At 58.0% G+C, this 45,527-nt stretch carries 30 protein-coding genes; 6 read left to right on the forward strand and 24 right to left on the reverse strand.

The window, feature by feature from the left end; all coding sequences use genetic code 11:
- Positions 1-96 precede the first annotated feature (96 nt).
- From C1A35_RS34045 to C1A35_RS34060, 5 genes are all read right to left on the reverse strand, one after another.
- Entirely contained in the window at positions 97-420 is a 324-nt protein-coding gene (locus C1A35_RS34045) for a hypothetical protein (protein ID WP_158665240.1), read from the reverse strand.
- A gap of 235 nt (positions 421-655) precedes the next feature.
- The gene (locus C1A35_RS34050; RefSeq protein WP_104668650.1) at positions 656-1,681 is read right to left on the reverse strand and encodes a hypothetical protein; all 1,026 of its coding nucleotides are present in this window, start codon (positions 1,679-1,681) and stop codon (positions 656-658) included.
- A 19-nt stretch (positions 1,682-1,700) separates the two neighbouring features.
- Positions 1,701-13,745 carry an RHS repeat-associated core domain-containing protein gene (locus tag C1A35_RS34055; protein ID WP_158665241.1) on the reverse strand — a complete coding sequence of 4,015 codons (12,045 nt, stop codon included), beginning with the start codon at positions 13,743-13,745 and terminating at the stop codon, positions 1,701-1,703.
- 685 nt (positions 13,746-14,430) lie between these two features.
- Complete coding sequence (locus C1A35_RS36205; RefSeq protein ID WP_158665242.1) at positions 14,431-14,571, reverse strand: hypothetical protein; 141 nt, start codon at positions 14,569-14,571, stop codon at positions 14,431-14,433.
- Positions 14,572-14,676: 105 nt separating this feature from the next.
- Complete coding sequence (locus C1A35_RS34060; RefSeq protein ID WP_104668652.1) at positions 14,677-15,327, reverse strand: hypothetical protein; 651 nt, start codon at positions 15,325-15,327, stop codon at positions 14,677-14,679.
- 607 nt (positions 15,328-15,934) lie between these two features.
- Between C1A35_RS34060 and C1A35_RS34065 the strand changes: the two genes are divergently transcribed.
- The 3 genes from C1A35_RS34065 to C1A35_RS34075 all read left to right on the forward strand — a co-directional run bounded on the left by C1A35_RS34065 (position 15,935) and on the right by C1A35_RS34075 (position 19,194).
- A complete protein-coding gene (locus C1A35_RS34065; RefSeq protein WP_104668653.1) occupies positions 15,935-16,753 on the forward strand; it encodes a GIY-YIG nuclease family protein in 819 nt (272 codons plus the stop codon).
- A 598-nt stretch (positions 16,754-17,351) separates the two neighbouring features.
- Complete coding sequence (locus C1A35_RS34070) at positions 17,352-18,965, forward strand: patatin-like phospholipase family protein (protein ID WP_104668654.1); 1,614 nt, start codon at positions 17,352-17,354, stop codon at positions 18,963-18,965.
- Positions 18,955-19,194 carry a hypothetical protein gene (locus tag C1A35_RS34075; RefSeq protein ID WP_104668655.1) on the forward strand — a complete coding sequence of 80 codons (240 nt, stop codon included), beginning with the start codon at positions 18,955-18,957 and terminating at the stop codon, positions 19,192-19,194. The genes C1A35_RS34070 and C1A35_RS34075 overlap by 11 nt, the downstream gene beginning before the upstream one ends.
- A 9-nt stretch (positions 19,195-19,203) precedes the next feature.
- Here C1A35_RS34075 and C1A35_RS34080 read toward each other — a convergent pair whose 3' ends face one another.
- Genes C1A35_RS34080 through C1A35_RS34100 form a run of 5 tightly spaced genes read right to left on the reverse strand, consistent with a single transcriptional unit; the run spans position 19,204 to position 26,380 of the window.
- Entirely contained in the window at positions 19,204-20,280 is a 1,077-nt protein-coding gene (locus C1A35_RS34080) for a carbohydrate kinase family protein (RefSeq protein ID WP_104668656.1), read from the reverse strand.
- An 18-nt stretch (positions 20,281-20,298) separates the two neighbouring features.
- The gene (locus C1A35_RS34085; protein WP_104668657.1) at positions 20,299-21,396 is read right to left on the reverse strand and encodes a hypothetical protein; all 1,098 of its coding nucleotides are present in this window, start codon (positions 21,394-21,396) and stop codon (positions 20,299-20,301) included.
- Position 21,397: 1 nt separating this feature from the next.
- Positions 21,398-23,311: an ORC-CDC6 family AAA ATPase gene (locus tag C1A35_RS34090; RefSeq protein WP_104668658.1), complete on the reverse strand. Its 1,914-nt coding sequence runs from the start codon at positions 23,309-23,311 to the stop codon at positions 21,398-21,400.
- A 7-nt stretch (positions 23,312-23,318) separates the two neighbouring features.
- Complete coding sequence (locus C1A35_RS34095) at positions 23,319-24,446, reverse strand: phosphoribosyltransferase-like protein (protein WP_104668659.1); 1,128 nt, start codon at positions 24,444-24,446, stop codon at positions 23,319-23,321.
- On the reverse strand, positions 24,443-26,380 hold the full coding sequence (locus C1A35_RS34100; RefSeq protein WP_104668676.1) for an HAD hydrolase family protein: 1,938 nt from the start codon (positions 26,378-26,380) through the stop codon (positions 24,443-24,445). Before C1A35_RS34100 ends, C1A35_RS34095 begins: the two co-directional genes overlap by 4 nt.
- Before the next feature lie 248 nt (positions 26,381-26,628).
- On the opposite strand from C1A35_RS34100, the gene C1A35_RS36210 reads away from it, so the two are divergent.
- Positions 26,629-27,096, forward strand: coding sequence for a hypothetical protein (locus tag C1A35_RS36210; RefSeq protein WP_158665243.1), 468 nt, complete (start codon positions 26,629-26,631; stop codon positions 27,094-27,096).
- Between the two features lie 93 nt (positions 27,097-27,189).
- On the opposite strand, the gene C1A35_RS34110 is transcribed toward C1A35_RS36210, so the two are convergent.
- Both C1A35_RS34110 and C1A35_RS34115 read right to left on the reverse strand, forming a co-directional pair.
- Positions 27,190-28,740, reverse strand: a complete 1,551-nt coding sequence (locus C1A35_RS34110; protein WP_104668661.1) for a hypothetical protein — start codon at positions 28,738-28,740, stop codon at positions 27,190-27,192.
- 156 nt (positions 28,741-28,896) lie between these two features.
- Complete coding sequence (locus C1A35_RS34115; protein ID WP_104668662.1) at positions 28,897-30,033, reverse strand: RHE_PE00001 family protein; 1,137 nt, start codon at positions 30,031-30,033, stop codon at positions 28,897-28,899.
- 174 nt (positions 30,034-30,207) lie between these two features.
- On the opposite strand from C1A35_RS34115, the gene C1A35_RS34120 reads away from it, so the two are divergent.
- Positions 30,208-31,314 carry a restriction endonuclease gene (locus C1A35_RS34120; RefSeq protein WP_104668663.1) on the forward strand — a complete coding sequence of 369 codons (1,107 nt, stop codon included), beginning with the start codon at positions 30,208-30,210 and terminating at the stop codon, positions 31,312-31,314.
- 17 nt (positions 31,315-31,331) lie between these two features.
- A complete protein-coding gene (locus C1A35_RS34125; protein ID WP_104668664.1) occupies positions 31,332-32,465 on the forward strand; it encodes a site-specific integrase in 1,134 nt (377 codons plus the stop codon).
- A gap of 122 nt (positions 32,466-32,587) precedes the next feature.
- Here the strand turns inward: C1A35_RS34125 and C1A35_RS34130 are convergent, their stop codons facing one another.
- The 12 genes from C1A35_RS34130 to C1A35_RS34185 all read right to left on the reverse strand — a co-directional run bounded on the left by C1A35_RS34130 (position 32,588) and on the right by C1A35_RS34185 (position 45,392).
- On the reverse strand, positions 32,588-33,217 hold the full coding sequence (locus C1A35_RS34130; RefSeq protein ID WP_104668665.1) for a hypothetical protein: 630 nt from the start codon (positions 33,215-33,217) through the stop codon (positions 32,588-32,590).
- Positions 33,217-33,699, reverse strand: a complete 483-nt coding sequence (locus C1A35_RS34135) for a hypothetical protein (RefSeq protein ID WP_158665244.1) — start codon at positions 33,697-33,699, stop codon at positions 33,217-33,219. The genes C1A35_RS34130 and C1A35_RS34135 overlap by 1 nt, the downstream gene beginning before the upstream one ends.
- Before the next feature lie 437 nt (positions 33,700-34,136).
- The gene (gene repC / locus C1A35_RS34140) at positions 34,137-35,351 is read right to left on the reverse strand and encodes a plasmid replication protein RepC (protein WP_104668667.1); all 1,215 of its coding nucleotides are present in this window, start codon (positions 35,349-35,351) and stop codon (positions 34,137-34,139) included.
- A gap of 156 nt (positions 35,352-35,507) precedes the next feature.
- A complete protein-coding gene (gene repB, locus C1A35_RS34145) occupies positions 35,508-36,485 on the reverse strand; it encodes a plasmid partitioning protein RepB (RefSeq protein ID WP_104668668.1) in 978 nt (325 codons plus the stop codon).
- A 75-nt stretch (positions 36,486-36,560) separates the two neighbouring features.
- Entirely contained in the window at positions 36,561-37,754 is a 1,194-nt protein-coding gene (gene repA / locus C1A35_RS34150) for a plasmid partitioning protein RepA (RefSeq protein ID WP_104668669.1), read from the reverse strand.
- Between the two features lie 469 nt (positions 37,755-38,223).
- Entirely contained in the window at positions 38,224-39,099 is an 876-nt protein-coding gene (locus C1A35_RS34155) for an ArdC family protein (RefSeq protein ID WP_104668670.1), read from the reverse strand.
- Between the two features lie 220 nt (positions 39,100-39,319).
- Complete coding sequence (locus C1A35_RS34160; protein WP_104668671.1) at positions 39,320-40,369, reverse strand: Fic family protein; 1,050 nt, start codon at positions 40,367-40,369, stop codon at positions 39,320-39,322.
- Between the two features lie 64 nt (positions 40,370-40,433).
- Positions 40,434-40,640 (reverse strand): antitoxin VbhA family protein, encoded by a 207-nt coding sequence (locus tag C1A35_RS34165; protein WP_104668672.1) that lies wholly within the window; start codon positions 40,638-40,640, stop codon positions 40,434-40,436.
- Positions 40,641-40,758: 118 nt separating this feature from the next.
- Entirely contained in the window at positions 40,759-41,091 is a 333-nt protein-coding gene (locus C1A35_RS34170) for a DUF736 family protein (protein ID WP_104668673.1), read from the reverse strand.
- A gap of 409 nt (positions 41,092-41,500) precedes the next feature.
- On the reverse strand, positions 41,501-41,965 hold the full coding sequence (locus C1A35_RS34175) for a thermonuclease family protein (protein ID WP_104668674.1): 465 nt from the start codon (positions 41,963-41,965) through the stop codon (positions 41,501-41,503).
- 35 nt (positions 41,966-42,000) lie between these two features.
- Positions 42,001-43,278: a plasmid replication protein RepC gene (repC, locus tag C1A35_RS34180; protein ID WP_104668675.1), complete on the reverse strand. Its 1,278-nt coding sequence runs from the start codon at positions 43,276-43,278 to the stop codon at positions 42,001-42,003.
- A 563-nt stretch (positions 43,279-43,841) separates the two neighbouring features.
- Positions 43,842-45,392: a chromosome partitioning protein ParB gene (locus C1A35_RS34185; RefSeq protein ID WP_234823118.1), complete on the reverse strand. Its 1,551-nt coding sequence runs from the start codon at positions 45,390-45,392 to the stop codon at positions 43,842-43,844.
- Positions 45,393-45,527 lie beyond the last annotated feature (135 nt).

The following is a 45,527-nucleotide window of genomic DNA, read 5'->3' on the forward strand; positions in this document are numbered from 1 at the left end:
AATGACCGACGAGCTAAAGCGCGCGCCCTAACCCTGCGCCTCGACCACGGCAGAAAATGCATTCGCCGGACGCTCACCTTGTAGCCGAAGGCGTGGTTACGACTGGATCGCCCGTAATCTCGGCGTCTGCGAGAACACGATCGCACGCTTGCCGCGAAATTCGCGGCGAAGACGGGGCTTGAAGTCGACGTCTCTCAGGAGACCTGCTACGCCACCTACAGCGCCGAACCGCTCATGTTGGTGGACGCGGCTGCCAACCTCCCAGGGAAACAGGTCATGCCAAGCGAGCGTGCAATCGATGAAGGCGTCGAGCGTCACCGCGCTGGCCTTTCCCCGCGCTGGGACGTGATCGGTGAACCGAGTTCGCGAGCTTTTGCTCACCGCCGCCGGCTGCAATCGAAAACATTCCAGTCGATACATTATGCGACTTTAAACGCACAAAACGAGAACACTCGACACCCCTGAGTCGCCCTAGTCGAAGCGAATGGGCGATCGGAAAAATAGCTCACAACTTCGCTTTTCAGCATCGCCAGCCGTGCCATGTCTCGAACATCGACGTCCTTCAAGGTAAGCATCTCGAACATCCGCCCAGTCAACAATGGTGGGACTTGGTCCTCAGTAGTAGCCGCGACGTGTCTGAGCGCAACGGTCAGGGCTAGAGTTCACCGCGGGCGATCGCCAAAAGACGCTCATCACCCCGTATCAGATCGAGGATGGATCGATCCATGAGCGAAGCCGGATCTGGCCTCTCGTCAGGACGGACAGCCCCGGATTCTTCCATGAAGTTCAACAGGGCATCAAGTTGATCTGCAAGCCCCTGTTCATCAACGCCGGCCAACATCGCAATCTGCTCCTCCAGACCTGGAGGCTGCCTCGTCTCCAGCTCCTTGATTGCATCGGGCAAGCTAACCGTTGCTCCCTTGTCGTTGTACCAACGCACGAGCCGGCCAGCTTCCAGCCTGAAATCCTTCCTCGCTTTCTGCCATTGCCCGAGGTGGGAAGCGACGACTTCTGCAAGATCACGGCGATTGGCGTCCAGACGTTCTGGATCCTTCTCTTCGAGAAGGTCGGCCGGAGCAACTATCAAGGATGCGAGCCGTGGCATTCCGGAAGCACCGCAGTCGAACGGCATTGCCCGCGACGGGCGCGCCTGCGACAGCTGCGCAAACGGCGACCACAATACTGCCAGGTCGGCGCCGCCTTGTTGCATGTCCTTCAGTGCGATTGACTGGGAAAAGTTGTGAAGGGTCACATCCTTTTCCCGCAAGCCGTGGTTTTGCAGGCAGACATTGAGCAGGACGGCGGATGCGGATTGGCGGGTAACCGCAATCGGTCGTTTGCGAAGCTCACCTGCGGGGTCCTTCGATACGCTTTCGAAGGCACTGCGCCGCACCATGATCTGGATAGCCGAAGTGTCAAACTGAGAGATCGCAATCGCATAGACTGGTGCCTCGGTCTTCCCGCCGCGCAGACGCGCCCCATGAAGCATGGCTAGTGAGTTGACGGTCTGTATTTTCCAGGCCTTTCCCGGGATTGCGAGCACGGCCTGATTTCCAGCAGCATAGGTAGTCGTACCAAACAGGGGGAAAGGGGTCTCTTCTGCTTTTGCGACCATCAACGACAACAGGAGTACCGAAGCCGCGACGGGTACATTTCTAAACAATAGCCAGTGCACTCTCATGGAATCCGCTCCTATTGAACTACTTGTCGATCAGCTCGATCCCATATTTTTTGCTCACTGCTTCGCCAGTCCGCTTGAGCCATTTCTCTTGTTTGTCCTTTGGCCATTGCGCAAAATCCGGTTGGATTCTCGCAAACTTGTCAATGAACTCGTTCACGAGTCCCTTGTCAGCGTGCCCAGCGCGATGCTTCGCTTTATCGACGAAGCCGGCAAATTTCTCGATATCGATGTCGAAGTTCTCGCGAAGATAGTTAGTCATTCGCGCCACATATTTTTTGTCGCCTTTGGCAAGCGGTCCTCTGAACGCCGGAACGAAGTGATGCCACTCGACCTTCTTCGAAACCTTCGCCATGAAGACGGCCGTCTTCTCGAGCTTGGTGATTTTGTTGACTCCCAGCGTCGCAGTTGCAAAAAGAACGTCTTTCCCGATCTCTTTGAAGTCGAGCTCACTTCTCGAGCCCGCTGCAATCTCTACACTTTGCATGGCGGTACTTTCGGCTGCTTCCATCAGCATGGCTCGCCCCGCTGCAATCGCAACGGGAACTAGAACGGCCAGCTGGATGAATTGACCATCTGGATCTACGAAGGCGGTTGGGTTGCCCCATCCAAATGAATACGCGGCCAGATTTCTCGCCTGAAACACACCTTCATTCAGCTCGCCATCCAGATAGCTGTCGAGAACAGGGTCAGGGCTTAGCCACAGTGCAAGCCGCTGATCATAGAAGCGCGACCCGAAATAGCTGAGACCACTTTCAGGGTCATACTCCTTCCCGTTGAAACGCAGTTCAGGACGGTCGAGCCTTGACTTGGAGCCGGGATCCCGGGAGGCTTGGCTTAACGTCGCCTCCCTGCCAACAACCACTTCGCCAAACGGTGCATATTCCAGCTGCTTGTGAATGCGGGCAGTGCTTGGATCGTCACCACGCGCATAGACGACGTCCGAAATCGACTGGGTGGCGATTTGGGCGTGATAGCTGAACAGGCCCTCTCCTCCCAGCCATTTCGCACCCACTTTCCGGGCTCCGTTAACAATGTGGTACAACCCTTCGGGCAACTGGCCCGGCTGCCGCGTGACAGACAGTCGCTCGTTCAGATAGAGCGTGTCCGAGAAAGGACCCCTCACCTGACCGCCTGACGGTCTGATCTTGAGAGTTCGAGAACGCTTCAGCGTACGATTGCCGAGGAAATCGTAGCTCTGTGATACCTCGTTGAAATACGCCGTCCTCCGCCTTTCTTCGGTGTCCTGTCGTTCGGTTGGTGCGGTCTGAACAGTGACCTCGACCAGGGTGTCGTCAGGATCCCATCCGAACGAACGGTCAGGGGTTCGGCGGGTCGTCTCCGGCTCGCGTTCCAGGCAGCCTTCGCAGTTGACCTGGCGTAGTCGACCCCGGGAATCTTGATCGAAGACCTGCTCCTCGCGATAGGGACGCTGCGGCTTCCTTATCGTCGACAGGTCAGGTGCGTTTGGCCGGCCACCGGAATAGATGTGTTCTATCGTCGTTGTGGCGGCAGATCCCAGACCACCGCTAGCCCACCCGGTGCGCACGCTCCGTTTCAGACCTCTCAGAAGATGATTGTCCGAGAAACGGAATTCCTCCTCGATCTGGAATTGCGACGGCCGCATTGAGACAAGTTCGCGATCCCCGAAGGTCGTATAGGCGGGATTGCGTTCAAATGACCGCAGCGACTTCCGATTCGACTTGATACGGCCCACCTCATCATACGCGAAGCGATTTGAGGATCCTGTGATCAGCAGTCCCTGTATCGCGGCGTGTTGCATGCTGATCGGTCCGCACTGCCCGCCTTCACAGGGATCGGCGTAGGCCGGGCTGTTCTCATAGGCCGTGAGGAAGCCACCGGAATCATACTGATAGCTGACATTCTGAAAGAAAATCGGTGGTGCGGTTTTCGAGCAATCATCGCCGAAACCGAACTCGATGCAAGGCACACCCATCCGCGATGTGGACGAGGTGAGCCGGTTCGAGTTCCGGTCAAACTGGTTCCGGGTAATGACGCCGTGACCAAAGGCGGACCGCACGTTGTTGCCGCGCTCATCGAAGGCTGCATCGGCCAGGAAGCGGATTGGCGGTGACACATCCCTGCAGTCCGGGACTTCAGTTGCCCATTCACCCGGTTGATCGCTTTCGCGGCTGCAGGGAATGCCTACAAGTAGTTCTGCGGTCTGGCCATTCGGCGAATAGCGGTACCAAGAACTCTGTCTGACGTCGAGCTGTCGCGCCGGGGAAGGATCACTGCGGCCATCGGAACGCAGGCCGTTGACCTTTCCGGTCAGGGTCGTGCGGGCAATGATGCCCCATGCATCATAGAGATTGTCCTCACGCAGCGTTGCGACGGGGACTGCGTCTGAAGAATGGCCTCTCCGGCGTAAGGCGACGAAGCTCTTCTGTGTCGCTACCGGATAGCCGATCGCTGAATAATTCAGTATCTCTTCCTCGCCCGTTACATCCCTTACCAGCGTCTGACGGCCGGCGCGGTTATTTGCCGTGTCATTCGCGCTTCCGAACTCGAAAGCAATGTTTTTTCGCTGACCATCTACGGGTACAGGGCGCACGTACTCCCGCAAGGTCAAACGATCGAAGACGAAGCGCTGCCGCACCGTCCGGTCAACGAACCGGCTATTGGTGGGGGTAAGACACATATCTTCGCCAGCGAGTCGATCTGCATTTGACTGAGTTCTCGAGGCTTCGGATCGAAACGCGGACAAGGCCTCATCAAACCCAGAAGCCGCCGGGATCCGCGGCCCGGAGCGCGAGCAAATCAGATTCGAAGCCAGATCGTATGAAAGATACTCGAAGCCACGGTCTGGATCTGCAATGGCATTCCGGTGACCAAGGCCATCGTAGGCAATCTGTATTTTCTGGCCGCTGGTCAGGTTGGCAACGGTGCCTGAGACGCCTTCCTCGGGAGGCAGATCAACCGCCACGAGCCGGCTCATTGCATCATATGCGTAGCTGGATGTGAGTCTGGTCACACCGGTCGTCTGCCTTTCCGCCGGGTCTCGAAGGGGTGAGCTTATAAGTCCATCGGCGCCGGGATCGCCTTCACGGCAGCGCGTCACCTGTTGCCCGCCGCCCTGTTCGATCGCTGATACCCAGCCGTTCGCTGCAATGGAGGCGAAAGCGCCTGGATCATGCGATGAGCCGATGGCGTGTTTGCCATAGCCGTTTCGCGTGCCAGTGTGACTGAATTCCTGCACGGCTACGATGTTACCGCGCGCATCCCTGTCAGTCACGGATGGAATGCAGCGCGAGTCCCGGGCGATCGTTCGATGAACCAATGACACGCTGCCTGCCTGAGCCACGTCATAGCCGAAAGCATATCCATTCTGATCCGGCAGTCTAACTGCGAGCGGCCGATCGAACCCATCCAAGATCGTACTGGAGAAACTGGAGCTTGCTGGCGGAAGAGCAGCAAGAGTTGACTGCTCGAACGACGGAAGATCGGCAAGCGCTACCGGGAAATGACTGGCAACCGGCCGATCGAGGGCGTCGTACTTTGTAAGGCCGTCGACAGCGAATTTGCTGCGCGCCTCGCACTCTGCGCCCTCCGGCGTTTCGGCTGCCGGAACACAGATGTCGCTTTCGGTCAGCGATATGACATCGCGACCGAATTGATCGACAAAGATCTCGCTTAGGAGTTCGCGGCTTCCGACATGCACCATTGTGTCGCCTGTCGTCTTGTACAGGCGGGCGTCGACCGTCCTCTTCACACGGACCTTTGGAGCAGTCCAGGCAATATCCTGGGGAGCGGCGGCCACCTTGTATTCGTAGGTTGCCAGTGCCCGCCACGTTTCAGCTTCTGTCATTTCGGGTGAAGCGCACTTGCGTGCTGCTTCTCCGAGCGGAACGTTCCACGACGCCGACACTGATAGGACGCGGCCAACCGCGTCCAGGACACGATGTACTCCGTTCCGGTTGATGTCGCAGTCGGTGGTGGCCACGGCCCGCCGCCAGTCAATGTCGCCCGACCAGCTCTCATATGTGTCGTACCGCGATGTCGTGCCGCCGAGGCATCTGCCTGGTGTCTCGCCTGCGATGGCAGTTCTGCAATAGTCTGTCGTGGTCTTCACTTCAACGAGCGACATGAGATCGTCATACTGGAAGCCCCTTGCAATGAAATATCCGTCGGCAGCGACGGGCGATATGGAGCGAATGAGGTTTCCGCGGTCATCGCGCTCATAAAGGTGCTGCGCTACCCGCGCAGCCCGCGCAGCCTCCAGCTCGGCTGCAGTTGAGGGGACATGTTTGAGTTCACGGCAAGGATCGCCAGGAGCCGCGAGATTCTGAAACTGGCAGACGGTTACGAGGTCGCCCGTCCGGTCGTCGTAAGCAGCTGAAGTGCGCTTCAGCCGGTTGCCTGCGGCCCCGGAGGTGAGGATGACCTCGATAATGCGATCTCTGAGATCATAGGCCATTGTTCCTCCGCCAGTAGCGCCGTGGATGAACGACAGCTGCAGATTGTTGTCATACCTGGCGCGTGAGCAGAGGTCATCGGTTGCCCCTTGCAGCCCAAGCCTGCCGAGGTCGCAGACCTGCACAACCCGCGCCAGAGAATCGTACCTATACTGGAGGGCAGTCTTCAGCGTACTTGGTCCGCCCTCGCCAGTCGTCAGAACGGTCTGGATGAGGACTGGTGCAAGCCGCCTGGGCCGGCGGTCAGCTGTGGGAAGCGTCTGACAATCAGAGGATAGCCCCGCCTCCAGCTGCCGGGGAAAGTCGATCAGACCGCCTTCGCCGCGGGGAAGGACGGGCTGCATAACCCCGGAACTGTCGGCAAGAACGTAACAATAGTTCTGCCGCGACGTAGAGCGACCGACGTCTACCAGTGCATAGGTGTTCTGAGTGACCCGGGTCGGCGCACCGTGTCCGGCCACGGCCCTCGGCGTGGCTTCATCCGTAATCGACTCGCGAAGAACAAGTCCGGTCTCGAAGATGGAGCCGGTCGAAAAGCTCCGTTCGATGCGGCGAATCCCGGAAAGAGTTGCGGCGAACTCACTGCCTTGAATGCCAGTCAGACCGGCGGTCTCGCTGGTGCAGCCCTCCACCGTTGTTGATCGGGCAAACCCGAGGAATTGTCGCTCAAATCGATCGAACCGTCCGCCGCTATAGGCAAAGCATGTGCGACGGACCTGATCGCTTCTGGCATCGTCTAACACCACCCCGTCATCGGAAGTAATGCTGCTCACAACCAGACGGCTGTTCGGATCGTCAGGGCCGGGGGCCGTTCGCCCATAGGTGATGCTGTAGTTAGGCCGCCCCGCGCTGGAGGCATACGCGTCCGGGTTTGTGGGGAGATAGACGCCTGTGAGGCTGCCAAAATAGGAATATGGATTGCTGAAAACAGAAGCCCTATCATTGTCGAACAGCAGTCGCATGGCGCTGCCGATCTTCAAACCACCACCCACTAGAATGTCCGGCAGTCCGTCTGCGTTGGCATCGCGCAGCGAGACCGCCTGACGCGTCAGTGATGCCGAGGTGGAGGCACCAGGGTTGATCACCAGGAAGATGCAGCCCCAGGGGACAGGGATGCAGGGGCTGAGAGTGAAGTAGCCGCTTGCACTGACGTTATCACTTTCGCTTTGTCCAAGTGCATCAAGATCACGTTCCAGCGCAGCAATGGGTCCCGGGAGTGAATCGAAACCGTGACCGTTGTTGATCCCGGCGTCTACCCGTGATCCGGACACCCTCAGGACGTCGGTGAGCCCATCCCCGTTGAGATCAACGAGTGTGTTCTTCTGCCGTGACATGCCGGCTGATGCCGAAAACCCGCCTCCATACTCCTGGTCGCTGGTACCATAGCCGACCGAGGCGCTCAGCCCGAGAGAGGCGGATCGATCTTCAATGAAGCCACCCTGCCAGCTGGTTGCGGTCTGGCTGAAGCCGAGGCCAGTATTCAGTCTGACACTGCCATTGGCGTACCAGTCAGGAAGTCCATCGCCGTTCAGATCTACTAGATCACTGATGCGAGCATTTTTCCCATTGCCAAAGTCGAGTCCGAAACCCGTCCCCCAGCTCGGATCGCGGCTGGCAAGGACCTGCTTGCCTGCCATCCGGGCCGATGCGGATTCCACACCGCGGGTGAATGTCTTGGGCGACGTAAACGGAATGCTCAGCGAGTTTGTTCTGGCGTCGGACGTCCTCGTAAACGGGACGCCGGCCGCTACCTGTCCGGTGGGCCTCTCCTCGCCGTCTTTCAGGCAGGCGGTCGATGCCGACCATACGCCTTCGACCTGGCATGCCAAGCGGCCCGCAGGGTCGGAGATCCAAGCCTTGTCCCTCTGGATCTGATCAGGAAAGCCATCGCCATTGAGGTCGATCAGGTCGGCGTCCGCGTCTGCCCTTGAGGAAGTCCGCGACAGGCCTACCCAGGCTTCTGCTGCAGTCCCGCTGGTCTTGCTGCTGGAAACCTTGGGAAGCACCTTGACGATGAGCGGCTGAATATCGACCCGCCCATCATCGCTGAGCTCCTGCCGCTCCGCGGCGATCGCTGTCTCGAAGTACGTCCTGGAGGGTTCGACGAGGTTCTTCCTCCCGATGCGCGAGGAGCTCTGAAACGTTCCGGACAGCCAAGCGCCGCTGTCGGGGCCGACGGCGCACAGATGCGGCGTTGTCACTTCGAGCCCTGTCTTTTCGATGATAGCCGGCTGGAGTGAATAGACTTCCCGCGCGCTTGCTCGTTCGTTTGTCGTCGCCTCGCGAAGAATGGCGTTGTCTTGGCAATAGGTCCAGTTCTGAGCGGCCAGGAATTCGCGTGCACCAGGTTGAGTTTCGGCCACAATGTCCGTCGAGACGATGCTTGAAGCCCGACCGGCCGACTTGTAGTCCAGGACCACCGGCGATACCCGGCGCTGGGCCAGAAGGTCCCGTTTGCATTTTGCTGTAGCGGCATCGGATTGGCCGCAGCGCTGGATTTCCGCCCTTGCCGAGTCCTTGTCCTTTTTCGAGAACGGATCCTCGGGCTCGAGATAGCGGTCGCTTATGACGTTGAACCGCCTGACGACAGGAAGCTTGGCGGGCGCGTCATATATATCTGCCTTGTCGGCGCTGAGTGGCCTTGGATCTGCTGTTGATCCGTTGTCCGCGATCGCCGGCTCCTTGAAACCGGTTGTGAGTGTGAAGCGCCCCCACCCGCGATAGGAAGCAGCCGCAATCTCGGAGGGGCGGCGGACGAAGTTCTGGTCATAGAAGCTTGTGCCCGTTGCCGAACTTCCGTTCCACTGAGCGAGGCGGATCGCTGTATGGGCAAGCGGGCAAATTCCGTCGGCCGAGCACGCTCCCGCCTGGGTCAACGCCCGCTCCCGTTTCCAAGAGACCGTCTGTGGCGCATTCTTAGGACTTTCTGCCCCTTCGACGATCGAGGTTACCTCAACCTTCGTGCCCGGTTTTGCACAGAAGCGGTAGGCGACCATCGATGTCGCGATAAGCCGCCTCCCATCATCGCCCTCCTCTTCGGGAGTTACAGATGCGGGAATGTAGGCGTCGGTACGCGGAGGTTCGCCGTTTTCGGGGGGTCTCTGCCAGAATTGCTGGACCGTGATCCGCTGTGGCTCTCCGGCTGTCTGGAGGGCGTGATCTGCCGGCAGCTGTACCAGAAGGTCATCGGTTACTGGAATGGGCCAGACCGTTCTCGTCGTTGTCTCGTCGACGGGTTCTGTCCGGCTGAAGGTAACTGGCTGCAGATCAAGAAGCCTCCTGCTGAAGACGCCATCGACCATTTCTTCCGCCCAGAGGAACGTTCTGCGTTGAGCGAAACTTTGCCCGCTTCCAGCCATCTGACCCGGCCTGCGCAACTGTGATTCCGCCCGCGTCAGTATGCTCCGGGCGTCGAGCCTGACCCGATATTCCCTCAACTCCTTGTTGGACGAGCATTCGAGATCGCTTGAAGGGAGTTCGAGCTTCGCAAAATCGCTCGGCAGGCGTTCTGCACTATTTGAACTCGATTTCGCAAGAAACACCTCCGAGGGCTGCGATACGAACCGCGTCGTCATCCAGTGGACCTCTTCGGTTCTCGTGCAGCGGGAGGTGAAGTTTATTTCAGTCGGAGGACCCCAGTCGTTGGGATTATCTGAGGTGCTGTCGCCCGGGTTCTTGACCCGCTCGGGGGAGGAGCGTGGCACCGGGCAGTCGTCAAGCGGCAGGTCTGGCTCTCCCGGTTGTTCTTCAGAACCGCTGTAGTCATAGACAAGCCTCCGGTCGAAGACGAGGGCCAGCTTGTCGTCATTCCAGCGAAACTGAGAGAGATCCTCCGGCCACGCAATGCTTCTGGAGGGGGCGCCTTCAACAGGCTCAGCTCCTGGATCAACGAAGCTCACGAAGCTGCAGATGCTGTCGCCTCGGTGAACCTTGATGTTGCTGGCTCCAGTCGGACGAAGGTCCTGTTGCTCTGCTGCAGGAAACGATAGGACCCTGTGCCAGCCAATCCTGTCATCTCCGAGCGTCCCTTCGCTGAGCGACTGGCAGTCGAGCGGCCTTTGTGGGTCGGAAAGTTCCCGCGGAATCGTCGCGAGCCATATTTCTCCGGGAAGCCGGCTTTCAGGTTTGGACAGGGTTCCACGCACCTGGAAACGTCCGTCGAACGGTGCGGCCATGAAGCCTGATCCATTCGTAAATTCATCTGCTTCCTCGCTCATCCTGTAGCGGGCAAGGCTTCTGCCCCAGGGATCGCACAAAGACCACTGGCTCTCTGGTGCCGAAGCTTCAGCGCCCGCTCCGTCCACATAGGGCAGGCTCATGCACTTCGATGATGCGTTGGAGAGCGACGCCAGCAATGCTGCTTCAGATGGTGTTTGGCCTGTGCCACCAAGTCCGAATACGAGCGAAGGCGAGGCCGGAAATCCGTCACCTCTGAGACTGCGGAACAGCCGTAGGTAGTCAATCCTTGGTTCGAACTCGATCACATCGTCCTGCGCATTGTCGATGACATGGGTGCGGAAGTAGACGACATCGCCTGCCCGTACCGACAGAAGCAGACCATCATCCGGCCCGGCTCCGCTGGGAAGATCTACCGGCAGTGGCCCGGCAGCGGTATTGAGGTCGCTGACGCAGGACTCCAGAGGAATGGTATTACCCACCGCACCTTCCGGAGCCGGAGTGATCAGCTTGCGCTGCTCGCCCTGTCTTCCGAACTGGTGAGCGAAGCAGCGTCGGACAACACCCTCGCCGCTCCAGTTGCGACTTCCATTCAGCTCAATCGTGAACAGCAGCCCATCACGTCTGTCTTCACGCAGAATGCGATCGAGTTCAGGATCCGGATCATGGGGTACGCCGCGAAGGTCCGAAGGTTCTGCCGGCGGCGCAAAGATTATGTCCCCGCGGATGATAATGTCACCGGTAAAAGGTGCTCTCCAATAGCGCACGGCATCAACCCGGGGGTCGTCCTCGTCGGCTGGCGCGGAAGCGGTTGTTTCCGCAACAGACTTGGAAAGCTCGGTAAGCGCCGAGATCCTGGCCTTGTCGGAAAGTCCTCCATAATCCCTGTCGTCGATATACGGTGTATCCTGGGATGTGCTAAAACTGATCTCTCTGCCGCGCGAATTGTTGAAGAACACTACCCCCTTCGAAACAACGTCGATACGACCATCGCCATTCACATCACTCAGGTAAATGTCCTGAACCGTGCTGGCGTTCGAATGATATCCTGCGAAAAAAGTCCCCAAAAAATGAGCCTCGTAGGCGGTCCCGGACGATGCGTGGAACGGTTCCCTTGAGAAGGTCACAAACCCCGGAGGGGCCGTGACACCAACATCGGCGTCCTCAAATCCGATCTGACCGGACGGGTCAATTTTTCCAAGAACAGCCCTGTATCCTCCGCCTGTCGCATAGATCAGATCGTTAAGCCCGTCAGAATTGACATCCACCAGCAGCGTCGCTTCCCTGTATCCTGTTCGCTTCGAGTAATCGGATTTGACGCCAAAGGAATTCGTCTTGCCTCGATTAAAAAAATTGATGCCAAGATATGCACTCGCCGCGCTGGACGAGACAAAGTTCGAGCCGAGAAGATTCGTGGAGAGCGGCCCCTTCGCTTGACCTGCCGACCCGCCAAGAAGGGCACCCCTGACGTCGGATATCAGGCCGAATGGCGCGGCCTGCTGAAGCGGCGCCGCGTTTGCCAGCCTGATCTCTCCACTCTTCCTCCACGGCCGGTCTGTCGTCAGGTCGTACGCGAACCGTGTCTGAAATTGATGCGCCCACTGCCCCCCGGCTCCATCGGGCCACTCGCAGGTTTTTGCGGTGGTCCTTCTGGCCTGGAACAACCTCGGGTCACCCCCAGTCTTTCTTGTGATCCGTTCCAGGAAAAGGCGACCATGGCCAGCTTCACTGTCGCTGACCCCGAACTCCCGGCGATAGCTGAACGAATATCGTGTGACGGAAGGTTCACAGCTCCAGCGCAGCGCGCGGCCGAGATGAGGCCTGTCTGCACCGTCCGACGTCAGTTGACGGGCACGCAGATCGATCGAATCCAGCTGTCGACGTGACAAGAGGAGACCTCCGGACCTCGCGCTTGTGCGGGTGTAAACGTCATCGGGAGCCCTCCAGCGAAAGAGCATTTCATAGAGTGCCCATTCGCGTCGGCATCCGGAACTGCCGGGGAGTTCCCGGCATTTGAGGATTGTCTCCTCGGTTGCAAGCGTTGACGTGTAGAGAACGCGCTGGAGATATTTTTCACTTTGTACCGCGGTCAGTCCATTCCAGTCCGCAGCTGGGTCGCTTGCCCACTCGTAGTCGATGACATTGCCATTGTTGTCGACCTCACGAGCGAGATTCCACTCGATCTGCGACCTTTCGTTGAGAATATTCGACGATCTGTTCGCGCCGACGACGGTGGCGTAACCCATCTCAGCTGGTTGCCCGGAAGGGGCCGCCTCGCCACGGTTTTTCAGCGTGTCCGGTACACGTCCTGGAGCATTCCCGAAATACATCACGCGTGGATGACCGTTTTTCGGCTTTTCGCTCCAGACTTCCCACCAGTAGTTGGTCGGTTCGTCGCCATGCCGGATCACACGCGTAAGTTCATCATCCCTCCGCAAAACAAATCGTGCCTGCCCCTTCTTGCGCGGGCGAAGGTTCGTCGTCCGCATCGGCATGGGGATGAGCTGCAGAGGATCAGCGGGGCTTCCGGTATAGGCTGTCCCGGTCTCGGGGATCAGCTGCTCACCATTTAGCAGATAGGTCTCGGTCTCGTAGTCCTTGGCAAAGACTGGCGTTCCCCATCGCGTTTCAACGGAAATGACGGGGACCTGAAGCTTCCAGCCTTCTCCAAGGGGACCGTATCCTCCCCCGCTGCTGTATCGGATCGAGATGTTCGGCGCGAAGTTTTCACGGGAGCCGGGAAATTCGAGCTCGTAAGGCAGAACAAGCTCACCCTGTGCGGTGGCTTCGGGCGGGCCGACCATGTTGAGCATTCTGACAGGATTTTCTTTATGCAAGGCTGCAAGCAGCTGTGGATCTGTCTGCCTGACTGGAGCCGAGGCCTGATCCACCAGCTTGATTGCGCCGGCCATGTAAATCCCAGCTTGGCGCTGCAATGTGGCCGTCGTCCGCGTATTCGTCCGATCTAGGTGCGAGCTGAGTGGCCGCATTGCATCGAGGGAGGCGATCTCTTCACCGGCTTCCAGGACACTGATGTTGTCGCTGTCGATCACGTCACCGAGGCCATCAAGGTCATAGTAAATGCTGATAGCGACCGGACTCGTGGTCAGAACGGAGTATGCGTCGCAGTCGCGGGTGACATTCATGAAGCGCGACGGACGCGTACTTTCTTTCAGCTGGATGCACCGGATCAAGGCAACCTGCTTCCTGTCTCCTTCCAATGAGACAGGATCAACTGACGCGACTTCGACGCCATGAAAGCCCCCACGAGGCTGGTTGCGTGTGAGCTCGACGGTCAACACATCGTTCGTTTCAGGCAGATAGTTCAGCCCCAGCCGGTCGCTTGCGAAGGCGTAGTCTGAGAAATAGGGCTCCTGACCGGTCAGGACGAAGGCGGAGAGCGCTGTGAGAGACAGGATTCTTCCGACAAGGGAGTGCGAAAATCTGAAAATCATTTGCAACACGCTCCGAAGACCATGAATTTTCATGACGAGGAGAGGTGTTGAAGATTTCGCTCACGCCCGATGACAAGCGCGACCAATAGACAAACGTCTACATTCGAGAAGATACTAAGGGCCTCCCTCTCCGCACATTAAAGTTGTCCTTCTTGTTTAAGTTGTCAAGTAGCATTTACTAATGCAAAAGATGCAGAAACCGGAGGCTGGAAAGTGTCCGGGCGATTGAAACCGCCGGAAAGTACTGATCATCTAACGGCGATGTTGTGCCATCACCGCTTCATCGCAGCCCCGCGTTGACTACCGAACTGCGGAGATGATCCGAAAGTGCACGTCGTAGTCGTACAGTTCGGTAGGCCTCCTCCGGGAGCAGAACCTGAGACTCCATCATTCGAGTCTGGCGCAGTTGAAAGGAATCGAACCAACGACCCCTACCGCCCGGTAGCTGTAGTGGCATTGATTTTCTAGTTCGGGCAACAAGTTGCGATCCGCCAAGACCGATCTGGGGCCGTCAGCGGGCTGTCAGCTTTTAGTCGCCGCATCATGTAAGCAGACCCCGCTGATTGTCATGTGCCAGGCTTGACAGCAAAAGGGTAGCTTTCGGTAATGACTGTTATAAAAGATGCCTCTCGGTCGCGAGCTCTTCGAAGAGCTTTGCCAACTGTGAGTAGCGCCGCATAGGGCGTCAGACTAGAAGAATTGCTAACAGAATAGCGCCGACGACGATCACTATCGCAAATCGTCCGCTTGCTAAAACTTCGACCTGATTGATCCGGAAGTGAAGCTGTTCGACGGGCTTGGCAGGTGTTGGACGTTTTTCGTTCATCGGTGTCTCCATTAGGAGGAAACTACAGGTGGACGATGGTGTTGCGCACGTCATTTGCGGTGCAACAGTGGCTTTAAGCTTCCGTTCTCATCAAACCACGACGCATTATCGCTGGGACTCCCGCTCAAACTCGCCTTCCGCGAACCAGCGAGAGACGCTACTCGCCTCTAATCCGAGGAGACGGGCAAGCTGGCGAATGCCGGTTTTTTCACCGCGAGCGAGCATCTGCCCGGCAATAAAGAGCGCATTTTGCTTCCGCTCACGTAACTCGCTGTTCCGATAGTATTTCCCCTGAATCCCTCCCAAGCGATTTTGGATTAGAACGATCAGATCGCGTGGAATCTCCAATTGTTCAGTCCAACTCATGCCATCGAGAGCGACCATGATTATCCAGTCAACAAGAGCGAGCGGCACCGCCATTCCTCGTCCAACTAAGTGAGTCTCACCCTTGGCCGCGAGTTCTTTGGCGGCGATAAGCTTTTCCATGCATTGTAAAGCAACCTTGCTGATCGCCTCATGGTCCGCATCGAGAATCGCAGCAATGTCGGAGGGGTCAAACCCGTGCTTTTGCAGTTCTGGTTCAATCCGGAATGAGGTATCGAGCCCTCGTGAAGCGGAGATTTCGATTTCTGCATCCGGATGGGCTCGACGCAGGGCAAGGTACGTCTCCATCGTGGGATTCTGCTTATATGCGAGTGTTGGCTCGTTGAAACCGCCGCCCTCCTTCGCCCCCCACTGTCGATATTCGTCTTCCATCCTCCCCCCTATGGCCAGGCGTAATTTGTTGCGTCTTCGAACTGCCCCTATCGACGGGCTCCAGCGCGGCTACGTAAATGCCAGACGACCACAATGAAACTCTCTCGTAAAGCAGATCTAGTGCATGTTCTTTAGATGTCAGCTTTGAAGTATCGCGCAGGGGCGAAGTAACGAACGGAATAGCGCGCCTGTATGGCATAGCCGGATGACGACGAATGGCCTCTTTGAGGAGACTGCGAATGAGCGTTGAACGACGGTAGTGGGATCGAAGCAGGTCCTTCATCAACGCGTGAGGGCACGTCTTGTATTGGCGCAAACGCGACGAGACCTCACCGCGAACGATGGCCGCTTTCAGGCCCGCAAACGACGGCCTCTATGACCGAAATGGGGCGCGTTGGTGCCGCCCGGGAGTTGGGCGGGAAAGAGGAAAGAGGGCTTTGAACCGTCCGACTCATGGTTGCTGGCAACGTGCGCCATCACTTGCGCAATACCGAGATGCAGTTACGATGCATCGCCGCCCTGACCTCGCGTGTCCGGCTTGGCAAACCGCCCGGCGGAAATGAAACTGCTACAGTAACGTCAGGACCCGCATTGCGGATAGACTTAGATGCTGAACAATCACAAGCAGTTCGTGGCGTGGAGACGGCAGGTCTTTGTACGCAATCCGCACCAAGATCTGAACATCCTTTACGCGGGTCTTACCTCAAGAAGTGGCATCTACTTGATCGGCTGCGCTGATGAGATCGTCTATGTCGGTCAATCATGGAACCTAACGGAACGGCCTTTTGATAGCTTGGGCCGCTACTACCACCGTGTTCCTGACGTTTCACTGCCGTGGTCTCTTGCTCTGGCCCCCTGCCCACCGGACGAGATGCACGAAAGAGAAAGCGCGGCCATTCGTGCCTTCGCCCCGAAGTTCAACACGTCGATCCCCAGCATCCCTGCCAGCGAAGGGCGAATGCCCGAAATCGTTGGCCACGCTGCAGTCTTTCAAGATCAGATCGGTACGGGAGGCGCTTTCGAAGAGGAAAATCTCCACCGGCAGATGGAGCGCGCAGCTGCAAACCCATCTCCACCATGGCGTCAGGGGAAACAGCGAAAGAAGACCGGCAAACGTGAGCCAAAGCCTGAACTGCCGCCCTTTGACCCACCTGCCCAGCTTACGGGCGAGGAGCTTCGAGAGGCTTGGCGGCGCTACGGCGTGACGTACGATGGTCCCTTGATGTATCCGATCAATCTCTGCGATGACGGGTCGGTAGTGACCCGTGATGGAGAGTTCATCGGCACATGGGCAATGGACCAATACGACGCGCCTTCGTTTGCACCCGATGGCGAGACGCTCCCCTTGCTTGAAGCACCACTGGTCGGACTTCTGTGCATGACCATTCGCGACTGGTATGAAGAAAAGACCGGCGAGAAGTTGTAGAGGGCCGAATACGGTTCAGGTTCAATGGTTCGGGCCAAGCGGTGTGGTGGCTGGGGTAGCTCTCGGTGGCGTTATTTGCGTTAGTAATTCGCTCTTACATGACTGAGAGATGCGTATACTGTCGGTGTTTAGGCCCGCAGCAGCAGGGATCCACGCGCCGCCCTCTCAGCGTGCCGCAGCCTTCGCCTTGAACGGAATCGACCCGTCGACCCGCGTCCATTTTGATAAGCTCCAGAAATTAACGGAGATTTCCGTCAAAAGTCTCTCTTGAAAAATGCGGGCTATCTGATGGCCGTTGTCTTCTTCATGACGTGACCTGCGCCCGCGTAGCAGCCATGGCTAAGGTCCTTCCAGGTATTCGGCTTCACAATGCCCCGAGCCTGGGAAAATCATCGACGGAACGTTGCCCGCCACCTACCTGCCTTCAACGACCTTGACCACCACGCCCAAACTTTTGATCCGGTCGCCTTTGCAAGACCAGATTAATACGGACGCCGCCATCGGGACATTGATGACGAGCTGGTGTAGTAGCAGATCTGTCGGTTAGCACTATGGCCGCCGACGTGGATTGCCTCGTCGCGTTGGGTAGGATTTTCGGTTGGAAAAGCAGCGGGTATATTGCGTTTTTGAAGGTGCAGGCGCGCGAGGCCTTGGCCATGTAGGCGCCTATCGTTCATTATCCAAGCACAATGTCGAGATTTCGGGACTAGCGGGCACGTCTGCCGGCGCAATTCTTGCGGCGCTTGCCTGTGCCGGCTACGACGCCGAGGAGATTTTTTCCGATAAGACAGGTGCGAATATTCTCGATCGACTTGACCTCGATCCTGACAATCTGGATGCAGGCCAGATCAAGCAGCCGGCGAAAACACCAGCCAAGCTCTTTGGCGATAATGCGTGGCTCAGGCTGAGACTGACCCGGTTTCTGCTCGCTCGAATTTGGATGCTGAAGGTGGTTGGCTTCATCGTTGTTGCGACCGCTGTCATCGGTCTCTGGCTGTTTCCGCAACCGGCACTGGCTCTTCTCCTCGCCACACTCGTTATAGCGACGGGAGTAGCGATTTTTTTTATGAGAGGCGTCGTGTCTCTCGACAACGTCAAGACCGGCCTCGACCAATTGCTGTCGGTCAAACATCATGGCTCGCGCCGCGGCAGACCTGTGACGTTCAAGGACCTCGCCGAGGCGGGCCGTCTACCCTTGAAGATCGTGGCCGCAAACATCACCAGACAGGAGCTGACGGTATTCTCCGCTGAAACTACCCCAGACGTGGCCGTCTCGGACGCGGTTTGCGCATCTATCGCCATCCCAGGAGTCTTCAGGCCGCGACGGATCGGCGGAAACTGGTTTATGGACGGAGGGCTCGTTTCCAATCTTCCCGCGTGGACATTCGACGACGAACGTTCCACCGATCGCGACGCCCTCACGGCGGCCATCGAGATCAGTGTCGGTGGCGTCGAAAGGTCGCCCCAATTAGGATGGACGATCGGATCCGCCGTTAGAACAATGATCTTCGGCTCGGGAATTCTCAACAAACGTGGTGTCGATCGCCTGACTTCGGAGCGTCTGGTCGTCGATCTGGGCCTCCTAGATTTCGACATCGGTCGAACGCGCGCCGCCGAGATTGTTCAAAAGACTGAGACTTTCTGCGATGGAAGTCTCATTGCCCGCATGATCGAATTGCCGCGAAGCATCAACGATATGTGCGAAGCGGTCTCTTCGAAGTGCCACGAATTTATCGAGGCCGCATTTGCCGCAGCCGCGTCCCCCGGTCGGCAATTTACAACACGCATCGCCATCGCAATCCCGATCGGACCACGGAATCGCACTGTCCGGCTGGAATTCAGTTCCGGATATGCCGACCTGTCCGACGAAAGGATTTGTCTACCTCTCGACCGCTCCTTGATCGGAGACGCCTGGAGGCAGAATGAGACCCTTTACGTTTCGAAGAGTGATGCCGAGGTCTGGAACCGAAGTCTTTCGGCTCCGCAAGATCGTTGGTTGCGAAAACTGATCTGGCGGGATCTTAGCTGGGTTCTCTGCGTTCCTATGGAGATCGATGCTCAGACTAAAGTCGTTGTGACGCTCGACAGCGACATCGAGCTCGACTTCGACCAGGATGTGCAGCAGGAGTTGCTGGATACGCTGGAAGCTCTTATATTGAAGGAGTTCCAGTTTCTGAGAACGGTGGAAAGGGAATTGCTCAATGGCCGTTAAAATGCTTTCGCGAACAGCAAAAACCGGTGCCAGAAGCGGCTCCAGTGCTGCCGTCCGTACGGCCGTCAAGACCAAGTATTCGGAATATCTGGCGTCAGAGCCGACGGATCATGCACGCAAAGCGTCGGAACTTGCCAGGAAGATTCGAGAATTCGAAGCGAGCGTCGAATCCGACCCGCGGCCTGTCGTGCGTAGCCGCAATGCCAAGACAGGCTTATTCCTGAAATAACGAAGGGTGTTAGGCCGCAGACCGGGCAGCACGAGGCAGCTTATCCGGCTGGTCCGGGCATGCTGGACAAGCAACCGACGCGCCAACCTTGATTGTCCGGTCGATCGCCACCAGCGTCGGACGTCCCTCGCGAATGGAGCGTATCTGCCGATCGAAATCCGGTCGCGAGACGAGATACATCCCTCCCCTTGCGCCCTCGAAACCGCAGTTCCATGCGGCAAGGGCCTGGCCAAATCGCAGCGCTTCGTTCAGCCCGGCTTCGCCAATGCTCATCAATCCGTTCAGCCCGCTGCCAGCGGCTTTCATCAGGAAGCCACCGGTGCACCAGTCCCCTGACCCGCAACTATCTACGAGGTTTGCGACTGGAAAGGCGGGCACAACTATCCATGACGACACCTTGCCGTCGAGCCGGTGGCGGTATCGAAGGCCATCGGCTCCTACCGTCTGAATTTCGACACGCGTCGCTGTTCCCTCAGACATGGCCTGTCCCGCATCGGCGAGGCGCTGATCCGAATATTTGACCACATGCGCCAAACCAAGCGCTTCCGCGAAAAGCTTGTCGTCCGTTTTTCCGGACGGCTCGAAGACGACGACTGCGCCCGCCGAGGCTGCGCTCTCGGCAAGTGTCAGGGCGGCGCGCGATAAACGGTCGAGGAAAAAAACGGACGAACTTTGTAGGTGTGGAACGATGGTTTCAACCGAAGCCTGGGTGACCGGCCGGTAGCTGGGCAGGCGCTGGCCACAATGCGGGCAGGTCCAGAGAAAGCGATGCGTCGGGGTGCCATCCCGTCCGCGCCGGATCTGCTGGATGATAATCGGCGTATGGCCGGTCGGCGCGCAGTTGGCAAAATCGAGATGCACGTTCCACGATGAAAGATCGGTACGTACGCGTTCGGACGCAGGATCACCGTTCATCCTGGCAATCGGATAGGCGTCCCAGCCTAGATAAGACATGATGGCCATGACGTTGCCGCAGGTGCCGCCCGCCCAGGATTGTACCGGGGTGTTCGGATCGAGGCCCATTACAAGGTCAAGGGCGACCAGCCCGGTGCCGAAAATCTTGGGTCTGTCGATGACGATCGACATAACGCGCTCGTCCTTTCGTCATGTGTGTAGCAGCGGCCTCGGCTGAGGATAGACCTCTCCCTCCAGCCAAATATGAACCAGATGCGGTGAATCTGGGGCGTCCGAGACTGATGCATCTAAATCATATCCTAGAGCCTCAAGGTAAGCGACTGGTAAATTCCGCTCGAGTGCAGCCATCAGTGCCCCAAGTGCCATCACCTTGCTACCAAGCGGCGAGAGCACGAGGCGAGAGCCGCCAACCTCGGAAAAGACCGGTTTTCTGAGATCGTCGAGGCGCAAGATCGTCCGGTAGAGATCGAGAGGGTCTCGCTCATCGGCGTAGACGATGTCGCGAGTATCGACCGACCAGGCGCTATCGAGTTCGACCATGAATTCTTCCGCCAAGCGGTCGCCAATCCGCGGGTCCATAGATGGGAATGGCAGGATCGGGCAGGTGTCGTGCGGCGAGACGAAATCATAGAGGCGGTCCAGAGCGGCGCGCTTCCCCGTCGCCAGCTGCGGCAGCCAGAGCTTGGCCGCCGCGGCGAACTTGTTGAGCGTAAGGCCGCCGACAAAGCCATGAACATAGCCCGGGGAATCACTGGCGATCGTCTTGATCGCGCCGTCCAGAGCGGGATTGTGCGCGACGAGCAAATGGAGGTTCGGTGGCCCCTTGCCCCGCTGGCTGTACTCGACGAGGAGTCGGATGATCGGAAAACTGGTTCCGACCGACAGGGCGCTGACATCGACGACGACATCCGTGACGCCGTCAAAATTTTGCCCCGCAAGGGCTCGCGCCACGTTTCGACCGCCAATCACGGCGAGATCGCTGCCGAAGATATCGACAGGAACGAGCGCGTGGTTTGGCACGATCGTCTGCAGATCGGCGATATTCTTCGCAGCCCGCGATACGAGTTCGGGCGAGGGATCCGGTCGATTTTCCTGGAGGAACAGTCCGCGTAGCGGCGCCCCGGCTACGGCCAGCTTTCGCGATATCACGCAGGCACGGGGATCGAAGCCTGCCCCGGCGATCACGATGACATTGCGATTGGTATCGGCAAAATAATCGTCAATGAATCCGGATACAGCGTCGCCTCTGTGAGAAATACAAGGGTCCCATCGCCAGTCGCGCGCCATTTCAAACCTCGTTCAGGATACGTACCAGGTCGTTGGTCCGCTTTTCAAGGAAACCACCGCGCTTGAGCGTCAGCCTGTGGTGAAGCAAAAGCACGCCGCCCAGCTCAACGAGAACCCAGAGACGCTTCTTGGTGCCGTGGTTGGGAACGAGGACAAAGGCGTTATAGGCCACGCCGAATTGCAGGATGCGCGCCAGCTCCGGCTGGTTGCGGGGAATTTCGTAGAACTCTTCCTGCGGTATACCGAAGGCATTGGCGCCACCTCCAAGCGACGCGTTTCCCTCAAGGCTCTTCTTGACGCAAGCAGCCGCAATCCCATCCGCAAGCTTCTTGACCTGCTGATGGTGCGGGAAATCCCACTCCCGGATCATTTCGGCAGCCCGGTTTCGCAAGAGCGAATGCTGCGAGCTCGCACTCAAGGTTGGCGACTTTGAACGGATCAGCTGCGTTTCGGATTGGGCAACCAAGCGTGAGGCGAGCTGAAGGAACTGTTCGGCGTTTTCTGAGCCCGCGTCACATAACGGATCGATCCCATAGAAATAGGGCCGATCTTGCTTGTGGAGTAGATGGATTTTCGCACCTTCGTAGACCTTGTCGTCCGCAACGAGCGGGCGTGACGGTTCGGCGTCCTGCCCGGCATCGTCGAAAAGCCCCTGCTGCGGCACGCGTTTGGCATAACGCTGGAAAAGCACGCCGAGCATGGAAAGTCGGACCTCTTCGCAGTCTTCGGTCGTGTCCTTCAGATAGTTAGCGATATCCCGTTCAAGGCCGGTCCTTCGCTCCGCAGTGATTTTGAAGCGCCGTTGCAGACTATCGACGTGGCTTGCAAGCCTTTCTCGCTTCGACTGCGAAATCGGCTCGATATAGGTCGCAAGCAGATTTCCGAGATCATTGAGTCGGCGACGGTGGAAAATATCCATCTGCGCGAGATATCGATTGGCCATCCCTTTGGCCATCTTGCGAAATGCGCGGCGCTGATTGAGCCTGTCCCCACCGCTTTGCATCCATATCGTGGTTGTCTCGCGCGACTTTTTAAGGCCCGGCTCACTGGCGTGCGCGATCTCGTTTTCTTCAACCAACACGTCTGCCGGCGTCAGGGCATCAAGGCGCGTAAGCACCCAGCGCGAGACCCGCAGCTCGCGCCGGCTAAGCCAACGTTGAAGGGATTGGAACTGCGCCGGATGCAGGCTGTGGGCGTCGTCGAAGATCACCAGCGGCTTCAGGACGGATGACTGGTTGTTCTCCTTGAGGCGGAACGTCTCGATGACATCGAACGGGCGGTAGGCCGCCGCGGCAACTTCCTTTTCGATCTCTTCTATTTCTGGTGGAACCAGAGCAGCCGAGATATTGTAGATCGCAAGCTCGATCTCCCGCGCCCGCTCCAGCAACCCACGCGCATCTGTCCCGCCAATGGCCGTTAGCGCCGCTTCGGCGTCGGGTCTCGGCACGATTTCAATGTCCTCGATCGATGCGCCCGCCAACTGCACGTCCCTGATCCAGGCCAGCACTGTCCGGGCCTGCAGGAGAGCCGTCATCAATCCGCTCTTGAGCTCATCGGGATATGGAAACTCCCAGAATTCGCGGTACTCACCCTCAAGCGGCAGGCGTGCCCCGATGACCGCCGGCATCCCGGTCGTGATCGCCCCGCAGGCCGTCAACGTGTCGATCAGATCGTCATAGATATCCTGGCCGCGATTTCGCAACAGCGTCCGCAATGTCGAATATTGAAAGAGACGCGCAAGCGTCGTCTTTCCGCTACCGGGCGTCCCGATGATCGTTGTCAGGCGGTCATAGAGCTTTCCCTCCTCAGCGTGTTTCTGGAAGAAGGTCGCCAAGGGCTCAGGGGTAACGACGGCAAGAAAGGCCTCGTCGTCGCGTAGATATTCGGTTGCGCGTTTCTCGAAGGGATTGACCATGATGATCCTATGAATGCCTCTGCCTTCGTCTGAAGAGCGGACGCATCGCCATCGTTGCTTCGCCACCCTCGGTCTCTGCCCAGAGTATGGCGACAGAATTGTTGGGCGTATTGTGTTCGAGAACCAGTGGCAAGGCACATCCGCCATAGCCAAGACCCAGGTGCTCGACCCCTCCGACATCCGTATGCTCGGTCTGGATTTTCGGGTCGTAATATTTCTGGGTAAGCGCGATGAAGTCCTCCAATGGCATCGGGCTTTTGTCTACGGGAAGATCCGGCGGCAGAATCGTCCCAAACGAGAAATTGATCGTCTCCGTCCACCCCTCCTTTTTCAAGGCGTCCTTGGCGTCGTCAACCCGTCGGACCATCTCGCCTGCGCCCGCATGCGTCGCGATATAGTGGTGGACACAGAGTTCCCAATCCGGGGCCAACACTTTGGCCGAAAGCGCGCCGACGACATTCTCAAGCGATTCCTTGAAACGCGAAAGCTTTCCGGACCACTTCTGCTTCTTGTCGTTCCAGCGATGGAACGAGGTCCCGGTTCCGACGAAATCGTCGATCAGGTAAACCAACCTGAACTGTGCGTCCGGGTCCTTAAGGTCTTTGCGAAGGTCATCGATCAGATCTTGCCATTTGTCTTCGTCGAGCTGGGTCGCCAGGACGAACTGCTCGTTCGTCAGGATGCCGACATTGTTATGCCGGATGCCATCAATCCTGGCGCCGTCACTCAATCCCATGAAAAGCGTCTGCCGTCGCAAGCGACCGGCTGCATCTCTCGCATCGCTATCGGCCCAGACCCGGTAGCGCGGAATTCCCTTTTCCGCCGCGACCATGCTGATGATGCGCTCACGCACGACGGACGGATAAAATTGCTCCACGAGGCGGTTCATCTCTGCCTGGCCCACGTAGATCAGGGATTGACGCACGAACGCGTAGGCTGTCGGACGCTCGATGGGATCAAACTGCTGCAGCCAGGTCCCAAGGCTTTCAATGAACCGCATACCTGCCTGAAAATCGCGATAACCGTCGTATTTCAGCTTCGACATCAGACGCAACCAGCTGAACTCGCGTCTGGCCTGGTCGTCGTCCCAAGCCATGATCTCGCTCAATATCCGCAGCCCAAGTCCTTCGTTCACGTCAGCGCATCCTTCACAAAGCCGAGCTGCCCGTCCACGACCTCGAGGAGCCTGATATAATCCAGTGTCGCCTCCACGCCGCGCTGTCCGGATTCGGCCAGGTTCCAGCAGCTTGCAGGATCAACGCTCGTTTCATCGACGCTGAGCGAATCTTCGCCACGCAGAAGCTCGAAGTCATTGCCAGGCCACCGGCCGCGATCCCCGATCGCCAAGATCGGACCAGGTCGCAATTGCGACCTCAGTCTGTCGATGACATTAAGTTTCGAAACCGAGGCCGCAACGATGTCTACGGAGTGACTTGAGCGCGTCACCTTCACGCCCTCGCTTCCGGTCGCCAGGATAACTTGATGGGCAATGTCCCATAGTCTCCCCTCGCCCATGTCGGTCTTCGCCTGAAGCGTGATCTGAAACTGCCGGTTGGTCTGCTCGGTGAAGTCGGCGAGCTCTGGATGACGCTGTAGCGCAATCGCCAGAGACGCGAGTTCGGGACAGCACGCCGCCTGTCCATCAGGGACAGCCGCGTCGCTCAATGGCGCAATCTCGGCTCCGTTATAATAAGCGACGAGGATGTCGCCCCAGTATCGTTCCGGCAACACCTTTCGCAGGTCTTTCCTGACGGACGAGCCGCGCCCGGTGGCAATCGCGACGCGACCACCCGCTCTCAGTATCCGGATCAGCTCAGCGACGATGTCCTGACGCGGCAGCTGAAAACGATGCCGTGTATCGACCAGCGTCCCGTCATAGTCGAATACGACGGCCGAAAATCGCTTGTTCACAAGCTGCTTACGATAGGCCGTCAGGGCTCGCTTCCAGCGAGCAAGTTCTTCTCCGTCCATGCTGGCGGCGGTCTTGCCTGCCTTTCGAGATATTGCGGCCTCGTCGCGAGAACCAATCGAAAGTGCAAGCTTGGTCTTCCTGGACCGCGGCAGGGGGAGATTGTAGAGCTTGCGCCCGAAATCCGGCACACCTGGCCGTCCTGGGTCGATGCCCACCGCTAGACCGGCCCACTCGGTGATCCTTAAGGCTGCAATGAGCGAAGAGACCATGGCAGCGACAGGGCTACCGGGAAGGTCGACAACAGCTTTTGGTATGTCCCCGGGGATCAGGTCTAGTGTTTTCTCCGCCAGTGCACGGTCATGATCTGAAACCAGGGCAAGCACGCCGCTGATGTCACCTCTCTTGGCGAGCCAATGGTGGCGGCCATGCGCGAAATTTCGATAATCTGCGAGTTGAAGGTTCCCAAGAGCCGCTTCGGTGAATTTTGATTCTAGGTCGATCGCGCCAACCTTGGTCATTGGGCCGTGAACCACCAGCGTCGTGCCGCGCGACCAAAGGCGACCAGTTTCTACTCGCCAGGACGCTACCACATCACTTTGCGCAGAAAGGAGCTGATCGACAATCGCAACCGCCGCATCCCACTCTCGATCGCCATCGTGCTCGAAGGCATAGGCCCGAGCAAGAAGCGAGATGAAGCCCAGCAAGGAATTGGTCGCCAGAAATCCGTCCTTTCCGGCAGGCGATGTTGCGATCACTAGGTCCACATAGGGATGGCGGCGGCATAGATCGGCAAGCGGGCTGTCATCTCTCCCGCATATGATCGCAAGTTGGCGCGGCTCGCGTGTCACAAGTGTTTTTGCGGCTGCGATGATGTCCACGTTTCCGCCGCCCGCACTCAACAGCCAATGGGACACACCGACGAGTGGATCTGCGGAAACTTCAAGCGGAGTCGACACCGAGGCAAGACGACCGGTAAATGCCTGATGGAGGGCGACAAGCGCATGCGCGGCGGTGAGTGAACCGCCGGAACCGATCGCCTGGAGGGGGAAAAGGCCTGCCGTACGGATTGCCGCTCGCAGATCGTCAATATCCTTTCTATTCGCCCAAGCAAATGTTGTTTCTAGGCTGTTGATTTCCGTCGCGTACGGCTTTGCCATGAGCTCCTCGTGCAGGCTGATTGGCCCCGCTGTCGATTCGACCGCTCTTGGCTCTGACATCAGATTGTTGATGTGCCTTCCCCTGTGACCTGAATCTCTTTTAAAACCAGGAGAGATTCAACAGGCCGACGTCGCTATCGCGGCGTCATCAACAACTATAAGAAGCACCGATTTTGCTTTCTCGCTTAACCGCCACCATATTTTCGATTAGAGCAGCAATACTCGGCCGTTAATTTTGGGGGATGTTTATGTGGAGTGAAGTGAATTTTGGGAAGTGGTCGTCCAAGCCAAAAACATTGCCACAGATACTTGTTTCAGATCCCGACTGGTTTTTCTGGGCCGTAGAAAACGACGTCCTCGCCAGTCGAAAGGCACTCGCGGCGGAAGCTGAAACATTGAACCGACGCGCGCGAGCGATAAAAATTCCTTCAAGCAAAGCGCCGATGGATTGCGTCCGGTATTGGATAAGCCACAAGGGAGAGTTTTCCGACATGGAGCTCATCCAAGCCTCGGAACCGGCTCATGTCGGCTCGAGTTCGGAAATCCGGAGGGACCACCTCAATCTCTACGCACCGAGGGCAATCAAAGACTACGACAAACTGGGGTGTAGGCTCTTGCTAAAGAGCTTTAAGCACTATTGGTTCGATGGGAAGGCGTTCACGAAAGACAAGGTGGAAGCATTTTTTTCCGATCCCGCCAACTTTGTGAATCCCTGACAGGGATCATCCGAGGCAGTCTTTTCATCTTGGATTGTCGTTCGAAAATAAGGGGGTCGGCGAGACACGTTGCTGATGGAAATCGGCTCGATGTCAGTTGCGTTTGGCGCTGCTTGTCCAATTTTCAAAGCCCCCTGAAACGAAAACCGGGCCGTCACTATTTCGGCGCCTGCGTGACTTCTCAACCGCTAAATCTATAAAATCGGAGATATTTGAACCACACGCGCGCACGACATCATCTACGATCGTTGGCTGGCCGCCGATCAGTTTGATCTCGTTGTCGGACCTGGATATCGAAACAATCGGCACCTCCACGAGCGCCGAATACAAAACTCTGCCGATATCAACGGACATCGGCACCAAGATCACCTCTTGGCTATCAACGAACGCATCATCTGCCCATCGGGGGAAGAACATGTTCACTCCCGGTGTCGAGCCGAGAGCCAACAGCTCGGCATTGTTTTCTACCCATTCGTAGAATGACGATAATCTTATCTGGCGACGAGCACGACGCGGAGATCTCTCGATAGCATCACTGATGCGCCGCAGCACCGGCGCGACAGGAATCCAATGCGAAAAAGGACCCTTGTCCGATGACATTTCGAGCGGCACTCGCGCTTCGCCGAAATGAATGGTGACCGATTTCACTTCCCTAGCAAGGATTGCGCCAAGCTCGACGATTGAGACAGCTTCTGTCAGTTCGACGTCGCGCTCTCCTTCATAGTTGAAGACGATGCCAGCCCAGCCTTGCTCAAAATCGAGCTTGAGCTCGAAGAAGCGATTTGCGAAACGGATCTTGCTGCTGTCTCCGAAAGGTGGAGCAATGAAGACATCCACGCTGAGCGCCATCCACTCTCCGGAGGAGGATTCAATCTCGATCGAGGCAGACGAAAGTGGCGGTGCATCCATCGCTAGGATGGCATCACGAATGTAAAGTTGGTCATTCTTAAGAGGAATGCCGAATCGGCGCCGCTCGATGGTGAGGTCGTTAACTTCGAGTTCGCGATGCCCGCCAAGAAAAAGCTCCCCGAGCTTATGACGCGCATTTTCGCCCGGGATGAAGAACCGGCCAACCGTAGGCTCGTCGTCGAACCCGCAATTCTCCCGGTAATCAATCTTACGGCTGACATAGCTGGTCGGGTCACTACCGAGCATGTTGTAGAGGCTCGCAGCGAGCCCTTCTCCATCTGGACCGATTTCGACACCGCGCGCCAACGGAACTGGAACTTTGACAGTATGAATCGCTCTGTTTCCGGCCGCCTCCTGCTCTCGAACGGCACGCAAAGTATCGGCAATCACGCCATCATCAATGGGAACGAGCAGCCGTTTAACTGAGCGCCTTGCGCCCTTTTTATAGTAGAGGACGGCTATCGCCGCCGGCAAGTCGGCGTCAACGAGGTGCTTCAAGGCGGACAGCTTTATGCGAGGAGCTCTTGAATGTTGCTCGGTTGACTTGACCTGGATCAGGAATTTCGGCAGCGAATTTTGCTGGTCGAGAGGACGATCGGTGGAGTGATCTGGAATTGCTTCGAGGAGAAAATCCCAACCCAGCCGATCTGGGTCTGGCTTCTGCGCAATGAGATGCTCTGGCTCGCACCATCCCACCAGCTCGTTTTGGCCGCGTGTTCCGGGATCTGATTTCATGTTATTGCCCTGCATTTTGATCTGACTTCATCGCGCGGTCGCTCAAGTCGAACTCTCATACGGCGAGCTCGCCCCCTGAACCCAGCCTCGCCCCCTTCGAGGATATCGCAGACGTCTTTGCGCATATCGCGTCCTCAAGGCCGCCGGAGCGGTAGGTTACAGCACGCCCCACGCCCGAAACCTCCCCCTCCCCGTCATCTCGCGCAGACCGAGCTCCAAAACAATCCGCCGCGCCGCCTGCGGGGTGACGTCCAGCGTGTTGGCGACCATGCCAGCCGACACCAGCGGCTTTGCCATAACCAGTTCGACTAATTCTGGCAGTTTTGACGAGATCCGACGTCCCTCCAGTTTCCGATCCATCATTTGTCGCGCCAGCGCCAGCCGGTCATGCTCCTTCATCCCGATCTCGGCGGCCCCGATCAGCCCTTGGGCAATGGCGAGCAGCCGGATCTCGCGATCGCGATGCCGGCGCCGATCGACGGGGATGGTTTTCAGGCCGAGATTGATTGCAGCAAGATGGGCGCCTGACGTGATGCCAGCCTGCCGCAGGATTGCGGCGGCTAGCAGGCGGCCGAGCCAGGACGCATGCTGCAGGACGGACAAAAAATTCCAGGCATCGAGGGCGACGATCGCCTGCAGCACCGCCGGCAGATCTTGCGTCTGCCGAACGATCCCACGCCATTCCTCCAAGCGTTCGTCCTCGTCCCAATCGAGATCGTAGACCAGCGGATCTCGTTCGCGAGCGCCGGCGAGCCTGGGCGCTCTTGCTTGTTCGATGGCGGCGTCGGAACGAGCGAGCACCGCATCGATGGCAGCGAATTCTTCCGCAAGCGGACCGGCATCATCGTCTTCCTCCCCCTCCCCTCCTCCGACCGTGCCAACATCCGGCGCGACGGCGTCGATCGCGACAGTGCTGTCGGCGCCATGCGACGCTGGCGGTGCCTGCCCGCGGAGGCTGCGGAGGCCTTCAGGGCTGAGCGCCCAGCCGGTCGGCTGCGCCGCGATGCGGCGGCGCGTCTTTAGAACGTCGCGGGCGATAGTCAGTTCGTGGGTGGGGGTACGGACATCTTTAGTAGCGTCATGGAGGACGAGGTCTTCGAGATGCACCAGCTCGCCGTCGATCCACAGTGAAGCGCAGGCATCGGCAAAATGCATCCTCTCGATCCACCCCGCGCCGACCGGAGAACGAGCAATGCGCTCGTCGAGGCGGGCCAGCGCGATGCCGGCGTCCGAGATTGGCCGCAGCAGGGCATTTATGGGCAACGTCGCGAGATCGTAAGACATTGAAATCATGGTAAACGATTTGCTAAACGAACTCTATCTGAAAGTTAGAGTTCTTCACCACCGATGATCGCTGACTGCCCTTCTCACTTCCGATAAGTAATGCTTATCGGATGTGATTGATTTCAGCGTCCAAATCGCGGAATTTGAATATTCAGAGGCGGAACCCAGCGGAAGGAGACCTGGATGAAAGCGCTGGAAGAGAGGTGGAAAGACCTCATCGTGAGCCCGTTTATCGAGCGAACGGCCGAGCTTGCCGAGCTACGACATCTATTGGCGGCGAGCCGCCATCGCGCTGTCGTTATCGAAGGCGCAGCCGGCACAGGCAAGACCATGCTGGCCAGCCAGTTTGCCAAAGCCTTCGCCGACGATTTCCCGGGAGGAGTTCAATACCGATCAGGCTGGAGCAACATCGGCAGATCCCTGGAACTAGGGGGCGGGCCCGCCCTACTTGTCCTGGATGGACTGGACGAGGTCTCTCCGGACCATCAATGGGCAATCCCGTTCCTAAGAGATGCGCTCGGCTCGAGGCAGGATCTATATGCCTTGATCACCACGAGGCCCAAGGGAGATCGTCTGGAATTCGATCGGCTTGCGATAAAGCCGTTAGACGGGCCATCGATTGTCGAAATGTTCCGAACTGCGCTCGGCAGCGATGTTCACCCACCCCAGGCCTTGATCGATCTTGCTGATGGCAATCCGCTGATCGCCTCACTATTGGTAAAAATGGTGGGGGAGTGGGGAGATCTCGCGGGAGTCGTTGAAGCCTTACGATCTTTCAGTCGACCGGGCTTAGTGGATGTCTACGGAGCCCCCCTTAACGTTCGCTCAAATGCTGGCAAGCGCTTCATCACCGACGTTCGCGAGGTGAACGATTTCATATTGAAACTCGTTGAGCGCGAACCCGACACCTTATTCCAGCTCCCACCGCGCCGCTTCGAGGAGATTTGCGCAGAGTTATTTGAGCGCCTGGGCTACACCGTCGAGCTCACGCCAGCAATCAATGACGGCGGCAAGGACCTGATCATCGTTAAGCGGAGCGATATAGGCACTGTTCTGACTTTCGTCGAATGCAAGAAGTACTCCCCAACGGACCCGGTGGGCGTCGAGGTGATCCGCGCGTTGAATGGCGTCGTCGAGGCAGGTCGCGCTACGTCAGGCCTTGTCATGACGACGTCGCGATTCACCAGAGGTGCTAAGAAGCTACAAGGCGAACTGCAGTACAGGATGAGCCTAGCTGACTACGGTGAGTTCAAAAAGCTGCTTGGACAGGCGCTTGGAGGTGATCGCTGATGGGAAAAGCGGCCTCCATGAAGCTGCCGAAAGAGCAGCGTGCCGAAGAACTCGACACAATCGCGGCGGTGCTGCCACATGAGCGGCGCGACAAGCTCGCAGAGTTACTTACCGACCAGGATGTCGAAACTCTCCGCCATCTTGTCAACGCGGGCATGGGCGCCAATACCCTTCGGGCGCTGACCTCAGATCTGGCTTACCTCGAGGCCTGGGCGATGGCGGCGACCGACAATCCCCTCCCCTGGCCGGCGCCTGAAGCGCTGCTGCTCAAGTTCGTCGCCCACCACCTCTGGGATCCTCAACGCCGCGAGAACGACCCCAAACATGGGATGCCGACCGAGGTCGCTGACGCACTACGCCGGCTTGGGGTTCTCAGGACGACCGGTCCGCATGCGCCAGACACCGTACGCCGGCGGCTGGCAAACTGGTCGACGTTGACGAAGTGGCGCGGCGTCGACGGCGCCTTCGCCACCCCTGCCCTGAAGTCAGCGATCCGCCTGGCGGTGCGCGCCGTGCCGCGGCAACGCCGCCGCAAGAGCGCCAAGGCGGTCACCGGCGACGTGTTGACCAAACTCCTGGCGACCTGTGGCGGCGACAGCCTGCGGGATATCCGAGATCGGGCGATTCTGATGGTTGCCTTTGCCTCTGGCGGCCGCCGGCGCAGCGAGGTCGCCGGCCTACGCAAGGAGCAGCTGACGATCGAAGCACCGGTTTCCGTCGAGGACGGCCCTCCCCTCCCCTCGCTTTCCATTCATCTCGGCCGCACCAAGAATTCCGGCGCCAGCCAGGACGAGGTTGTCTATCTGACCGGCCGGCCGGTTGACGCGCTGAACGCCTGGCTGGCTGTAGCAAAGATCGACGGGGGCAGCGTCTTTCGAGCAATCGATCGCTGGGGCAACATCTCGCGCAGGGCGCTCGATCCAAAAGCGGTCAATGATATTGTCAAGCAGCGGGCAGCGATGGCGGGGTTGGAACCGCAAGACTATTCCGCGCACGGCCTGCGATCAGGATATCTCACCGAAGCCTCGAATAGAGGAGTCCCCCTTTCGGAAGCGATGGAGCAGTCGCGCCATCGCTCGGTGCAACAGGCTGCTAGCTACTACAATAGCGCCACCAGGCGAAACGGTAGAGCCGCACGGCTTCTTCCATAACTCAATTTCACGAGTTCCGAACTGCACCGAATCCTAACACGCTGTCATCATGACTGTACCAGCCGCATTCCCTCGATCGCCGGAACTCCAGCGGAGTCAAAGTGAATAATGTCAGAAGGAGGCTACCGATCGATAGTGTGCTCTTTCCACGGGAAATCGTAACCGTGGTCTTCATCGTCGCTGCTGAGATACCATCCGAGACCCCCTCCAGCCCATAGTTTGGCCTTGGGCCCCACAGGAATTATCGCAACTCTGGGCTCACTCCCGCCCAAATCTCGGACGGGCCTATTCCCCGCGTAACGCTTCATCAGTTGCAAGAGGCGACTGCGACCTTTCGTATAGATCAAAGGTAGTTCCTGTTCCGACTCGTGAGTGTCGCCACCGTAAAAGTGCGATAACCAATAGGCGTCGTCCTTCAAGCGGGGCCGCGGTTTTTCCTCGGTGAGGATTAGATACGAAACCTCTCTGGCATAGTCGTGCGGCAAGCCCTCGAGCAAATCTTTGATAGCCAACTCCGGCGCGTCCGAGACTGCCTTCGCCAGATCCTCCTTGGGTATCTGATCCCAGACGTTTGCCATATCCAGCATTTGAGCAGCCATGTAGATGCGATCGCTATCCGCGCCGCCGTCCGACTGGATTTCGCTGAGCATCGTCTGAAGGCTCGAAAGGATAGAGTTCTTATCTTCCGGAGATAGCGGACCGCCACTCAGTCTTTCGATATCGGAGGGCCTCAAAGAAGCAATGTTCACCATCAACTCTCTCCACGCCTGGCAGGAGTATGGACGAAAAAGGCTCTCAGCGGAATGCCGAACTGCGCAAAGACTTCCTTGACATTCTCCAGGTGTGCCCGGGTTATATGGGGTCTTTTCCCGAAACGACCAGAGGCGTTGGTCAGAACCCATGGGATGTTCGAGTTAGGGCTTGGATCATAGATGATCTCGCCGCCAATTCTCGCCGCTTTGGTGTCACCTGGCTTCACAGGATCGAGTAGGGCCGGGTGTCCAAGGCGGACTTCGTTGTCACGCAGCGCAGGCCCATTGCGCGGGAGAATGTAGTTGAGAGCGCCGGTATCGTTCGAGACTACTTCCTCCATGGCGAACCTGATCAATCCATCCTTATCAACCAACCACAGAATCGGAGTGGTCGAATGGACCACTTCCGGCAGCCGAAGGCCGTTTGTGGTCTCCATATAGTTCTTCAAGAACAGCGCCGTGGTGTTGTTCAGGAGTTGCACGCTCCGCGACATCACTCCGAGTTCTGCGTCCGAAGCCGATCGCTGGTATGGGAGACACTCTCCGAATAATCCGTCCAAATCCATTATCAATCCCTAACGGAAGCATCCCACACAATTACTGGATGCGGAGCGGAAACTCAATCATTTGCCGTTGCCGTCACCCAAGATAGAGCGCAGAAGCAGCGAGTTGGACAGACCTTCGCGAAGGAGCACGCGCTGTTTGTGGAGTTGAAGGACGGGAAGCTCGAAGCCCAAGGAACCAGCTCGTCGACACGACGAGGCAGGCTGCGGCGTTGATTGCGCTCCCACGTCTCTCCCCTAAACCCTCAACGATCACGATCCGGCAAAATTATGAGGCTTGCGGGATCCGTAAACTTTATGGGATCTGACGGAGACCTAGGTGCAGCAGCCAGCCCATAGATCTGTCTCCGAGCCAGCTAGCCAGCCTTCCGAATGACCGAAGCGTTCGCCCGCATCAGTGCCATCAGCATTGGCCCGAGCGAAAACTCCCCTCGCCGCGCCTTCGCCGTCAGATCCCGAAGATAGCCGCCGGCGGAATTGATGTGCCCTGCCCTTTCGAGAATGCAGGCGATCGTCGCCGCCGCGTTCTCAGGCCCCATCACTTCGCAGGCATCCTGATAGGCACTCGGGCTCACGCCGAGCATGGATCGAACGACGACGGCGGCCGCCATCAGATCGCGCCAGCTCGAAATGGTCCCGCCTGGCCCGTACATCATGATCTCTGGGCAGGCCTGCAGCACCATACCCAACGGGAACGCCTTTATCGGCTCGTGCTTGGGCGCCGGCTTTGTCTCAGGTTTCGCCCCCTGCTCATTTCTTGAGCTAGGTTCATGTTCATGGATGGATTCGGTATTTGAATTCTGTATGTGACGCTCATCTGGAGCATCATTGGAGCTCATATTTTCGGAATTCATCTGCATTTCCAGCAGATTGAGGATTTCCGCCCGCAGCATTTCCATTTCGTCGAGGATCGCGGTGAGGTCACCAATGGTCGGTGTGCGGGGAATCCGGCCAACAAGCTCAATATACATCGCCTCGATCGCGCCCCAGTCGCCAGAAGCGCCCTCCTCCATGGCTGCTGAAATGAGCTTACGCACGTCGCGCCGGCAGACGGTGACCCTCTCTTTGGTGCGCCGGAAGTGCGCTCGATCGGCGGCCACCTGCTGGGCCAATTGCGCAAGTTCTTCAGCTCGCGCGAGTAACGGCGACAGATCGAAGCCGTAGGCTTCCTCGATTTCGCCAGCGCGGTCTTTGCGCGCGTACCGTTTCCCGTTGGCACTGTCCTTGCGTATGATCAGACCGGCATCAACAAGCGCGGCCAGCTGCCGTCGCAGCGTGGCGCCGGCGATACCGTGCGCGCGCACTGAAAGCTGCGCGTTCGATGGGAATACGATCATCGCCCGATCCTGCGACAATTCTACGTCCGGGTAGAACGTCAGCAATGCATCGAGGACGGCTAGGCCTCGATCCTGAACACCGAGAAGCGCCCTCGCCTCCGAAGCGTCGCGAAACACTTTCCACTTGTCGGCTGTCTTGCCTGGCTTGATTTGGGCTGTAGTGAACTGCCTTTTGACCAAGGCAAGCGTCATCGGCCGCCGCCCAAAGGGCGTCGTCACATTTCCAACCTGCATTTTTCTTCACCTTTCAGAAGGCAAAAGAAATCTGCTCACCAAAACGGCGCCAAGACTCTTGACGGGGATTCGTGGAAATGCGATTCTCGATCTTGCTACAAATCTGAGGAAGGCTTCCACGACGGAAACGTTTGGGGGGCCTTTTTCTTTTGCGGTCTACTCTCCTTGTTGATCCTTCTGGCTCCGATAGGACTGATACAGGTCACTCAGGTTCTCAGCGATGTACTCGCCGAAGCCCGCTGCATCCTTTGCCTTGAGAGCAACTGTGTAGGTCTTGCCGTCGCTCTTGAGATCGGCTGATACGAACTTGTCGTCCGAGACCCATTTCTGAGTTTTTGCCGTCTTAGCCCGCGGCTGCTTCCCGATCGATTTCACGTGGGCCAGCAGAGCATTGAAGCGGTCGTCTCCGACCTTAGCCTTGAACTCATCCGATTGGGTAAAGGCTACCGCCTTCTCCAGGGTCGATGGCCGCTCCAGGAGAATTTTAAGTTCATACCAGCGATCTCGGCCAATTCCCTTGGCCGCCCCGACGCTATCAAGGACATCCTTTGGGATGGTCGAGACCGCAAGCATCTTCGACAAGGTGGCGCGGTCGATGGACAGCGCGGAGAGCGTGATCGCGTTGTCACCGTCGAACTGACGGCGGGCGATTTCGGCCGCGAACAGTGCCTTCTCTAGGAACGACAGATTTGCCCGAGCGGAGTTCTCTTGACCCTGCGCTACGAGGTGATCCTGGTCCTTCAGGTCTTTGACGACCGCGCGGACTTTGCGCTTGAGCGCCCTGGCAGCTCGAAGGCGACGATGCCCGAAGACCACCATATAGCGGCCGGTCTCCGACGGATGCGGCCGGACCATAATTGGCGTGTCTTGCCCGCGATCCCTGATGGCCGTCAGAAGTTCATTGAAATCCGCTTCGTCGTCCTCAAGGCGGTCGCGAACGAATGAGCCATCAATGCTATCGGGATCGAGCTCGACCACGGCTTCTCCTTCGAGAAGCCGATCTGCCTTGGCGGCCAGATCATCGAGCGAGTGCATCAGCGACTTCGAGGCTCCCTTGACCGTGTAGTCAAGGATCACTGTCTCGTCCGGCGTTGTGTCGCTCATGACATTCATGAACGGGTTCTTCCGAGCCATATTGCTATCCTCGAAATTTGTTTAAACGTTTGATTTCTCTCACGAGAAAGTCGGCTTTTACGGCAGTCAACAAATTCACATCCGCCCCCATGCTCGATGGATGAGACCTTGAATCTCGAAATTCACGGCATCCATGCAGTCGATGGCGCGGTCGTATGTTCCCCTCGTGAAATTCGAGCGATCCAGTTCATAGAGACTGCGCTTGGTAAGACCCGCGTCGGAGATCGCGGTCGTCTTCACCATCGGCGTCTTCAGAATTTCCTCAGCCAACATGCTCTGCATGAACCCGAGCATCTGCACCTGCGGGATGTCTTGGGGCTCGAAGCGGGTGACGAGGTAACGGAGCCAGTCCAACCTAACATCAGCGCCGGCCTGCTTGATCGTCTTTGTAATGTTACCGAGCATAAGCAAGAACTGCGACATCGACATTAGGTCGAGCATCTGCGGATGAACGGTGATCAGCACGGACGTTGCGGCTGTTAGCGCAGTCAACGTCAAATAGCCGAGCTGCGGGGGGCAGTCTATGACCACGACGTCGTAGCGCTCGTCTACATCTAAGAGCGCTTTTCCAAACCGGGTGAAGAACCTCTTCCCCTCGCTACCGGCCTGCATGGCGAGTGGCGTGTCGTATTCGTATTCCTGAAGCTCGAGGTTCGCGGGAATAATGTCGAGGCCGGGGAAATTGGTCGGCTGGATAATATCCGCAATTGGCTTACGCTGATCATCGTATCGGATCGTATCGTAGAGCGAGGGATTCTGATCGAGCTCTGGTTGGTAACCGTGCAGGGCCGATAGTGATGCCTGCGGATCGAGATCGACGGCAAGAACACGGTGTCCCGTGAGTGCGAGGTGCTGGGCGAGGTGAGTGGCTGTTGTCGTCTTTCCGGACCCACCCTTGAAGTTCACGACGGCGATCACCTGGAGCTTGTCGCCCGGCTTCCTTTGGGGCACGTATTTTTTGGCTTCGCTCTTCCCGGTCTCTGCGAGGTAATGCCGAAGCTCCCACATCTGCTCGGCGGTGTATTGTTTCCGGCTCCCCACTGTGGTCGGGATTGGTCCCTTACCGTCCAGATAGAGCCGCTTCAGATTGCTCGGTGTAACTCCGAGATAGTGAGCAACCTCGGCAACCGAAAACGGACGCAGGGTCTTCTTCGCAGAAGGTGGAAAGTTCTCCAACCGCAGCTGATTCAGCCTGCGGGAGATTTCCGCCCCCTGCATCAAAATCTTGTCGTCCAGCTCGAACGAGGGTAGCGATGTGAACGCGTTCATTGTGCCTCAGGCCATTATGTCGGTAAAATCACTGTTTTCAGCGAAATGCCGTCATTATCTCCGATTCTCAAATACTGGCAAGGAAAATAGGGTTAACAAAAGGTTAACGGCATTTTGCGAGCCTGCACTGGTAAATGATGCCGATTCTCAGCAGATGGGAATAGGAGCGAACAGCTTATGCACTGTCGTTTTGACTGCCGTCAAAACTCAAATTTATGCTGAATATGCAATGGTTTGGAGTACGTGACGGCTCGGGACCAAGAGGCGCCGCACCCAATTTGAGTAACTCGGAGCTATCGCTGTTGCATCAGGAACTGGACGAATTACGTGGCGCCTCGAATGTGGAATATGCACGCGCCATTTCTCGCTTCGGCTGCGCTGGTGGATTGGTCCACGGTAGCGCTAGCGACTATGCCAAAACAGGTTTCGCCGCTAGTGCGTTGCTCAGGTAGAATTCTTTTCCCGGGCCTCACTGCGAGTGGGCCCTTTGCTGGCCGTGCAGGTAATCAGCCGCAGCCTGAGCCTTGGCGGCCGCGGACACGATCGCTCGCTTGTCGGTCTTCAGCACCTTGAGCCAGCTCTCCAGGTAGCTCGCTGTATTGCCCCGAGGGTCGTGTGCGACACCAAGGTCGGCGCAGAGGAATGAAGCGGAAAGCTCGGCAACGAGCTCCTCGACGGCGTAGCTTTCACTGCCGAACCGGCCACTGAGGTCACGATCAAGGCGATGCTTTGCACCTGACCAGTGCGACATTTCGTGAAGCAATGTCGAGTACAAATGAACCTCATCGACGAAGCGAGCCCGTTCGGGCAACAGGATGTCGTCCAGGGTGGGACGAAAGCAGGCGGTCGTGCCGCCATAGATGATCACCGCGCCGGTGTTGCGGACGAAGGTTTCGACTGCTTCAAGGTGGGGGACCTGCGTCGTCGGGAGCGCCTCGGCCGGCCGATAGAACTCCTGCGGAAGGTTCTCGATCTGCTCGACGTTGAAGACCGTGTAGCCCTTGAGATAGGGAATGCCGCGATCGTCATCGTCCTCGCGCTCCTTGGGGGCGAAGGTGCCGTATTTGACGACCAGGGCGCCTTTTTCGCCCTTTCGGACCTGGCCACCGAATTCCTGAGCCTGGCGGTAGGTGAGCCAGGTGTTTTCCTCGTAGCCGGCGCACTCGCTTGCAAGCCACAGCATCAGGACGTTGATCCCGCGATAGGCTTCGCCTGTTGCGCGGCGCGGAACGAGGGAGCCGCGGCTGTTTCCGCGCCAGGGGCGGATCCACGGCTTGGTGCCGGCTTCAAGCTGCTCGATGACCGCATCCGTAATGCGCTGGTAGGTGTCCTTGATGTTCTGCATTGCCGTCTCCTTCCGTTGGTTGACGGCAAAAAACGGAGATGGCCGAAGCGAGCCCATGCACCCAAAGGGTCGCAACGGAGAGGAGGACCGCGCCAGCGGTTGCATGGGGGAGGGGCTATCGTAGCTTGTCCGTCAATCATCCGACGGAAGGAGAGGGCGCAGAACATTGGCGCCTGCCCATCATGGCCGGCGGGCACAGCTTTAAATCTGCCGAAGTTCCTCACCGCCCATGATTCTCGTCATCGCGCTCACGGCTTCTTTGCGCTGCCAAGTTCGCTTCGATGGCCTTCAGATCAAGATTCTGGTCCTGCTGTGGCTGCCCGGCCGGCGTCGGCTGCGATTGCACCTCTCGGGCCAGACGTTCTCGCCCCAGCTGGGAAAAGTCCGATTGGGCGGTAAAGGTGATTTCTTCGTCGTCCGGCAAATTTTCGGGCAAATCGGCGCGATCGGCAACGACGATGCTGCGTTCGGTGACGAGGCTCGCCACGCGGTCGTCAGCTCCGAGAACCGTGCCGGTGATTTCCTCTCCGGTCCAGGCGGTGCGAACATTATGGTGAAGGGGCTCCTCGCCGCAGTCTTTCAAATCCGCGAATGCCGCTCGAATTGCTTCACGGCGATTAGGATCCAAAGCGTCCTGCACGACCCGCTTCATCGCATCGCTCGAAGGGTCGTTCGTGGTCTCGATCGACGCGTCGATCATCCGTGGCTTGCTGATAACGGAAAAATCGATCTCTTGCCCGAAGCGGCGCCCGAGTTCGGAAATGAAGGCTTCTTGCGCTCTGCCGTTGCCCTCGCGAAACGGATGCACATAATTCAGTTCGGCAAGGACCTTGCCGGCGCGTTCGGCAAATTGCTCAGGCGTGGCAGTGCGCAGTGCTTGCGGATCTCGGATCGGCTTCAAGGCCTCGTCCAAGCCCATTTCTATGCGCGATCCCGGCAGGAACGAAGTGCCGCCCTTAGACAAGCCCCCGATCGGCTCGACACGCTCGCCGTCGACGATCGGCGTTTCGTTGCGCGTGTGCCCGGCCCACTCGTAAACGTCCTGAAAAATATACCCGTGAATCGCCTTCAGATGGGCAGCGTCGAATTTGCCGTTTGGTCCACGTCCCTCGGCTATCTCGATCTGTCGGATGTTGGCCAGCGCGTATTCGGCCACCCGCAATTCTGAATGTGTCGTCAGGCCCAACTTGTTGCGCAAGACCCCCGTGCGATCAGGATCACCTGAAACGTCGGGGTAGGTGTAAGAGCCCTTTGGCTGCTCGTTTGCCAATCGATTCCTCATGAAAAAAGCCGCCCGGGAATGCAGGCGGCTTGTTCGATTCATTGATCGAAGATCAGGCGCGCTTGAAGCGCGCCAGCATCTCTTCGCGAAACTCTTCCGTGGTAATGGCGCCGGCGACATAGCGGGCGGTCGCCGCCTCGAGGACGGGATCGTCAACATAGCCCTGCCGGACATTGGCAGCGCGTGCCTGCTCCGCAGCCTTGCGCCGCTTTTCGACGGCTTCCGCGGAACGGTCCGGACGGCGGGAATGAATGTTCATGGGCAAATCTCCAGTTACGGGAAACCTAGCAGGAATAATGCTGCAAATCCAGCATTTTGCTGGATTTCCGGCCTTTCCCGGGTATGCGCCCGGCTGGTTGCCGGGCGCTGTGAGCGGATCAATCGCGAGCGTCCCACTCGATGATCGCCTGCAGGGAGGCGTCGTCCTGGCCCGGGAACCGGCCGAGATTGGCATTGTAGCGGAGCTTGCGGATCGAAAGCGTGAAGTAGGGCTTGCCCTCCTGGTTGTCTTTCTTCCAGATGCCGCCGACCTCGATATCGTGACCGCGCGGTGATTTGGCGTAGACGCGGTGCGTCGGGGCCTTTTCATTGTCCGAGTCGAACGGCACGACCTTGATGTCCATGTCCCGGTCGATGGTGGAGATGAGGCCGCTGCCCTTTGCGGTTGCGAGATCGTCGCCTTCGAACTGGATGTAGTTGGTGATGTTCATGTCTTTCACTCCTCTTTTGCGGTTGCGATGATCGTTCAGACGGCACGGCGGTTAGCGATGGGCACCGCAGGCCGGAGCGGAGCGGAGGAAGCTGGACGGCGCGAAAATTTGGTTCTCGCGAGGAAGCCGAAGGCGGGGAAATTTTTGCGGCGTCCGGCTTTGCGCAAATTCGCGTCGACGTGCGAACGAGCGTCACAAGCAACCGCATCAGAGGAGTGTGGCTTGAACCTCTCTGGCAACGTTTCCCCGTTTCTCCAGCGACATACAACCGCAAATTCTGCATCAATATTAATCACGATTGCGGCGATATCAACAGTTTATCCGCCGATTCGACTAGAAACGTGAAGCAATTTGGCGCAGAGAAGCAAATCCGCCGTTGCCCGATACTGACTATTCCAGAGCCACGGCATCACGGACGTTTGGCCCGGCGATAGACGTGCGGGCTTTCGACCTCGGCGGACCATATGCCGAGACCATTGTCGCGGGCACCGTTCTCGGCTTGGCCGTACTCGACCTCACTGATTGAGTGGGTCGCCGGCAAATACCGCAACATTGCCTCTGCCATCCCGGCTTTCACCATCGCAAGCCCGATATCGATGTCGCCGAGAAAGCACTGGCCGACCAGGCGCCGATACTGATCCTGGTCGATGATGTCACAGCGCACATGCTGTCCGTCGATCATTTTGCTGAGGTAGCTCCGGGCTGCGACGCCACAGCGCCAGACCTTTCCGTCTCTCAATCCCGTCTGATCGCGTTCACAGGCATCAATGGCCGCAATCCTGACGCGCTGGTTTCGGATGTTGATGGTATCGCCATCAATGACACGGGCGCGGCCCGAAAGGTCGGCGGCTTCGGCCGAACTACCAATGACCATGAGAATGGCGAAAAACGCCGGTAAAGCATTACGTTTCAATGTCTAATCTCCATGGAGTTTCGGGCAGCGAGCCCGAAAACAGAGCGGGCGAGATGCAATTCGCCCGCGGCGGCGCGGTCCGTAAGGGCCCGCAAATAACCTCCCGGCGACTTGACGTCCTGCCGGTCGTATTTCTCTAGCGTCACAGCGACCGCAACGGCGGCTTGCTGTTCTCCCATAAGATCGATTGCTCGGCGCCGGGCATCTTCGGAGATCCCGGCAAATCGGCACATCAGCGGCATGGCCCGCGCCAGGTCTCCCCAGGTGGCGGGCGTAAACCCGTAGGTCTTCAATGCGGGCAACGCCCTAAGCACGTCTCGCAAGGCGACCATTGTCTGCGGCAAGCGCTGTGGCTGGTTGATTTCGCTCCGCCGTCGCCCCAGGCTTTCTTCAAAAGCCCATTTGCTGGCGGAGCCAGCCCTGACCGGATTGAGTTGTTCGGCGGCAGCCGAACGCCGTTCATCGTTACTATTTGCAAGAGGATAGGGGGTTGTAGTCTGTTTGTGCATGCCGTTTTCGACATGCGGGCATGTCATATTCTGCGTCTTTTGCCCTTCTTCTGATCGACGCGGAAGCTGCATTAACCGGTCGACGAACCACTCCAGTAGGGCTGTTGCCCGGCGCAGATTGCGGCTTGGGGCCTTTCCGGCGATCCCAATAAGATCGGCGACGCGATCGATGCGGCCCTCGATCACCCCTACAACGCGCCGGGACTGCTCAGCGGGGGTCGCCAAGGCCTGGCGCGCGTTGCGAAGCGCGCCCCGGTAACGCCGCAAGGCCGCATCTGCGGCCTTCTTCTCCGCACGCGCACGCCTAACCATTTCATCGAGTTCGGCATATCGAACGATCAAAATGCGCAGATCAATCCCGCATCCGCCCGTGATCTCGCCTTGGGCATTGCGTATCGGATAGCGCTTGTAATTGCCGCTATCCTGCATGGTGACCAGGCCGGCGTCGAACAGCCGCGACAACATACGGCTGACGCGGCCGACCGATCGTCCGATTTCGAAAGCCAACTGCTGATTGGATTTAAATATGATCGGGCGGCCTGACTTGTCGAACGCATCGGCCTGGGCCGTGTTGACCAGAGCTAACAGCAGATGGCTTTCCGTTCCATTGATCAAGCCAACGCATGGGAGGCTTTGAACAAGTATCGCCAACTGGGCGCGCGTGACCGTCCCGATTTCTGCCGACTCCGCCAATCGGCGGAAATGGGCGCGCTGCGGCGTAATCCGGCGGCCGGAGGGCCGCAGATTCATTTGGGTTTCCCCCATTCCTCGTCTCCATTCTGAGACCAGGCAAAGCTTCGCCGTTCACCGAAAAGGTGCATTCATCGTTGACAGGGAAGGGAGGGTCTGCGAGAAAGGATTTGGCTAAATTATTGACTCGCAGACCGCTTCCGGAATTTTTTCGGGAGCGGTTTTTCTTTTCTGGTCGGGTACATCTCTCCAAATAATGATCGTTTCGCAGCCGGCATGCGAACCGATTCCGCTGCGTCGGAAACATAGCGGCAGAAAGCATATTGGCGCAACAACGCGAGCCATCAGATGGCTACCAAGGCGACCAGACCCCACCACAATTGACTGGTTTTCCGGCAATTTTCTGCAATATTCGCAAACGATGCCCTCTTTCACGGCGGCCAAAATCCGAAGCACATTGATGCGGATTCAGTGTCCGAATCGGAAATCCAGGGGTGGGAAGGGGTGCGCGAGGGGAGGGGGATTGGGCCTCCCCTCGACATGGGTTAGAGCCAGGTCGACCCCGGCTCCTAATCATCGGCTTCGACAGCGGGAAGGCCGATCACGGAGAGAAGAACGTGACCGGCCCGCGACTGACGTTAATCAGCCGCTTCGGGGAACTGATTGTCGTCAGGGTTGCGCCCGGCTTCGATTTCAGTGTCCACCCCGGGCGATGTTAAGCGAACAGGGGACGGTAGCCAGCCGCTTCCGGCGACAACACGATCTGCGATCGTTACCGCTTCGGATTTCTTGGCGGCAGCGCGAACCGACAGCTCCGCATCACTGCCTTTTGCCTCGGCGACGGCAAGTTCGATGGTCGTCCGATTGACGTGCTTGAAATAGCTGTCGGCCGTTGTTTCAAACCAGTCCTGCATGTGCACCTTGAGCGCGCGGCCAAGCTGGTTCGCCTGCTCGATGCCCTTTTTCCGATCCGTGAACTTCTTCTCTACCGCGTTGACAGAGTGCGCCGCCCCAAAGGCCAGCAACGAAAGCACGGTGTCTTGTGGTTGTTCCATCAGCCAGTCAAACAGATCCGCGGGATTGCCGGGGAGGTGATGACCATAGTTGTCCGCAAGGTCGTTAAAGGCGGTAAGCCCCTTGCAGCTTTCGGCGTCCTTCATCGACGGCTCCAAACGCTCATGGGTCAGCGACAATTGGAGGGCGCTCTGCTCCGAATGATAGGGGTAGGCCACGCGCAACAGCATGGCGTGAACCACGGCGACAAGCGCCACGTCGGGGTTGTTGGCCAATTCGATCCGCAGCGCGGCGGTCTTGTGAGCCGTCAGGTCCTCGATCAGCGCAGCCGAGGGGCTGACGGTGGGAACCTTGGGTTCTGCCGTGCCCTTGCCGCTCGGCAGCCGCTCACCATCATTGTTCCCGTCCTCTGTCTCGTCGTTTTCGTTGGGCTTTACGAAACCGCGCTCGATGGCAAGCCGCCCGTAATAGTCGAGAAAAACGAATGCCCCCGCCTGTTGCAATGCCTCGGGGCCAAAGGCTTCGGTTCGGGCATTGAGCGCGTCGATCCGCTTTTCAACGTCCGCCAGCATTGTCTCTGCTTCGTCGTCGGCCACGCCGTTCTCAATTGATTGCGCAAGCTCGTCATACTCCGCCTGTGCGGCATCGAGCGCAGCCTGATCATCCTTAGAAAGGGCGATTGGCTTCGGGTAGAGGCGTTTCATCGCATGATAGCCGACGGGCGCGGTCGCGGAGCATTCGATCCATTTCCAGCCTTCGGCGAGAACAGTCGCGGCGGCTGCCTCGAGCTTTTCGGCGACCAGCTTTTCAACCAAAGCCAAATCCAAAGCGTAACCGGCATTGCGGTCATCGAAAAGGTCGCGCTTTACCGGTCCGCCGGCATCCTCGTAGACCCCCAATCCGCCTAAGAACTGGATGCGTTTGTCCGTCGCGGGGATCATTTCCTCTGTGAGGGCGCGCCTGATCGAGTGGGGCTCACGGTTCCAAGCAGAAAGCGAGTTCCAAACAGCCACCTGCCTTTCGTGGTCATCGCTGACGGTGAAGGCCGATAGCTGCGCAAAGCTGATGTCCTCTTTGCGGTAAAGCCCCAGCAGGACCGGCGACACGCGGGCGAGGGCCAGCCGCTTGCGAACGACGATTTCGGTCGTGCCGAAACGGGCCGCTATGTCGGCCACGTCCTTGCCTTGTTTCGCAAGCGCGTCAAATGCCTCGTATTGGTCGAGTGGGTGGAGATCTTAGGTTATGCGTCAAGTGTCCTTTTAGCTGGAAGATACTGATCGTGGGGGCTTTTCAGCTCTGACCGGTGTTTC

This window comes from Ensifer adhaerens, from assembly GCF_002940685.1.
Classification (GTDB): domain Bacteria; phylum Pseudomonadota; class Alphaproteobacteria; order Rhizobiales; family Rhizobiaceae; genus Ensifer; species Ensifer adhaerens_E.

Coding starts and splice junctions, on each gene's coding strand:
- repA (WP_104668669.1), bottom strand. CDS start 37,754: ATGAACGCGTTCACATCGCTACCCTCGTTCGAGCTGGACGACAAGATT.
- C1A35_RS34130 (WP_104668665.1), bottom strand. CDS start 33,217: ATGGTGAACATTGCTTCTTTGAGGCCCTCCGATATCGAAAGACTGAGT.
- C1A35_RS36205 (WP_158665242.1), bottom strand. CDS start 14,571: ATGAACGAAAAACGTCCAACACCTGCCAAGCCCGTCGAACAGCTTCAC.
- C1A35_RS34110 (WP_104668661.1), bottom strand. CDS start 28,740: ATGAAATCAGATCCCGGAACACGCGGCCAAAACGAGCTGGTGGGATGG.
- C1A35_RS34050 (WP_104668650.1), bottom strand. CDS start 1,681: ATGAGAGTGCACTGGCTATTGTTTAGAAATGTACCCGTCGCGGCTTCG.
- C1A35_RS34100 (WP_104668676.1), bottom strand. CDS start 26,380: ATGGCAAAGCCGTACGCGACGGAAATCAACAGCCTAGAAACAACATTT.
- C1A35_RS34075 (WP_104668655.1), top strand. CDS start 18,955: ATGGCCGTTAAAATGCTTTCGCGAACAGCAAAAACCGGTGCCAGAAGC.
- C1A35_RS34120 (WP_104668663.1), top strand. CDS start 30,208: ATGAAAGCGCTGGAAGAGAGGTGGAAAGACCTCATCGTGAGCCCGTTT.
- C1A35_RS34165 (WP_104668672.1), bottom strand. CDS start 40,640: ATGAACATTCATTCCCGCCGTCCGGACCGTTCCGCGGAAGCCGTCGAA.
- C1A35_RS36210 (WP_158665243.1), top strand. CDS start 26,629: ATGTGGAGTGAAGTGAATTTTGGGAAGTGGTCGTCCAAGCCAAAAACA.
- C1A35_RS34115 (WP_104668662.1), bottom strand. CDS start 30,033: ATGATTTCAATGTCTTACGATCTCGCGACGTTGCCCATAAATGCCCTG.
- C1A35_RS34125 (WP_104668664.1), top strand. CDS start 31,332: ATGAAGCTGCCGAAAGAGCAGCGTGCCGAAGAACTCGACACAATCGCG.
- C1A35_RS34170 (WP_104668673.1), bottom strand. CDS start 41,091: ATGAACATCACCAACTACATCCAGTTCGAAGGCGACGATCTCGCAACC.
- repB (WP_104668668.1), bottom strand. CDS start 36,485: ATGGCTCGGAAGAACCCGTTCATGAATGTCATGAGCGACACAACGCCG.
- C1A35_RS34175 (WP_104668674.1), bottom strand. CDS start 41,965: ATGGTCATTGGTAGTTCGGCCGAAGCCGCCGACCTTTCGGGCCGCGCC.
- repC (WP_104668675.1), bottom strand. CDS start 43,278: ATGGGGGAAACCCAAATGAATCTGCGGCCCTCCGGCCGCCGGATTACG.
- C1A35_RS34080 (WP_104668656.1), bottom strand. CDS start 20,280: ATGTCGATCGTCATCGACAGACCCAAGATTTTCGGCACCGGGCTGGTC.
- C1A35_RS34065 (WP_104668653.1), top strand. CDS start 15,935: ATGCTGAACAATCACAAGCAGTTCGTGGCGTGGAGACGGCAGGTCTTT.
- C1A35_RS34060 (WP_104668652.1), bottom strand. CDS start 15,327: ATGGAAGACGAATATCGACAGTGGGGGGCGAAGGAGGGCGGCGGTTTC.
- C1A35_RS34155 (WP_104668670.1), bottom strand. CDS start 39,099: ATGCAGAACATCAAGGACACCTACCAGCGCATTACGGATGCGGTCATC.
- C1A35_RS34090 (WP_104668658.1), bottom strand. CDS start 23,311: ATGGTCAATCCCTTCGAGAAACGCGCAACCGAATATCTACGCGACGAC.
- repC (WP_104668667.1), bottom strand. CDS start 35,351: ATGCAGGTTGGAAATGTGACGACGCCCTTTGGGCGGCGGCCGATGACG.
- C1A35_RS34085 (WP_104668657.1), bottom strand. CDS start 21,396: ATGGCGCGCGACTGGCGATGGGACCCTTGTATTTCTCACAGAGGCGAC.
- C1A35_RS34045 (WP_158665240.1), bottom strand. CDS start 420: ATGTATCGACTGGAATGTTTTCGATTGCAGCCGGCGGCGGTGAGCAAA.
- C1A35_RS34055 (WP_158665241.1), bottom strand. CDS start 13,745: ATGATTTTCAGATTTTCGCACTCCCTTGTCGGAAGAATCCTGTCTCTC.